At 62.8% G+C, this 55406-nt stretch carries 57 protein-coding genes and 1 pseudogene (1 of these 58 running past the window's edge); 24 read left to right on the top strand and 34 right to left on the bottom strand.

Annotated elements, in window-relative coordinates; translation table 11 throughout:
* The 3 genes from ACTJKE_RS28745 to ACTJKE_RS28735 all read right to left on the bottom strand — a co-directional run.
* A protein-coding gene (locus tag ACTJKE_RS28745) for a DUF2325 domain-containing protein (protein WP_440693227.1) crosses the window boundary here: on the bottom strand, window positions 1–373 show its 5' portion. It extends 41 nt beyond the left edge of the window; 373 of the gene's 414 nt are visible here — the first part of the coding sequence; it begins with the start codon at window positions 371–373; its stop codon lies off the left edge, out of view.
* A 209-nt stretch (window positions 374–582) separates the two neighbouring features.
* Window positions 583–1497 (bottom strand): cell envelope integrity protein TolA, encoded by a 915-nt coding sequence (locus tag ACTJKE_RS28740; RefSeq protein WP_440693225.1) that lies wholly within the window; start codon window positions 1495–1497, stop codon window positions 583–585.
* A gap of 62 nt (window positions 1498–1559) precedes the next feature.
* Entirely contained in the window at window positions 1560–1997 is a 438-nt protein-coding gene (locus tag ACTJKE_RS28735) for a hypothetical protein (RefSeq protein ID WP_440693224.1), read from the bottom strand.
* A gap of 208 nt (window positions 1998–2205) precedes the next feature.
* On the opposite strand from ACTJKE_RS28735, the gene hemP reads away from it, so the two are divergent.
* From hemP to ACTJKE_RS28700, 7 genes are all read left to right on the top strand, one after another.
* The gene (gene hemP / locus ACTJKE_RS28730; RefSeq protein WP_440693222.1) at window positions 2206–2385 is read left to right on the top strand and encodes a hemin uptake protein HemP; all 180 of its coding nucleotides are present in this window, start codon (window positions 2206–2208) and stop codon (window positions 2383–2385) included.
* Between the two features lie 10 nt (window positions 2386–2395).
* Entirely contained in the window at window positions 2396–3457 is a 1062-nt protein-coding gene (locus tag ACTJKE_RS28725) for a hemin-degrading factor (protein WP_440693220.1), read from the top strand.
* 20 nt (window positions 3458–3477) lie between these two features.
* Window positions 3478–4428, top strand: a complete 951-nt coding sequence (locus tag ACTJKE_RS28720) for a heme/hemin ABC transporter substrate-binding protein (protein ID WP_112948224.1) — start codon at window positions 3478–3480, stop codon at window positions 4426–4428.
* On the top strand, window positions 4415–5533 hold the full coding sequence (locus ACTJKE_RS28715) for a FecCD family ABC transporter permease (protein ID WP_057249074.1): 1119 nt from the start codon (window positions 4415–4417) through the stop codon (window positions 5531–5533). The genes ACTJKE_RS28720 and ACTJKE_RS28715 overlap by 14 nt, the downstream gene beginning before the upstream one ends.
* 8 nt (window positions 5534–5541) lie before the next feature.
* Window positions 5542–6333 carry a heme ABC transporter ATP-binding protein gene (locus ACTJKE_RS28710; RefSeq protein ID WP_440693217.1) on the top strand — a complete coding sequence of 264 codons (792 nt, stop codon included), beginning with the start codon at window positions 5542–5544 and terminating at the stop codon, window positions 6331–6333.
* A 201-nt stretch (window positions 6334–6534) separates the two neighbouring features.
* Window positions 6535–6903 carry a DUF883 family protein gene (locus ACTJKE_RS28705; protein ID WP_057249072.1) on the top strand — a complete coding sequence of 123 codons (369 nt, stop codon included), beginning with the start codon at window positions 6535–6537 and terminating at the stop codon, window positions 6901–6903.
* Between the two features lie 129 nt (window positions 6904–7032).
* Entirely contained in the window at window positions 7033–7464 is a 432-nt protein-coding gene (locus tag ACTJKE_RS28700; protein ID WP_440693215.1) for a hypothetical protein, read from the top strand.
* 43 nt (window positions 7465–7507) lie between these two features.
* Here ACTJKE_RS28700 and ACTJKE_RS28695 read toward each other — a convergent pair whose 3' ends face one another.
* The 3 genes from ACTJKE_RS28695 to ACTJKE_RS28685 form a co-directional block, all read right to left on the bottom strand.
* Window positions 7508–9010: a sensor histidine kinase gene (locus ACTJKE_RS28695; RefSeq protein WP_058320783.1), complete on the bottom strand. Its 1503-nt coding sequence runs from the start codon at window positions 9008–9010 to the stop codon at window positions 7508–7510.
* Window positions 9011–9222: 212 nt separating this feature from the next.
* On the bottom strand, window positions 9223–9777 hold the full coding sequence (locus tag ACTJKE_RS28690) for an RNA polymerase sigma factor (protein WP_057249069.1): 555 nt from the start codon (window positions 9775–9777) through the stop codon (window positions 9223–9225).
* An 8-nt stretch (window positions 9778–9785) separates the two neighbouring features.
* Window positions 9786–9980: a NepR family anti-sigma factor gene (locus tag ACTJKE_RS28685; RefSeq protein ID WP_058320782.1), complete on the bottom strand. Its 195-nt coding sequence runs from the start codon at window positions 9978–9980 to the stop codon at window positions 9786–9788.
* 135 nt (window positions 9981–10115) lie between these two features.
* Here ACTJKE_RS28685 and ACTJKE_RS28680 point away from each other — a divergent pair, with 135 nt between their 5' ends.
* Window positions 10116–10910 carry a response regulator gene (locus tag ACTJKE_RS28680; protein WP_057249067.1) on the top strand — a complete coding sequence of 265 codons (795 nt, stop codon included), beginning with the start codon at window positions 10116–10118 and terminating at the stop codon, window positions 10908–10910.
* Between the two features lie 477 nt (window positions 10911–11387).
* Here ACTJKE_RS28680 and ACTJKE_RS28675 read toward each other — a convergent pair whose 3' ends face one another.
* The 9 genes and pseudogenes from ACTJKE_RS28675 to ACTJKE_RS28635 all read right to left on the bottom strand — a co-directional run bounded on the left by ACTJKE_RS28675 (window position 11388) and on the right by ACTJKE_RS28635 (window position 21392).
* The gene (locus ACTJKE_RS28675; RefSeq protein ID WP_440693213.1) at window positions 11388–12971 is read right to left on the bottom strand and encodes an FGGY-family carbohydrate kinase; all 1584 of its coding nucleotides are present in this window, start codon (window positions 12969–12971) and stop codon (window positions 11388–11390) included.
* Window positions 12972–13000: 29 nt separating this feature from the next.
* Window positions 13001–13669 carry an HAD family hydrolase gene (locus ACTJKE_RS28670; protein WP_058326447.1) on the bottom strand — a complete coding sequence of 223 codons (669 nt, stop codon included), beginning with the start codon at window positions 13667–13669 and terminating at the stop codon, window positions 13001–13003.
* 104 nt (window positions 13670–13773) lie between these two features.
* Window positions 13774–15258: a mannitol dehydrogenase family protein gene (locus ACTJKE_RS28665; protein ID WP_093234888.1), complete on the bottom strand. Its 1485-nt coding sequence runs from the start codon at window positions 15256–15258 to the stop codon at window positions 13774–13776.
* Between the two features lie 39 nt (window positions 15259–15297).
* Window positions 15298–16066: pseudogene (locus tag ACTJKE_RS28660) on the bottom strand (L-iditol 2-dehydrogenase).
* Window positions 16063–17067, bottom strand: a complete 1005-nt coding sequence (locus tag ACTJKE_RS28655; protein ID WP_057249062.1) for an ABC transporter ATP-binding protein — start codon at window positions 17065–17067, stop codon at window positions 16063–16065. The pseudogene ACTJKE_RS28660 and the gene ACTJKE_RS28655 overlap by 4 nt, the downstream one beginning before the upstream one ends.
* Before the next feature lie 11 nt (window positions 17068–17078).
* Window positions 17079–17909: a carbohydrate ABC transporter permease gene (locus ACTJKE_RS28650; protein WP_057249061.1), complete on the bottom strand. Its 831-nt coding sequence runs from the start codon at window positions 17907–17909 to the stop codon at window positions 17079–17081.
* A 5-nt stretch (window positions 17910–17914) separates the two neighbouring features.
* Window positions 17915–18787, bottom strand: a complete 873-nt coding sequence (locus ACTJKE_RS28645) for a carbohydrate ABC transporter permease (RefSeq protein WP_057249060.1) — start codon at window positions 18785–18787, stop codon at window positions 17915–17917.
* A gap of 142 nt (window positions 18788–18929) precedes the next feature.
* Window positions 18930–20240, bottom strand: coding sequence for an ABC transporter substrate-binding protein (locus ACTJKE_RS28640; protein WP_057249059.1), 1311 nt, complete (start codon window positions 20238–20240; stop codon window positions 18930–18932).
* 198 nt (window positions 20241–20438) lie between these two features.
* On the bottom strand, window positions 20439–21392 hold the full coding sequence (locus ACTJKE_RS28635; RefSeq protein ID WP_057249058.1) for a sugar-binding transcriptional regulator: 954 nt from the start codon (window positions 21390–21392) through the stop codon (window positions 20439–20441).
* A gap of 312 nt (window positions 21393–21704) precedes the next feature.
* Between ACTJKE_RS28635 and ACTJKE_RS28630 the strand changes: the two genes are divergently transcribed.
* Both ACTJKE_RS28630 and preA read left to right on the top strand, forming a co-directional pair.
* Window positions 21705–23066 (top strand): NAD(P)-dependent oxidoreductase, encoded by a 1362-nt coding sequence (locus ACTJKE_RS28630; RefSeq protein WP_440693211.1) that lies wholly within the window; start codon window positions 21705–21707, stop codon window positions 23064–23066.
* Between the two features lie 20 nt (window positions 23067–23086).
* The gene (gene preA / locus ACTJKE_RS28625; RefSeq protein WP_065374372.1) at window positions 23087–24400 is read left to right on the top strand and encodes an NAD-dependent dihydropyrimidine dehydrogenase subunit PreA; all 1314 of its coding nucleotides are present in this window, start codon (window positions 23087–23089) and stop codon (window positions 24398–24400) included.
* A 73-nt stretch (window positions 24401–24473) separates the two neighbouring features.
* Here the strand turns inward: preA and ACTJKE_RS28620 are convergent, their stop codons facing one another.
* Entirely contained in the window at window positions 24474–25502 is a 1029-nt protein-coding gene (locus ACTJKE_RS28620; RefSeq protein ID WP_440693209.1) for a zinc-dependent alcohol dehydrogenase family protein, read from the bottom strand.
* A 106-nt stretch (window positions 25503–25608) separates the two neighbouring features.
* Between ACTJKE_RS28620 and ACTJKE_RS28615 the strand changes: the two genes are divergently transcribed.
* Window positions 25609–26508, top strand: coding sequence for a LysR family transcriptional regulator (locus ACTJKE_RS28615; RefSeq protein ID WP_440693207.1), 900 nt, complete (start codon window positions 25609–25611; stop codon window positions 26506–26508).
* A gap of 105 nt (window positions 26509–26613) precedes the next feature.
* Here the strand turns inward: ACTJKE_RS28615 and ACTJKE_RS28610 are convergent, their stop codons facing one another.
* On the bottom strand, window positions 26614–26829 hold the full coding sequence (locus tag ACTJKE_RS28610; RefSeq protein WP_158539398.1) for a hypothetical protein: 216 nt from the start codon (window positions 26827–26829) through the stop codon (window positions 26614–26616).
* On the opposite strand from ACTJKE_RS28610, the gene ACTJKE_RS28605 reads away from it, so the two are divergent.
* Window positions 26819–28495: an adenylate/guanylate cyclase domain-containing protein gene (locus tag ACTJKE_RS28605; protein WP_058320830.1), complete on the top strand. Its 1677-nt coding sequence runs from the start codon at window positions 26819–26821 to the stop codon at window positions 28493–28495. The genes ACTJKE_RS28610 and ACTJKE_RS28605 overlap by 11 nt on opposite strands.
* 37 nt (window positions 28496–28532) lie before the next feature.
* Window positions 28533–29462, top strand: a complete 930-nt coding sequence (locus tag ACTJKE_RS28600; RefSeq protein WP_440693204.1) for a DMT family transporter — start codon at window positions 28533–28535, stop codon at window positions 29460–29462.
* Between the two features lie 15 nt (window positions 29463–29477).
* On the opposite strand, the gene rutR is transcribed toward ACTJKE_RS28600, so the two are convergent.
* Window positions 29478–30131 (bottom strand): HTH-type transcriptional regulator RutR, encoded by a 654-nt coding sequence (gene rutR, locus ACTJKE_RS28595; protein WP_440693202.1) that lies wholly within the window; start codon window positions 30129–30131, stop codon window positions 29478–29480.
* 283 nt (window positions 30132–30414) lie between these two features.
* Here rutR and ACTJKE_RS28590 point away from each other — a divergent pair, with 283 nt between their 5' ends.
* Together ACTJKE_RS28590 and hydA are read left to right on the top strand one after the other, a co-directional pair.
* Entirely contained in the window at window positions 30415–31665 is a 1251-nt protein-coding gene (locus tag ACTJKE_RS28590; RefSeq protein ID WP_093234882.1) for a Zn-dependent hydrolase, read from the top strand.
* A 185-nt stretch (window positions 31666–31850) separates the two neighbouring features.
* Complete coding sequence (gene hydA, locus ACTJKE_RS28585; protein ID WP_057249050.1) at window positions 31851–33305, top strand: dihydropyrimidinase; 1455 nt, start codon at window positions 31851–31853, stop codon at window positions 33303–33305.
* 675 nt (window positions 33306–33980) lie between these two features.
* On the opposite strand, the gene ACTJKE_RS28580 is transcribed toward hydA, so the two are convergent.
* On the bottom strand, window positions 33981–34394 hold the full coding sequence (locus tag ACTJKE_RS28580) for a cupin domain-containing protein (RefSeq protein ID WP_440693200.1): 414 nt from the start codon (window positions 34392–34394) through the stop codon (window positions 33981–33983).
* Window positions 34395–34515: 121 nt separating this feature from the next.
* On the opposite strand from ACTJKE_RS28580, the gene ACTJKE_RS28575 reads away from it, so the two are divergent.
* The 9 genes from ACTJKE_RS28575 (at window position 34516) to ACTJKE_RS28535 (ending at window position 44815) form a co-directional block, all read left to right on the top strand.
* On the top strand, window positions 34516–35307 hold the full coding sequence (locus ACTJKE_RS28575) for an ABC transporter ATP-binding protein (protein ID WP_057249048.1): 792 nt from the start codon (window positions 34516–34518) through the stop codon (window positions 35305–35307).
* Entirely contained in the window at window positions 35297–35761 is a 465-nt protein-coding gene (locus ACTJKE_RS28570; protein WP_440693198.1) for an N-acetyltransferase family protein, read from the top strand. Before ACTJKE_RS28575 ends, ACTJKE_RS28570 begins: the two co-directional genes overlap by 11 nt.
* The gene (locus tag ACTJKE_RS28565; protein WP_440693196.1) at window positions 35758–36093 is read left to right on the top strand and encodes a hypothetical protein; all 336 of its coding nucleotides are present in this window, start codon (window positions 35758–35760) and stop codon (window positions 36091–36093) included. Before ACTJKE_RS28570 ends, ACTJKE_RS28565 begins: the two co-directional genes overlap by 4 nt.
* A gap of 2 nt (window positions 36094–36095) precedes the next feature.
* Window positions 36096–36980: an ABC transporter permease gene (locus tag ACTJKE_RS28560; RefSeq protein ID WP_057249045.1), complete on the top strand. Its 885-nt coding sequence runs from the start codon at window positions 36096–36098 to the stop codon at window positions 36978–36980.
* Window positions 36977–37846: an ABC transporter permease gene (locus tag ACTJKE_RS28555; protein WP_057249044.1), complete on the top strand. Its 870-nt coding sequence runs from the start codon at window positions 36977–36979 to the stop codon at window positions 37844–37846. Before ACTJKE_RS28560 ends, ACTJKE_RS28555 begins: the two co-directional genes overlap by 4 nt.
* A gap of 99 nt (window positions 37847–37945) precedes the next feature.
* On the top strand, window positions 37946–38938 hold the full coding sequence (locus ACTJKE_RS28550; protein ID WP_057249043.1) for an ABC transporter substrate-binding protein: 993 nt from the start codon (window positions 37946–37948) through the stop codon (window positions 38936–38938).
* Window positions 38939–39454: 516 nt separating this feature from the next.
* Window positions 39455–40642, top strand: coding sequence for an efflux RND transporter periplasmic adaptor subunit (locus tag ACTJKE_RS28545; RefSeq protein WP_440693194.1), 1188 nt, complete (start codon window positions 39455–39457; stop codon window positions 40640–40642).
* 14 nt (window positions 40643–40656) lie between these two features.
* The gene (locus tag ACTJKE_RS28540) at window positions 40657–43974 is read left to right on the top strand and encodes an efflux RND transporter permease subunit (RefSeq protein WP_440693192.1); all 3318 of its coding nucleotides are present in this window, start codon (window positions 40657–40659) and stop codon (window positions 43972–43974) included.
* Between the two features lie 160 nt (window positions 43975–44134).
* Window positions 44135–44815, top strand: coding sequence for a Crp/Fnr family transcriptional regulator (locus ACTJKE_RS28535; RefSeq protein WP_058320764.1), 681 nt, complete (start codon window positions 44135–44137; stop codon window positions 44813–44815).
* A 39-nt stretch (window positions 44816–44854) separates the two neighbouring features.
* Here the strand turns inward: ACTJKE_RS28535 and ureG are convergent, their stop codons facing one another.
* From ureG to ACTJKE_RS28460, 15 genes are all read right to left on the bottom strand, one after another.
* On the bottom strand, window positions 44855–45466 hold the full coding sequence (ureG, locus tag ACTJKE_RS28530) for an urease accessory protein UreG (RefSeq protein ID WP_440693190.1): 612 nt from the start codon (window positions 45464–45466) through the stop codon (window positions 44855–44857).
* A gap of 26 nt (window positions 45467–45492) precedes the next feature.
* Window positions 45493–46164 carry an urease accessory protein UreF gene (locus tag ACTJKE_RS28525; RefSeq protein WP_440693256.1) on the bottom strand — a complete coding sequence of 224 codons (672 nt, stop codon included), beginning with the start codon at window positions 46162–46164 and terminating at the stop codon, window positions 45493–45495.
* Window positions 46157–46630: an urease accessory protein UreE gene (ureE, locus tag ACTJKE_RS28520; RefSeq protein ID WP_112994636.1), complete on the bottom strand. Its 474-nt coding sequence runs from the start codon at window positions 46628–46630 to the stop codon at window positions 46157–46159. The genes ACTJKE_RS28525 and ureE overlap by 8 nt, the downstream gene beginning before the upstream one ends.
* Before the next feature lie 2 nt (window positions 46631–46632).
* A complete protein-coding gene (locus ACTJKE_RS28515) occupies window positions 46633–46929 on the bottom strand; it encodes a putative quinol monooxygenase (RefSeq protein WP_082615759.1) in 297 nt (98 codons plus the stop codon).
* Window positions 46930–47100: 171 nt separating this feature from the next.
* A complete protein-coding gene (locus tag ACTJKE_RS28510; RefSeq protein WP_057249037.1) occupies window positions 47101–47640 on the bottom strand; it encodes a peroxiredoxin in 540 nt (179 codons plus the stop codon).
* Between the two features lie 283 nt (window positions 47641–47923).
* Window positions 47924–48595 (bottom strand): TIGR02117 family protein, encoded by a 672-nt coding sequence (locus ACTJKE_RS28505; protein ID WP_440693188.1) that lies wholly within the window; start codon window positions 48593–48595, stop codon window positions 47924–47926.
* Window positions 48596–48612: 17 nt separating this feature from the next.
* Window positions 48613–50325, bottom strand: coding sequence for an urease subunit alpha (gene ureC, locus ACTJKE_RS28500; protein ID WP_057249035.1), 1713 nt, complete (start codon window positions 50323–50325; stop codon window positions 48613–48615).
* A 3-nt stretch (window positions 50326–50328) separates the two neighbouring features.
* A complete protein-coding gene (locus ACTJKE_RS28495; protein WP_440693186.1) occupies window positions 50329–50973 on the bottom strand; it encodes a Urease operon accessory protein in 645 nt (214 codons plus the stop codon).
* Window positions 50974–50976: 3 nt separating this feature from the next.
* On the bottom strand, window positions 50977–51396 hold the full coding sequence (locus tag ACTJKE_RS28490; RefSeq protein ID WP_058320760.1) for a lysozyme inhibitor LprI family protein: 420 nt from the start codon (window positions 51394–51396) through the stop codon (window positions 50977–50979).
* Window positions 51393–51698 carry an urease subunit beta gene (locus tag ACTJKE_RS28485; protein ID WP_440693184.1) on the bottom strand — a complete coding sequence of 102 codons (306 nt, stop codon included), beginning with the start codon at window positions 51696–51698 and terminating at the stop codon, window positions 51393–51395. Before ACTJKE_RS28485 ends, ACTJKE_RS28490 begins: the two co-directional genes overlap by 4 nt.
* 10 nt (window positions 51699–51708) lie before the next feature.
* Window positions 51709–51963 (bottom strand): DUF1272 domain-containing protein, encoded by a 255-nt coding sequence (locus tag ACTJKE_RS28480; protein WP_058326462.1) that lies wholly within the window; start codon window positions 51961–51963, stop codon window positions 51709–51711.
* Window positions 51964–52023: 60 nt separating this feature from the next.
* Entirely contained in the window at window positions 52024–52326 is a 303-nt protein-coding gene (locus ACTJKE_RS28475; RefSeq protein ID WP_057249031.1) for an urease subunit gamma, read from the bottom strand.
* A gap of 122 nt (window positions 52327–52448) precedes the next feature.
* Complete coding sequence (locus ACTJKE_RS28470; protein ID WP_440693182.1) at window positions 52449–53282, bottom strand: urease accessory protein UreD; 834 nt, start codon at window positions 53280–53282, stop codon at window positions 52449–52451.
* A 176-nt stretch (window positions 53283–53458) separates the two neighbouring features.
* Window positions 53459–54433, bottom strand: a complete 975-nt coding sequence (locus ACTJKE_RS28465) for a 2-hydroxyacid dehydrogenase (RefSeq protein ID WP_440693180.1) — start codon at window positions 54431–54433, stop codon at window positions 53459–53461.
* 141 nt (window positions 54434–54574) lie between these two features.
* On the bottom strand, window positions 54575–55406 hold an 832-nt coding region (locus ACTJKE_RS28460), incomplete at its 5' end, for an alpha/beta fold hydrolase (RefSeq protein ID WP_440693178.1).

Below are 55406 nucleotides of genomic sequence, written 5' to 3'. Positions count from 1 at the left end.
GCTCCAGGCTCGATTTCGAGCCGTTGCGCAGCGGCACGAAGGCCTTGCCCCACTTCTTGCAGCCGGTCTTCACGCGAAGACACGCGTCATGGCTGATGCAGTCGATCGGGCAGAAGACGCAGTCGACCGACGGCAGCACCCGGTCGATGCGGGAAACGGCTTCGCGCAGGCCGCCATCATGGTGAAGCAGCTCAGCGCCAAACGAGCTGGCGATTTCGCGCAGATGCGCCACCTGACAATCGCGGCCGCCGACATAGAGAAAACTGCGCCCTTCGAGCGTTGCCTTGCCGGCCTCCTGGCGGGCTTCGGTCGGTTCTGAACCCGAACGACCCTTGCCAATTTTCGCCGCATTCTGGTGACGCTTGCCGCGCATGCAATCCTCTCCGCGTGATCGTGCGACAAGGGCCTTCACAGGCAGCCGGTCGCATCGGGACATCATCTCGACACACGCCCTTCGGCTGCGTGACGAGCGCAACCTATTAAACTTGATAAACGGAGTAAAGTATAAACATGAGTTTTTTCATCATATTTTTTCAACCAAATCCCGGCCCGCACAAATGAGCATACGGAACGGCGCCCGCCTCAGCGGACGCTGGCAACCATCGGAACGATGAAGGATTTGGAGCTCGGCCCCCCGGCAGGAAAGGCCGGGAACGGCGCCGCATTGCGCACGGCATCGACGGCTGCGTCGTCGATGGCGGGAGAACCTGAGCTGCCGGCGACGTTTACCCGGGTCAGCTCACCGTTGGCGGTCAATGTGAAGCGGACGGTCGCCGTGCCGGAAACGCCTTCGCGCCTTGCCGAAGACGGCACCTTGAATCTCCGCATGATCTTCCTGCGGACCTTGCCGTCATAATTTTCCATATTGGCATTGCCGACCTCGGATGCGCGGCTGTTGCCGGTCGCGGCTGCGGCACTGCCGCTTTCCTGGCCGTCCTGCTTGCCCTTGACCTGGTTCTGCGCCTGCTCGCCCTTGTCACCCGTCTTCTTGCGGGTCACTTTCTTTTTCTTGACCGGCTCCTTCTTCGGTTCCGGCTTTTCAACCTTCTCCTTCTTGGGCTCTTCGATCTCGGGTTTTTCTTCAGGCATCACGGTTTCGACCGGCGCAACACTCGCCGTCACGACGGCCTCGGCGACCTGAAGGGTCGGCATCTCTTCAGCCGGCAAAATCACGTCAGCCTCGGTCGCGGTCAGATCATGCGGCTGTTCGGCAACGATTTCCTGAGTTGTCGACGTGAGATCTTCGAGGGGCGATATCTCCTCCGGCTTGACCTCATCCGGAACGTCCTCGGTCGGCTCGACGATCTCCGCGGGATCGCCGGATTGTAGTGTCTCTTCAAAGGCATCGCCAAGGACCGCGACCTCGGTCGCCTCTCCGCCGAGCATGAGGGCATGCTCTTTTTCCGGCGGCCTTGGGCCAAACAAGGTAGCAAGCACGACGCCATGCGTTGCAAGCGAGATGATGGCGGCCCCAGCCCAGATGACGATACGCTTCATTACAGCCTTACCTTCGCCGCACCGGGCGGCGCAAACTTCACGCTCCGAAGGAGCGGCCTCACTTAGCCCTTGAGTTCCACCGCCGATTTCGAGCCGGTCTTGATCCCGCTCATGCAGGCGCCCGGCTGCACGCCGTTGCCGACGCAGGCCGGCGCATCATTGATCAGCAGGCTCTTCACCGCATCGCAGTTGGTGCCGGGGAGATCAAACTGGCGAACCTTGGTCTTGCCGGCAGGCAGATCGCGGAAGTCAAGCACGGCCATGCGCTCGACGAGGCCCTTCTGATCGAAGATCACGAACTCGAAGGAAACCTTGCTCAGCGACAGCGCAAGCGCGTTGCCGGCGACAAAGGTGAGCTTGCAACCCTTCTGCGACGGCGCGACGTCGTTCAACTCGATCGTCAGCCCGGCGGCGGGCACAGCCTCCTGGGCGTTGACACTGCCCGCAGCGATAAGGGCCGCAAGAGCAGCGGAAACAACTGGAAGGCTGGAAAACTTCATATCGACATCACCCCAAAGGTTGCAGCGAACCACCGAACGAGGTCCGCACGCCCTTGTCCACAAGCCGGCAATAACTAACTTGAGTGCATAAGTCCTGTATTGCGTCCATAAATAAATATGAGTAGTAAAGTCAAGATAGTAAACGAATTGCATGGCAGGAAATGCTGGAAAAACAGCGCGGCCTGCCCTCTCGAAACGGCCAAACGCAGTGACCAACGACAGTGACCTTGCACGCCCATCCGAGCCGCCGATCCTGGCCGGGCGCACGCAGCGGATTATCGAAAGTCGCGAACTTTTCGGCAGCGAAAACGAGATCCTCATTTCCCACGACGGCGCGATCTACCGCATGAAGATCACCCGCCAAGGCAAACTGATCCTGAACAAATAGGCAGATGAAAATGACCGAGAGCCTCCGCCCCATTGCTTCCGAAATCCGCGCCTACCGCGCCGAGAACCCGAAGATGCGCGAGCGTGATATCGCAGCCCAGCTCGGTGTTTCCGAAGCCGCTCTCGTTGCTGCCGAATGTGGGCTGACCGCCGTGCGCATCGATGCCGATGCCAACCGCTTCCTCTCTCGCGTCGAGGAACTCGGCGAAGTCATGGCGCTGACCCGCAACGAAAGCGCGGTCCACGAGAAGATCGGCGTTTACCAGAAGATCACCACGGGCGAGATGGCGAGCATCGTGCTCGGCGAGCAGATCGACCTCCGGGTCTTCCCGAGCGCCTGGGCACACGCTTTCGCCGTGACGAAGACGGACGACCAGGGTGAAGCCCGAAAGAGCCTGCAGTTCTTCGACAAGTGGGGCAACGCCGTGCACAAGGTGCATCTGCGCCCGGAATCGAATGTTGCGGCCTATGACAAGATCGTCGCGGACTTCCGCCTTGACGACCAGACGCAGGACTTCACCGCCGACGCGAGTGTGCCGGCAGCCGACGACAAGCCGGAAACCGTGGTCGATGTCGTCGAACTGCGCGACCGCTGGACGAAAATGACGGACACGCACCAGTTCCACGGCATGCTGCGCAAGCTGAAGATCGGCCGTCGCCAGGCGCTCAGCAACATCGGCGAGGATTTCGCCTGGCAGCTCGACCCCTCCAGCATCGAAGCCATGATGCGCGAGAGCGCCGAAGTCGAACTGCCGATCATGTGCTTCGTCGGCAACCGCGGCATGATCCAGATCCATTCCGGTCCGATTGCCAAGATCGCGCCGATGGGCCCGTGGCTGAACGTCATGGACCCGACCTTCCATCTGCACCTGCGCACCGACCACATCGCCGAACTCTGGGCCGTGCGCAAGCCGACGGCCGACGGCCATGTCACTTCGATCGAGGCGCTCGACGCCAAGGGCGAGATGATCATCCAGTTCTTCGGCAAGCGGAAAGAGGGTCTCGCGGAACGGCCGGAATGGCGCTCCATCGTCGAAGACCTGCCGCGTCTCGACACGACTGTCGCCGCCTGAGGACAGGATAGGACACTCAGATGATCAAGGGTCTCGACTTCCGACGCCTTCGCCGCTGGGAACTGGCGCTTGCCGCCTTCGCCCTTTCGGCTCCCTTCCTGTTGCCAGCGGTGGCACCCGGTGCCCCCTCCTTCATCCGGCCGGCGATGGCCGAGGACATGCAGAAGGCCGACGTCTCGCGCGTCGTATCGGTCGGCGGAGCGATAACCGAGATCATCCATGCGCTCGGCGAGGAAGGTCGCCTCGTCGGTCGCGATTCCACCAGCACCTATCCGGAAGCGGCAAAGGCGCTGCCGGATGTCGGCTACATGCGCCAGCTCGCACCGGAAGGCATCATCGCTGCCAACCCGAGCGCAATCATCGCCGTCGAAGGCAGCGGTCCGCCGGAGGCGTTGGCGGTGCTAAAGGAAGCGAACATCGCCTTTACCAGCGTGCCCGAGGCCTTTGACAAGGCCGGCATCCCCGCCAAGATCCGTGCGGTCGGCACCTTCCTCGGTGTCGAGGAAAAGGCCGAAACCCTGGCAAAGAGCGTCGAAGCCGATCTCGATGCGGCAGTCTCCGAGAATGCCGCCCGTCCGGAAGCCGAACGCAAGCGTGTGCTCTTCATCCTGAGCACGCAGGGCGGCAAGGTCATGGCATCGGGACAGGGAACCGCGGCCAACGGCATCATCGAGCTCTCGGGCGCCATCAACGCGGTCGGCACCTTCCCCGGCTACAAGGCCCTGACCGACGAGGCAATAATCGAGGCCAAGCCAGATGTCGTCCTGATGATGGACCGCGGCGGCGAACATTCCGCCGAGGCGGACGAACTCTTCGCCCTGCCGGCGCTCAGCCTTACCCCTGCCGCCAAGAACAAGGCGCTGATCCGCATGGACGGCCTGCACCTGCTCGGCTTCGGCCCGCGCACCGCAAGCGCCGTCCGCGAACTGAATGCCGCAATCTACGGGAAGAAGGCCAATGCCTCGCAGTGAGGCATTGGCCCGCGGCATGCGCCTGACCGCTTTTGCCGCCGATATCCGCAACGAGTGGCGCTCGGGCAACCGGTCCCGGCTGGCACGTCTCGTCATCGTCGCCCTCATCGCGCTTGCGGTCGCGACCTTCGTCGGCTCGATCATGACCGGTGCCGCCGATGCATCGCTCGCCAACGTCTGGCGCTGGCTGATGGGTGAGGCCGATCAGGCCCTGAGCATCCGCGACCGCATCATCATTCTCGATATCCGCCTGCCGCGCGCCGTGCTCGGCATGCTCGTCGGCGCTTCGCTCGCGGTTTCCGGCGTCGTCATGCAGGGCCTTTTCCGCAATCCGCTGGCCGATCCCGGCCTCGTCGGCGTGTCCTCAGGCGCGAGCCTCGGCGCCGTGCTGCTGATTGTGCTCGGAACCGCCGCCTTCGGGCCGCTCTTCGCGCTGTTCGGCTTCTATGCATTGCCGGTCGCAGCCTTCGTCGGCGGTCTCGTCACCACGCTGCTGCTCTACCGTATCGCCACGCGCGGCGGCCAGACTTCGATTGCCACGCTACTGCTCGCCGGCATTGCGCTCGGCGCGCTGACCGGTGCGGTCACCGGCGTTCTCGTCTTCAGGGCCGACGATAAGCAATTGCGCGACCTGACCTTCTGGGGCCTCGGTTCGCTCGCCGGCGCCAACTGGACTAAGATCCTGGCTGCAGCGCCGATCATCCTCGCTTCGCTCGCGGTTACCCCTTTCCTGGCGCGCGGGCTGAATGCCATCACGCTCGGCGAAGCGGCCGCCTTCCATATGGGCATTCCTGTCCAGCGGCTGAAGAACATTGCGATCGTCAGTGTCGCCGCGGCGACCGGCGCATCCGTTGCGGTCAGCGGCGGCATCGGCTTCGTCGGCATCGTGGTTCCGCACCTGCTGCGGCTCGTCATCGGTCCCGATCATCGCTACCTGCTGCCCACCTCGGCGCTGCTCGGCGGCACGCTGTTGATCCTCGCCGACATGATCGCCCGCACCATCGTCTCTCCGGCGGAACTGCCGATCGGCATCGTTACCGCCTTTATCGGCGCGCCGTTCTTCCTCTGGATCCTGCTGCGCGGCCGTTCGAACATGGGACTCTGAGCGAAACCATGATCAACGTTTCCAATCTCTCCGTTCGCCTTGGCGGGCGACCCGTCATCCACGGCGTCTCGCTCGAGGCGCTGCCCGGCGCACTGACCGCCATCGTCGGCCCGAACGGCTCCGGCAAGACCACGACGCTGAAGGCGATCTCCGGGGAGCTTTCGTCGTCGAGCGGAACGATCCGCATCAATGGCCGCGACCTGCGGGGGCTGAAGCCATGGGAGCTCGCGCTGATGCGCGGCGTGCTGCCCCAGTCTACGGTCATCTCCTTCCCCTTCACCGTGCGCGAGGTCGTGAGATTGGGTCTTGCCGCCGGTGCCAATGTGGATCCCGCCGTGCACGACCGGGTCACGGCCGAGGCGTTGGAAGCGGTGGACCTGGCCGGCTTTGCCGGACGCTTCTACCAGGAACTGTCGGGCGGCGAGCAGCAGCGCGTGCAGCTTGCCCGCGTCCTCTGCCAGATCACCGATCCGGTCATCGACGGCGAGCCGCGCTACCTGCTGCTCGACGAACCGGTGTCGAGCCTCGATATCCGCCACCAGCTCGGGATCATGCAGCTCGCCCGCAAGTTCTGCGAACGCGGCGGCGGGGTCGTCGCAGTGATGCACGACCTCAACCTGACGGCCATGTTCGCCGACCGAATGGTGATGATGAAAGCCGGCAAGGTCCGCGCCTGCGGCACGCCGCGCGAGGTTCTGACCGACGAGACGATGGAAGCCGTCTTCGGCTGCCGCATGCAGGTGGGTGTCGCACCGGCGCCGCACGTGCCGTTCGTCCTGCCGCAGACAGCATCGCTCTGACGCCACGCCCGAGGACCCGGTAGATGCCTGTTGGGGCTTCCGGATTTCTCAAGCCTCAACACCAAGATTTATCGAAACAATTTCCGCACTTGTGCGTTGTTCTCCCGAAGCGCCGGCAAGGGCCTCTAGTTGTGCTCGCCGGTACCGTCAGACAGCGCCGACCGTTCGCGGCCGGCGCATGCGTGAAAGGGAGTATCCATCATGGCGCCTAGCCTCTTCTCCGGCTCGAGCTCGCGATCGACAAAAAGCAACGGCAAGCTCGCCGATATCTCCATCGAAGAACAACTGGGCGAGTTGCGCAGTGATGTGGCAACGCTCGTCGCATTGCTGGCCGATCGTGGAGCGGCCGCCTCAAAGCAGGCACGTGGCAAGGCACAGGACGCCCGTGAACAGGCCGAAGCCGGCATCAGCGAATTGCTGGCAAGCGGCGAAGACCTGCTGGCCGAACTTCGCGACCGTTATGCCGGCACAGAAAAACAGGTCCGCCACGCCGTTCGCGAGCATCCCATCGCCACGCTCGGCGCCGCCGCCCTGATTGGGCTCGCGGTGGCGGCGCTGCTTCGGCGCTGATTTGCAGTCGGTCGAACCGGACCCGCGGGCAACGGCTCGCGGTTTCGAACGAGATGAGGAAAAACAGATAGGTTTTCCGCCCGTATCCCGACCTAGCCTAAGAGGCCCTATCACGACGGGGAGTAACGCATGGGACCATTGACGGCCGCCCTGGCCAGCCTCTTGGCCGCCGATATCAGCGCCGCCGCCTCTCGTGTGAAGCGCGACGCAGCCCTATGGAGCGTCATAGGGCTGTTGCTCGTCACCGCCTATGTCTTCGCGCTAGCCGCAGCCTTTCTTTATCTCAGCGCGCGCTATTCCCCGGTCGCGGCCGCGGCGGCAATCGCCGGGGCTCTGGTCGTCACCGCGCTGGTGCTGGTTGGCATCCTCATGTCTCTGCAGAACCGTGACCGGCGGCGCCAGGAAGAACGCCGCCGTCGCACGCAAATGCAGACCAATCTGACCCTGCTCGCGGCCGCCGGCATCCTGCGCAAACAGCCGCTTCTCGCCGTCGCGACGGCTGTTGCGATCGGCGCGCTTCTCGGCACCGGCAAGCGACGCGGACGCAAACACGACGACTGATGCACGCAGCAAGCCAGTCGTCTCAATGGCGGGTGCGATCCCGTTAGAGCGGCAACCGGATCAGCGCCGTGACCCCGGCGGGGAGATACTCCACCTTCACCGAACTACCCAGCACCTTGTCGAGGCTGCGCTCGATGAGGATGGAGCCGAAGCCGCGCCGCTTTGGCTCGCGCACCGGCGGCCCACCAACCTCGGTCCAGGTGAGATGAAGAACGGTGTCGCCGTCTTCGACGACGTTTCGCGCCGTCAATACCACCTTGCCTTTCGGCACCGACAGCGATCCGTATTTCACGGCGTTGGTTGCAAGCTCGTGCAGGACCAGCCCGAGGCCGACGGCCTGGTCGGGACCAAGCGACACTTCGTCCTTGTGCAGTTCGATCTGGTCCGCATAGGCGCTCACATGCGGCAGCAGTTGCTTGGCGATCAGGTCGGCAAGCCGGATGGTGCCCCACTCGTGATCAGAGAGCAGACCATGCGCCTCGGAGATCGCCTGCAAGCGGCCGGCAAACGCGGTCATGAATTCGGCCGGGTCGCTCGTCTGGCGAAGCGTCTGGCGCGCAAGCGATTGCAGCATGGCCAGTGTGTTCTTGACCCGATGATTGAGCTCCTTGAGCAGGAGCCGAGTGCGCTGCGCCGAAGCCTGCTGGTCGGTGACATCGATCGTCACGCCGATGAACGTAAGCGGATTGCCCTTGCCGTCACGGTCGTGCACGCGGCCGCGGCCAAGCAGCCAGCGACCGGTATCGCCAATGCGGAACATGCCGTCATATTCATCGTCAGCCTTCATCGCCTGGCGAAGCTTGGCGAAAGTCGCGCCGCGGTCGTCGACGTGGATCGCGCCGAAGATGTCCCGGACGCCAACCGAACGCTCGGCCGAAAGTCCGAACATACGTTTCAATGCGCTGTTGCCGGCGATCGCACCTGAGCGGATATCCCAAAGCCAGCTGCCGATGTTGGCCGCTTCGAGCGCCATCGCGTGCCGCTGCTCCTCGCGCGACAACGCCGCCTCCTTTAGAGCGCGCCGACGGGCTTCGTCCTTGACCTTGAAGAGCGAGGCTGCGAGCGCGGCAAGCCGGCATAATTGGTGGATGAGCGGTTGCGACACCTCAGCGCGCGGCTTGTCGTCGAACACACAAACCGTGCCCACTGCCTGCCCGTCGAGCACGATCGGCGCACCGGCATAGAAGCGCAGAAATGGCGGCCCCTTGACCTGTCGGTGACGCGCGAACCGCGGATCGGTCGAAGCGTCGAGCACGACGAGGCTGGAGTCGGCCGCAGCGGTCACATGCGGGCAAAACGCGTCTTCGGATGGGGCACGGGTCTCATCGGTGCCGACAGCCGCCTTGAACCACTGCCATTCGCGGTCGATCAGCGTCACCAGTGCGATCTGAGCGTCGAAAAGCCCGGCAGCAATTTCGACGATCCCGTCGAAATCCCGATCCGGGATGGCCATGTCGGGGACGGTCGCATGCAGAACGCCAAGACGCTCGGGCGCGTCGAGCAGCTTCGTCACGGGCGGGTCCGTTTTCTCTGTCCTCACGTGCATACGGTCTCAATTCTCAATCTGAACGAGATGAGGAAGCCCTGGCGATCCACCCGCATCCCGCTCGATTCTGGAGCGTCTCGCCCCAAAATCGTCATCACTGCGCATTCGTCAGTCGATGCCAGCCGTCACGGCGTGTCCCCCTTGGGCTCAAGCCGCCAGTGAAAGCAGGACACCGCCACTTTTGCAACGGTGTCCTGCCCGAAATTCTTCCCTCAGGAGATGAAGGCCCGCGACGTGATCGGAGCCGAGGTTTCATCCGGCCCGTAGTCGTTTTCACCCTTCACCTGCAGGATATCCTGCAGCCGCTGACGCGCGCGGTTGACCCGGCTCTTGATCGTGCCAAGGGCACAGCCGCAGATCGTCGCCGCCTCCTCGTAGGAGAAGCCGGAAGCTCCGACCAGGATGATCGCTTCGCGCTGGTCCGGCGGCAGCATCTCGAGCGCGCGCCGGAAATCCTGCAGGTCGAGCGAGCCGTATTGCTCGGGATGATGGGCCAGCGACTCGGTGAAGTGACCGTCGGTGTCCTGCACCTCGCGCCCGCGCTTGCGCATCTGGCTGTAGAGCTCGTTGCGCAGGATCGTGAAGAGCCAGGCCTTCATATTGGTGCCCATCTCGAAATGGTCCTGCTTCGCCCAGGCCTTCATGATCGTGTCCTGCACCAGATCGTCGGCACGGTCGTGGCGACCGATCAACGACATGGCGAAGGCACGCAGGCTCGGCAAGGCGGCAAGCATCTCTCGCTTGAAATCATTTTTTTCGGACGACATTCTGGCACTTACTCCCTGCCCTGCAGCGCCGATTGCTGCTCGGCTGCGTCGAGCTTTTCCAGAAGATCGAGAAAACGCGCGGGTATCGCCTCTTCCTGCACGGACTGATAAAGCGCTTTCAGCTTTGCTGCGATCTGCGCATTTGGGTCTTCTGTCCATAAGGTCGTGCCGGTAGTCCGCCCTGCCCCTGTTTTATATTTCATTGTCAAACTGTCGCCTTCGAGTGTCCATAGCCGCCATAACGCAGCAGAAAATTGAAATGTTCCCTCGCGGAACCTTTTTTTACGTCCGGCGTTCTCGCAACGTCACCGTAGAAAGATACCCGAGGGAGTTCCCCTATGACATTGTCCACGCGGATAGCACCGCTTCTGCCGTATCTGCGCCGCTATTCGCGCGCGCTGACCGGCTCGCAGACATCAGGCGACGCCTATGTCGCTGCCGTTCTCGAAGCGCTGATCGCCGACACGTCGATTTTCCCGGAAGCGAGCAATGATCGCGTTGGCCTGTTCCGGCTCTTCACCTCACTCTTCGGTTCCTCGTCCGTGCTTGTGCCGGAACCGATCTCGCCTTTTGCCTGGGAACAGCGCGCATCGATCAATCTCGCAACCGTTTCGCCCCTTGCCCGCCAGGCCTTCCTGCTGGTCTCGGTCGAAGGTTTCCGTCCCGAGGAAGCCGCCGAGGTTCTCGACGTGTCCACCGATAAGGTCGGCAGCCTGCTCGACCGCGCCTCGCAGGAAATCTCGCGCCAGGTCGCGACCGATATCATGATCATCGAGGACGAACCGCTGATCGCCATCGATATCGAACAGATGGTCGAAAGCCTCGGCCATCGGGTCACCGGCATCGCCCGGACGCGCGACGAAGCGATCGCCCTCTACAAGAGGACGCGGCCAAGCATGGTGCTTGCCGATATCCAGCTCGCCGACGGCAGCTCAGGCATCGACGCGGTCAACGACATCCTGAAGACGAGCGCCATTCCGGTGATCTTCATCACCGCTTTCCCGGAACGGCTCCTGACCGGCGAGCGGCCGGAACCGACCTTCCTGGTCACCAAGCCGTTCAACCCGGATATGGTCAAGGCACTGATCAGTCAGGCGTTGTTCTTCAACGAATCGACCAAGGCGGCGGCCTGAGTGCAACCTGCATGTTCCCTTTGATCGCAACCGATCAAAGGCAAGAACATGCAGGTCATTCAAAGGGCTACAGCGTCGCGCGTCACAAAGGGCCGCGACGCCGTAGTCCATTTTACCGTTTCGTCGAAGCGGCGAATGGCCGGTTTTCCCGAAATCAGCCGTTCCTGATATTTGCGCCACTTCCCGATATTCGCGCGGAGGCACACTCGCCGGCGCGACTTCATGTCAGCCGGCCTCACCCCGCCGTTTCACATTTCCCGCAGCATCTCTTTGGCTTACCCCGGAAACACGACAGCCAGTGCCGAGGGAAGGCACTGGCTGGTATGTGCAACTCACTCGGGGAGTGTGAGTTGTAGGCCGGCGGTCTGCCTCCGGCGCGGCATTGGGGGCTATGCGCGCCACCGTCCGGTCGCAAACAGAATGCGCGACGGGGCAAAAGGTTCCAAGCACCCGCCCTGACCGTTTCGGCCTACCGCTTCACTGCATCTTGTCGAGTTCGTCACGATGGCGGTAGAGCGCCAGGAAGCGGCGGTAATCGCGGTCATAGGTGCCGCGAGCACTTGCGTTCGGCAGGCGCTCGTGCCCCTCCGACGCCATTTCCGCCCCTGCGGCGGCGAGATCCCGGTGGATGCCGCCGGCAACCGCAGCTGCCATCGCCGTACCGAGCAGCACCGCGTCCGGTGCCTGCGGCGCAACCACGCGGCAGCCGGTCACATCGCAGTAGAGCTCCATCAGAAGCGTGTTGCGCACGTGGCCGCCGGTGACGTGCAGGGTGTCGAGCTGGTAGCCGACCTCCCGCATCATCTCCAGGATGTGACGGATGCCGAGCGCGATCGCGACGCAGCTGCGCCAATAGAGACGGCAGAGCGCATCGAAGGAGGAATCGAGGGGCAGGCCGCTGATAACCCCGAGCCCATGCGGGTCGGCGAGCGGCGAGCGGTTGCCGTGGAAATCGGGAAGCACATGCAGGCGATCGGCAAAAGCGGCGCCCTGCTCGGCGCGCAGTTCCTGCACCCGGGCGATGATCCGGCCGTGGGTCTCTGCTGTCGGTTCAAGGCCGCCGCCATGCAGCCGCACGATATGGTCGAGCAGCGCACCTGTCGCCGATTGCCCGCCCTCGATCAGCCAGGCGCCCGGAAGAACCGCTTCGTAATAGGGGCCCCACATGCCGAAGCCCGGCTTCATATCCTTGGAAAAGGCAACAATGCAGCTCGATGTACCGGCGATCAACGCGAGTTGTTTTTCAAGCGTCTCCGGCTTCCCGATGAACCCGCCGACGACGCCGAGCGCACCAGCATAGGCGTCGATCAGGCCCGGCGCCACCTGGCAGGCTTCGTCGAGCCCAAGCTCTGCGGCCGCCGCAGCGCTCAAATGACCGACCGAGCTTCCGATCGGCAGCGTTTCTTCCGGCAGCCCGCCGCGTTCGATGAGATCTTCAAGCCCGATCTTTTCGAGATAGTCCGGCTGCCAGCCACGCTTCTCATGCGCCAGATAATTCCACTTCGCTGTCAGCGTGCAGCGCGAGCGAGCAGCGCTTCCCGTCGCTCGCCAGGAAAGATAGTCGGCCAGGTCGAAGAAGAAACCCGCCTTCTGCCATTGTTGCGGCAGGTTGCGCTTCAGCCACATCAGCTTCGGCATTTCCATTTCCGGCGACATGACGCGGCCGGAGAAGTCGAGCACCGGATGGCCGGTCGCCGTACAGAAATCTGCCTCGGCGAGCGCCCGATGGTCGAGCCAGACGATCGTGTCCCAGCGCGCCTCGCCCTTGCGGTTGACGGATAGCGGCTCGCCTTCGCTGTCGCGCACCACCAACGAGCAGGTGGCGTCGAAGCCGATCGCGGCAACGCTTTCAGCGGCGATCCCGGCCTTGTCCTTGGCCGCCTTGACCGCGCCGCAGACGGCGCGCCAGATATCCTCAGAATCATGTTCGGCGTGGTTTTCTTCCGGCCGGTTCATGGCAATCGGCAGGTCGGCACGCGCGAGCAGCGTGCCCTTCCGGTCAAAGATACCGGCGCGCGCACTGCCGGTGCCGACATCGACCGCAACGACGAATTCACGCATCAATGAAAGTCCCGCCCCTCTTGTCCCTGCTATCGGCGGACAAACTGTAACAATTCGCCCATGTCGTCAAACAGCACGTCGGGACCGAGATTCGCGAGACTTTGGCGGTGCCGGTCGGATCGGGCATGGCTGCCGCCGGCAAAGGCGAAGACCCGCATGCCCGCCGCCTTCGCCGCTTCGATACCCGCCGGACTGTCCTCGACGACGACGCAATCCCTGGGCGCGAAACCCATTTCGCGGCTCGCATGCAGGAAGAGATCAGGCGCCGGCTTGCCGTGTTTCACCATGGTGGCGGAGAAGATATTGGGCTCGAAGAGGTCGATGAGCCCGGTGACGGTCAGCGACAGGCGGATGCGTTCCGGCTGGCTGGACGAGGCGACGCAGCACGCACCCTCGAGCCCTTCGACCGCTTCGCGGATACCTGCAATCGGCTGCAATTCGGTGCGGAAGCGCTGATACAGACGAAGGCGCATGCCCTCGAGGAAGGCATCGTCGGTGGCAAGGCCATATTCGTCGTGGAGGATCGCCGACATGCTTTTCAGGCTGCGCCCGAGAAATCGTTCCGTCGCTTCTTCGGCGGTCATCGGAACGCCGGCGGCCGAGAGCACGTCCACCAGCACTTCCAGCGAGATCGGCTCGCTATCGACAAGCACGCCGTCGCAATCGAAAATCACCAGCCTGGACGCTGTGTCCGCCATCGCACCCTACCCCTTACAGCTACGCGCGATATAAGGCGCCAAGGTCGCTGTAACGCTTTGAATTGGCGCATAATCTCGTCCCTGGTTCGATGTGATCCAGGGAATTATGCGGTGAGCTTGTCGTCCAGATAAAGCTGGAGCGTAGCGCGCGTACCCCTTTCCCAGAGGGTTTTCAATGCATGGCTGAAACGGCGGCGGAAGAGATCGGAGCGCGCGACATCGCCGAAGATATCGCCGAGCTCCAGGAAGGCCACCGGATCGTTCTTGGCAGCAAGCGCCGCCTTGTTCAGCCGGTCGGCGCTCTGGTCGTTGAAGACGATCGCCTTGCCGCTGTCGGACGTGCCGGCGAAGTAGCGGCACCACAGTGCCGAAACCAGCGACAGACCGACGACATCTTCGCCGCGCGCTAGGCGATCGGCCGTCGACGGCAGGATGAATTTCGGCTGGCGGTTGGAACCGTCCTGCGCCAGACGCGGGATCGTGTCACCGATCTTCGGATTGGCAAAGCGCGTCTCGATCAGCTTGTAGTAATCGCCGAGATCGGTGTTCGGCACGGGCGGAATGACCGGAATGATCTCGTCATGTTCAAGCTTGGCAAGAAAGGCACGGATCAGCGGCTCTTCCATCGCCTCATGCACGAAATGAATGTCGAGCAGAGCCGCCGGATAGGCGATCGCCGCATGGCCGCCGTTGAGGATGCGGATCTTCATGTGTTCGTACGGCGCGACGTCGGGTACGAACTGGACGCCGACCTTCTCCAGCGCCGGACGGCCGAGCGGGAAATGGTCTTCAAGCACCCATTGCTTGAATTCCTCGCAGAACACCGGCCAGGCGTCCTCTATGCCGTAATCGTCGGCGACAATGCCGATTTCACGTGTGCCGGTTGCCGGCGTGATCCGGTCCACCATGCCGTTCGGGAAAGCGACATTGGCATCGATCCAGTCAGCGAAATCAGCATCGACGAGCCGAGCAAGGCCGGAAACAGCGGCATGCGTGACCTCGCCATTGCCGGGAATGTTGTCGCAGGACATCACGGTGAAGGGCGGAACGTTCTTGTCGCGGCGCGCTTTCAGGCCGGCGACGATCAGTCCGAACACAGTCTTCGGAGCAGCCGGGTTCTGCGCGTCGGCGACGATTGCCGGATGGGTCGGGTTGAATACACCCGACGCCGGATCGATGAAATAACCGCCTTCGGTGATCGTCAGCGACACGATGCGGATCGCCGGATCGGTCAGCCTCGCGATGATCGCCGGGATGTCGCCTGGTTCCAGGTAGTCGATCATCGCGCCGGTGATATGGGCGCCGGTGCGGTTGTTGTCCTGCTCGACGACCGTCGTCAGGAAATCCTGCGCCGCGAGTTTCGCCCGCATCGTTGCATCGGAGGCAAGTACGCCGGCACCGATGATGGCCCAATCCCGGTCGTGGCCGGCATTGAAGAGATCGTCGAGATAGACGGCCTGGTGCGCCCTATGGAAGTTGCCGACGCCAAAATGCACGATCCCCGCCGTCAATTGCGACCGGTCGTAGTTCGGCACGCCGGCCTTGGCCTTGATCGTGTCGAGGGCGGCAAGTGAGAGTTTGGTCGTCATGATCCCGTATCCTTTCGAGGCTTCACCGGCTGCGCAGGCTCAGCTCATCCAGTTGCCGCCGTCGACGTTGTAGGTCTGCGAGACGACGTAGTCGCTCTCGGCTGAGGCGAGGAAGATCGCCATTCCGGTCAGGTCCTCGGCCGTTCCCATGCGCCCATAGGGCACCTCCGCGCCAACCAGCTTCTTCTTTTCGCCGAGCGGGCGGTTTTCGTATTTGGCAAACAGCGCGTCGACGCCGTCCCAGTGCTCGCCGTCGACCACACCGGGCGCGATCGCGTTGACGTTGATGCCGTGCTTGATGAGGTTGAGGCCGGCCGACTGGGTAAGGCTGATGACCGCCGCCTTGGTGGCGCAATAGATCGCGACCAACGCTTCGCCGCGGCGGCCCGCCTGGCTCGCCATGTTGATGATCTTGCCGCCCCTGCCCTGGGCGATCATCTGCTTTGCGGCCGCCTGCAGCGCGAACAGCGTGCCGGCAACATTGATCGAAAACAGCCGGTCATAGCTTTCGCGGGTGATTTCGACGATCGGCGCAAGGTCGAAGAGTGCTGCATTGTTGACGAGGATATCGAGGCCGCCCGCTTGCCTGACGACCGCTGCGATCGCAGCATCGATCGATGCCTGCTGCGTCACGTCCATCTCGACCGCGTAGGCGCCGGCACCGATCTCGGAGGCCGTCTGCCGTGCCCGTTCGATATTGATGTCGGCGATCGCGACCGTGGCGCCTTCGCGGANCCTCCGCGAAGGCACGGCCGATCCCCCGCGCAGACCCGGTGATCAGCGCGCTTTTACCTTCGAGCCTTCTCATCGCACTGCCAACCCCTTGTCGTCGAACCTGTGGACGCGCTGTGGGTCCGGCGTCAGGAACACGCGATCGCCGTGGGTGACGGCAAAGTCGCCGCTGACGCGCGCCGTCACCGTGCCGATGCCGTCGTCGACATTGACGTGCAGGAAGGTGTCGGAGCCGAGGTGTTCGGCGACGCCGACCGTGCCCTGCCAGCTGCCACTATCTTTGGAGAGCGCCAGATGCTCGGGGCGGATGCCCATCGTATGCGCCTGATAGGCAGAAGCCGCAGGACCAGTGACGATATTCATGCGCGGCGAACCGATGAAGCCCGCGACGAACAGATTGTCCGGCTTGTGGTAGAGGTCGAGCGGCGAGCCGACCTGCTCGATGCGCCCACGATTGAGCACCACGATCTTGTCGGCCATGGTCATGGCCTCCACCTGATCGTGGGTGACGTAAATCATCGTCGTCTTCAGGTCCTGGTGCAGCTGGCTGATCTCCAGCCGCATGTTGACGCGAAGCGCTGCATCGAGGTTCGACAGCGGCTCGTCGAACAGGAAGGCCTTCGGCTGGCGCACGATCGCCCGGCCGATCGCGACGCGCTGGCGCTGACCGCCGGAAAGCTGCCGCGGCTTGCGGTCGAGATAATCGGTAAGGTTCAGCACGCGCGCCGCATCCGACACCTTCTTGTCGATGACGGCCTTGTCCTCGCCCGCCATCTTCAGCGGAAAGGCGATGTTCGAGCGCACGCTCATGTGCGGATAGAGCGCGTAGGACTGGAACACCATCGACAGGCCGCGCTGTGCCGGCGGCAGTTCGGTGGCGTTCTTGCCATCGATGACGATGTCGCCGTCGCTGACATCTTCCAGGCCGGCGATCAGCCTGAGCAGCGTCGACTTTCCGCAACCGGACGGGCCGACGAAGACGACGAACTCGCCATTGTTGATGTCGAGGTCGATCGAGGGGATGACGGCATGGGCGCCGAAGACCTTCGAAACCTTGCTGAGTGTAATGCTTCCCATTGTCGTATCCCTTATTTGACCGCGCCGAAGGTGAGGCCGCGTACGAGCTGTTTCTGCGAGAACCAGCCGAGTATGAGGATGGGGGCGATCGCCATGGTCGAGGCGGCCGAGAGCTTGGCGTAGAACAGGCCTTCGGGGCTCGAATAGGAGGCGATGAAGGCAGTCAGCGGCGCGGCTTTCGCGGCACTGAGGTTCAGCGTCCAGAACGCCTCGTTCCAGGCGAGGATGATGTTGAGCAGAAGCGTCGAGGCGATGCCGGGGATCGCCATCGGCGTCAGCACATAGATGATCTCCTTGGAGAGCGAGGCGCCGTCCATGCGGGCGGCCTCCAGGATTTCGCCGGGGATCTCCTTAAAGTAGGTGTAGAGCATCCAGATGATGATCGGCAGGTTGATCAGCGTCAGCACAATGACGAGGCCGGTACGGGTGTCGAGCAGGCCGGTGTTGCGGAACATCAGATACATCGGCACCAGAACGCCGACCGACGGCATCATCTTGGTGGAGAGCATCCACATCAGGACGTCCTTGGTGCGCTTGGTCGGCGAGAACGCCATCGCCCAGGCGGACGGAATGGCGATTATCAGGCCGATCAGCGTCGAGCCGAAGGAGACGACGACCGAGTTCATGAAGTGCAGGAAGTAATTCGATCGGCTCTGCACCTCGTGATAGTTCTCCGTCGTCCAGTCGAAGAAGAACAGGGACGGCGGCGAGGCGATCGCCTCGGCCTCGGTCTTGAAGCTCGTCAGGAACGTCCAGAGGATCGGGAAGAAGATCAGGATGCCGATCGTCCAGGCGACGACGGTAACGACGATCTTTCTTTGGGTGGAGACATTGCGTGCCATGGTTCTCAAGCCTCCAGCGTCTTGCCGATCATGCGCATCAGGAAGAATGCGACGATGTTGGCGAGGATGACGGCGATGATGCCGCCGGCGGATGCGCCGCCCACGTCGAACTGCAGCAGGGCCTGCGCATAGACGAGGAAGGTGAGGTTCGTGCTCTGCGTACCCGGCCCGCCATTGGTCGTCACCAGGATCTCGGCGAAGACCGAGAGCAGGAAGATCGTCTGGATCAGGATCACCACGGTGATGGCGCGCGAGAGATGCGGCAGCACCAGATAGATGAAGCGGCTCCAGGCGCCGGCGCCGTCCATCTGTGCGGCTTCCTTCTGCTCTTCATCGAGCGACTGCAGGGCCGTCAGAAGGATCAGCGTCGCAAAGGGCAGCCATTGCCAGGCGACGATCAGGATCACCGACATCAGCGGTGCATTGGCGAGAAAGTCGAAGGGCTGCAGCCCGAAGAGCTTGGCCACCCAGGCGAAGAGCCCGTTGACCGGATTCATGAACATGTTCTTCCAGACGAGTGCGGCGACCGTCGGCATGATCAGGAACGGCGCGATCACCAGGATGCGCACGATCCCCTGCCCGAACATCGGCTGGTCGAGCAACAGCGCCAGTGCGATGCCGCCGACGACGGTGATGAACAGCACACCGAGCACGATCGCGAGCGTGTTGAAGATCGCCTGGAAGAAGGCGGGATCGGTGAGGAAGTAGCTGTAGTTCGAAAAGCCGGCGAACTCCTCCATCCCCGGCATCAACAGATTGTAGCGCAGGAACGAGAAGTAGATGGTCATGGCCAGCGGAACGATCATCCAGGCCAGAAGCAGAAGCACCGAAGGCGCGATCATCAGCCGCGCGGCGGAGCGGGTGTGCAAGGTCGCCATGGCGTCCCCCCAATGAAGGAATTCAATGCTGTTTCGAGATCGGGCCGGGCCGGCGCGTTTGTCCGCACGAGCCCAGTGGCCGCCTCCGGGAATTACCGGGGCGCCAGCCATTTGCGGCCGGCACCCCGGGCCCTTGGGAGCGCTATTTGATGTAACCGGCCTTGGTCATTTCGCGTTCGGTCAGCTTCTGGGCGCTGGCAAGCGCATCGTCGACGCTCATCTGACCGGCAAGGGCCGCCGAGAACTGCTGGCCGACCGCCGTGCCGAGACCCTGGAATTCAGGGATCGCCACGAACTGCACGCCGACATAGGGCACCGGCTTGACGGCCGGGTTCTTCGGATCGGCCGCGTTGATCGAGTCGAGCGTCATCTTCGCGAACGGCGCCGCCTTCTGGTACTCGGGGTTGGCGTAGAGCGAGGTTCGCGTGCCCGGAGGTACGTTCGCCCAGCCTTCCTTGTCAGCCACGAGCTTCAGATAGTCCTTGCCGGTTGCCCAGGCGATGAACTTCTCGGCCGAAGCGACCTTCTGCGAGCCGGCGGGGATCGCGAGGTTCCAGGCCCAGAGCCAGTTGCCGCGCTTGCCGAGGCCGGTGTCCGGAGCGAGCGCGAAGCCGACCTTGTCGGCAACGGTCGATTCCTTCGGGTTGGTGACGAAGGAGGCCGCAACCGTCGCATCGATCCACATGCCGCACTTGCCGGTCTGGAACAGCGACAGGTTTTCGTTGAAGCCGTTCGAGGAAGCGCCGGGCGGTCCGGCGTCGTTCATCAGCTTGACGTAGAAGTCGAGTGCGTTCTTCCATTCCGGCTGATCGAACTGCGGCTTCCAGTTCTCGTCGAACCAGCGGGCGCCGAAGGCGTTCGCGGTCGCCGTCAGGAAGGCCATGTTCTCGCCCCAGCCGGCCTTGCCGCGCAGGCAGATGCCGTAGAGTTCGTTGTTCTTGTCGGTGATCTTGCGCGCCGCGTCGGCGATGAAGTCCCAGGTCGGCGCGTCGGGCATGGTGAGCCCCGCCTTCTCGAACAGGTCCTTGCGGTACATCACCATCGAGCTTTCGCCGTAGAACGGCGCAGCATAGAGCTTGCCGTCGATGGTCAGGCCGGAGCGGATCGCCGGCAGGAGGTCGTCGACGTCGTAGTCGGCGCCGAGATTGTCGAGCGGCAGCAGCCAGCCCTGCTTCGCCCAGATCGGCACTTCATAGGTGCCGATCGTCATGATGTCGTACTGGCCGCCCTTGGTGGCGATGTCGGTCGTCACGCGCTGGCGCAGCACGTTTTCCTCGAGCGTCACCCACTCGAGTTGAATGTCCGGATTCTTGGACGTGAAATCCTCCGTCAGCTTCTGCATCCGGATCATGTCGCCGTTGTTCACGGTCGCGATCGTCAGGGTTTCTGCTTGGGCCAGACCCGACAGCGCGACTGCCGAGCACGTGCCCAGCAGGAAAGTTCTCAAGTTCATCGACTTCCTCCCAGAAGAATTGAGCATTTGCCTCGCTCATGGGCAATTACTCACTTCTCATGACAAATTGTCAATGCGCAATCGTTGCTGCGCCGCACACAGAAACATTAGAAGATTGTTTTGATTGCCGATTTTTTCTTTACGCAAGTGCGAAAGGCCGGCGCTGGGCCGGCCTTTTAACGGACGCGCTCTTTGCGATCAGGCGTTGAGCAGATAGCGCGCCGTCGCCTCATCGGTGATAAGACCGTTGATGATTCCACCCTTCACGGCCGCCCACAGCGCTTCGTACTTGCGCCGCCCCTTGGCAAGGCCGATCACCGACGCCTTGTCCCGCGAGGGAAGCGGCACCGAAGCGACGCGTTCGTTGAAGCTGCCGGAGAGCAATACGCCGTCATGGTCGAACATCCAGCCGCAGATTTCGCCGGCCGCGCCAGCTCTGGTAAGACCGGCCATCTCGTCCTGCGCCAGGAACCCGTCCTGGCAAAGCGGCGCGTCCGGGCCGAGTTCGCCGACGCCGACGAAGGCGACATTGGCTTCTGCGCCGAGCTTCAGGGCCACCTGAACCAGGCTCTGGCTGTGCAGCACTTCCCTCTCCTCCGGCGAGGCGGCGAGCACGGGCAGCGGCATCGGAAAATGCCGCGCCTTGACCGCATCGGCCATGCTGAAGATGACGTTGTAATAGGCGGCCGAGCCGTCGAGGCCGATATTGCCGGTGAGCGAAACGATGCGGTGCTGCGGACATTCCATCGGCGGCAGCTGGTCGACCGCCGCCTTCAGCGTGCGTCCGGTACCGATCGCCAACACCTGCGGCTCCGGCAACTTCAGCCAGCGCTCGATTTCGGCAGCACCCGCCTCGGCAATGCCGACGGTCGTCGAGGTCGACCCCGGATCGCTCGGCACGACCTCCACATGCTTCAGCCCGTATCTGTCGCGCAGGCCCGCCGCCGCCTCCAGACATGCGGCGATCGGATGGTCGAGCCGAACCTTGATCAGCCGCTCGGACATGGCGAGAGAAACGAGCCGCTGCGCCGATTGGCGCGAAATCCCCATGACGGTCGCGATCTCGTCCTGGGTGCGGCCGGCGACATAGTATAGCCAGCCCGCCCGGGCGGCATCATCAAGCCTGTTGTTCGCCTCGCCCCTGCGCGCCATGCCTGTTCTCCGTTCCCCCGAATGACGATGATTTTGGGTCGAACTCCCCAAAGACATCGTGATCGATTCTCTTAAGTTAGAGCGGGGAGCGGCCGAAAAACCGCAAACACCATTCCTCATCCCGCTCTAATTTGCTGCCACTATTTGTCCTGTCCTGTCAAACATCGGCCAAGAACAATGGCTTGGCGCGCCGGCAGAAAAGCCCGGGATCACAAGGCTTTCCGGTGATTTCGACCGCAAACTTTTACCGTTTGATAAAAAAATAAAGCGTGTTACCGTTCCATCATCCTGAGAAAACATTGGGAGCCAAAAATGGGAACGACACAATCTGGGATCCTCGGCGGCCGCCTGCCGCTCGGGGAGTACGAGAACAATTTCTCCGACCTCCATCCGCCGCTCGACAAGCACGAGGCCCTCGTCGCTTCCGACCGCTGTTATTTCTGTCATGACGCGCCGTGCATGACGGCCTGTCCCACCTCCATCGATATCCCGCTGTTCATTCGGCAGATATCGACCGGAAACCCGATCGGATCGGCCAAGACGATCTTCGACCAGAACATCCTGGGCGGCATGTGTGCCCGCGTCTGTCCCACCGAAACGCTCTGCGAACAGGCCTGCGTTCGCAACACCGCCGAGGAACGGCCCGTCGAGATCGGCCGCCTGCAGCGCTATGCGACCGACGTGGCGATGATGGAGAACAAGCAGTTCTACACCCGCGCCGCTTCCTCCGGCCGTAAGGTCGCCGTCGTCGGCGCCGGACCGGCGGGACTGGCGGCGGCCCATCGGCTCGCCGTCAAGGGCCACGACGTCGTGATCTACGACGCCCGTCCGAAGTCGGGCGGCCTCAACGAATACGGCATTGCCGCCTACAAGTCGGTCGACGACTTCGCCCAGAAGGAAGTCGACTACGTGCTGTCGATCGGCGGCATCGAGGTTCGCAACGGCCAGGCACTCGGCCGGGAGTTCAGCCTTGCCGAGCTTTCCGAGCAGTATGACGCCGTCTTCCTCGGTCTCGGCCTCGTCGGCGTCAATGCCCTGCGCATGGAAGGCGAGAACGCCGAGGGCGTCGAAGATGCCGTCGACTTCATCGCAGCGCTGCGTCAGTCGAAGACGAAGGCCGACATCCCCGTCGGGCGCCGTGTCGTCGTCCTCGGCGGCGGCATGACCGCGATCGACGCCGCCGTCCAGGCAAAGCTGCTCGGCGCCGAAGAGGTAACGATCTGTTATCGCCGCGGCAAAGAGCACATGAACGCCTCCGAGTTCGAGCAGGATCTCGCCACCTCCAAGGGCGTCACCATCCGCCATTGGCTGCAGCCGAAGCGCATTGCCGAAAAGGACGGCAAGGTCGCAGGCATCGAGCTGGAATACACCACGCTTGAAGACGGAAAGCTGACGGCGACCGGCGAAACGGGTATCATTGCCGCCGATCAGATCTTCAAGGCAATCGGCCAGAGCTTCCTCGGAAGCGGCCTTGGCGCCCTGCAGCTTGAAGGCGGCCGTATCGTCACCGATGCCGAAGGGCGAACCTCGATCGACAACGTCTGGGCCGGTGGCGACTGCGTGCTCGGCGGCGAAGACCTCACCGTCTCGGCCGTCGCCATGGGCCGCGATGCGGCTGAATCGATCAACCAGGCCCTCGCCGCGGCAGCGCCGCATGCGAGCGCAGTTGCCTAAAGGATCGGGAGGAGAAACCAATGGCTGATCTTCGCAATAACTTCGTCGGCATCAAATCCCCGAACCCGTTCTGGCTGGCATCCGCCCCGCCGACGGACAAGGCCTATAACGTCGAGCGCGCCTTCAAGGCGGGCTGGGGCGGCGTCGTCTGGAAAACGCTCGGCGAAGAAGGACCGCCGGTCGTCAACGTCAACGGACCGCGCTACGGCGCGATCTGGGGTGCCGACCGCCGGCTGTTGGGCTTCAACAATATCGAGCTCATCACCGACCGCGACCTTTATGTGAACCTGCGGGAAATGAAGCAGGTCAAGATGAACTGGCCGGACCGGGCCCTGATCGCCTCGATCATGGTGCCCTGCGAGGAAGAGGCGTGGAAGGCGATCCTGCCGCTGGTGGAAGAAACCGGCGCCGACGGCATCGAGCTCAACTTCGGCTGTCCGCACGGCATGTCCGAGCGCGGCATGGGTGCTGCGGTCGGACAGGTGCCGGAATACATCGAAATGGTCGTGCGCTGGTGCAAGCAGTACACGCGCATGCCGGTCATCACCAAGCTGACGCCGAATATCACCGACATCCGCAAGCCGGCCCGCGCCGCCAAGGCCGGCGGCACCGACGCCGTGTCGCTGATCAACACGATCAACTCGATCGTGTCCGTCGATCTCGACAACTTCGCCCCGAACCCGACGGTCGGCGGCAAGGGCACCCATGGCGGCTATTGCGGCCCGGCGGTCAAGCCGATCGCGCTCAACATGGTCGCCGAAATCGCCCGCGATCCCGAAACCTACGGCCTGCCGATCTCCGGCATCGGCGGCATAACCACCTGGCGCGATGCGGCCGAGTTCCTGGTGCTTGGCGCCGGCAACGTGCAGGTCTGCACCGCGGCGATGACCTACGGCTTCAAGATCGTCCAGGAAATGATCTCGGGCCTTTCGGACTGGATGGATGCGAAGGGTCACCGTGACCTCGACGACATCACCGGCCGCGCGGTGCCGAATGTCACCGACTGGCAGTACCTCAACCTCAACTACATCGCCAAGGCCAAGATCGATCAGGATGCCTGCATCAAATGCGGCCGCTGTCACATCGTCTGCGAAGACACCTCGCACCAGGCGATCACCCAGTTCGTCAACGGCGTACGCCACTTCGAGGTAATGGAAGACGAGTGCGTCGGCTGCAATCTCTGCGTCAGCGTCTGTCCCGTCGAAAACTGCATCACCATGGAAGAACTGCCGGCCGGCACAATCGACCAGCGCACCGGCAAGCCTGTCGACCCGAACTACGCCAACTGGACGACCCATCCCAATAACCCGATGGCCCGCCAGGCCGCGGAGTAAGGGCGCCCACAAGGGTTCGCCCGCGATCGCATCAAGCAAAGCCGCCGGAAAATCCATCCGGCGGCTTTGTCTTTCAACCCCGGAACTCGACGACCACCTTGCCGAACGGCCCGCGATCGAGATGCGCTAACGCTTCGGGCAAGTCAGAAAAGCGGTAGCGGGCATCGATGACCGGCTTGATCCCGGTCCGATCGATGGCACCGACCAGATCCTCCAGTGCCCGGCGATGGCCGACGCCGATGCCCTGGATGACCGGCGACTTCAACAGCACGAATGGCGCCGGCGCCGAAATCTCGCCGCCTTCGAGCACGCCGATGACAGAGATCCGCCCCTGCATTGCCACCGCCTGCAGCGACTTGCCGAGATTGGCGCCACCGGCAAGCTCGAGGACATGGTCCGCGCCATGATCGCCGGTAATCTCGAGAACACGCTCCGCCCAGTCTTCCGACAGCCGGTTTACGCCATGATCGGCTCCAAGCGCGCGCGCACGTTCGAGTTTTTCCTGACTGGCCGATGTCACGATCACTTCGGCCCCGTGCGCCTTGGCGATCTGCAGCCCGAACAGTGAAACACCGCCGGTGCCCTGCACGACGACGCGGTCACCGGCCTTCGGATGCCCCTTCTCGACCAGCGCGAACCAGGCGGTCAGCCCGGCACAGGGCAAGGTGCTCGCCTCGCCATCGTCGAGGCTCTCGGGCGCCTTCACGAACCAGTTCTCGGGGAAGGCGACATATTCGGAAGCGACGCCTGGGTTGAGGCCGCCGAGTGCAAACGACGTCGGATGTCGGGCGGTCCCTGGTTTTTGACCGTCAACCCAGGTTGGGTCGAATACGGAGATGACGCGATCGCCCGGCTGAAACCGTGTGACGTCACGGCCGACCGTTTCGACCACACCGGCCATGTCGGATCCTGGGACGAAGGGGAAGACGAGCGGCATGCCCATGCCGTTTTCCAGCACCAGCTTGTCGCGAAAGTTGAGCGACAAGGCGGTGGTGCGAACGAGCACCTCGCCCGCACCCGGCTCAGGAACGCGCCGCTCGGTGACCTTCAGGTTCGAGGCGCCGAATGTATCGATCGTCCATTCCTTCATTAGTCTTGCCATAATCTTTCCTTTCATCGGTTTGAGCTGATGAAGAAACCATAGCGTTGAATTTATCTCTCCAGTTGCGATATGATTTCGCCATATTGGTTCCACCAGGGATACAAATATGAGCTACCTGAACGGAGTTTCGGTGTTCGTGGAAGCGGTAGACGCCGGCGGCTTTTCTGCAGCGGCCGAAAGGCTCAACCTGTCGCGCTCGGCAGTCGGCAAAACGGTCGCCAAGCTGGAACAGAGGCTGGGCGTTCGCCTCTTCCATCGCACCACCCGCACCCAGAGCCTGACCGACGAAGGCCAGCTGTTCTACGAAAACTGCCTGAGGGCGCTCGGCGAAATCAGGGCCGGAGAGGCGCTGCTGGAATCGGGCAAACAGGAGATCCGGGGCCGCCTGCGCCTGTCGATGCCTGTGCATTTCGGCCGCCAATGCATCATGCCGCTGCTGTCGGAACTGCTCCGGCTGCATCCGCACCTGGAATTCGATCTCAACTTCAGCGACCGCAACGTCGACCTCATCGAGGACGGCTTCGATCTCGCCATCCGCTCCGGCCCGCTGAGGAGCGATCCCGAACTGATGACGCGCAAGATCGCCGACCAGCGCATGATCGTATGCGCTTCACCGGCCTATCTTGAAGCAAACGGCACGCCTGGAACGATCGATGACCTGATGTCGCATCAGGCGATCCTCTATCGGCGCAGCGGACAGCCGCTCGCCTGGTCTTTTCCCGTCAAGGCCGGCCAGCCCCAGGCGATCACGCCGCCGGCGCGGCTGCGGCTCGATGACCTGACCTCAATCGCCGACGCGGCAGCCGACGGCTTCGGTATCGCCTGGCTGCCGTGCTGGCTCGTGGGAAACCGAATCGCCGCCGGCTCGCTGGTCCGGATTCTCGCCGATGCGCCGGCGCTCTCCTATGGCGCCTATGTCGTCTGGCCGAAAACCCAATACATGCCGCCAAAGCTGCGGCTGCTCATCGATACGCTTGCCGCACGCCTGCCGGCCATGATGGAATGAAGCAAGCGGTGGCCGCTGTTTCCGGCGCCGCCATCACAAGCCAAAAGCATGGGGAGTTCGACATGCATGTGGCGAACCCGTTCGAACGACGGCACCGAACCCCGCTCAATAGCGCTCCCCGCCGATAACGAACAGGACACGAAAACGAAACAGATTGTGTAAAAATGGTAAGTTGTCGGCCCGCGCGATCTGGATAATAAGGGAGAACTCACACCGGGGGTGCGTGACGTTCGATCCGGGATCGGCGACGCATCTTCCGACGGTTTTGAAACTGCGGCCGGACAAAGCTCCGGCAGAGCCGGACTTTTGCTTGACGATCATTTCGGCCAACCGACGCAAGCGAATGCACCTCGTATCCGGGGCGATACTCGGTTCGTTCGTGCTGGCCCATTTCTTCAACCATTCGCTCGGTCTCATTTCCATCGAAGCGATGGAAACCGCCCGCAAGGCGTTCAATCTCATCTGGCACAGCGTCCCCGGCACGGTGCTCCTCTACGGCGCCCTGCTGCTGCATTTCGCCATGGCGCTCGAAAGCATCTACCGCCGGCAGACGCTCAGAATGCCGGCACGCGAAGCGCTGAAGATCATCTTCGGTCTCAGCCTACCGTTTCTGCTGATCGGCCATGTTACCGCCGCGCGCGTCGAACCGCTCTTCACAGGCGTCGATACGGATTACCCGGACATGCTCCGGATACTCTGGTCGAACTCCGTCAACGCCATCAGGCAATCGGTCGCCCTCTTGCTCGTCTGGGGCCATGGTTGCCTCGGCGCCTGGTTCTGGATGCGCGGTCGCCCCTGGTTCCCGCGCTATGAAATCCTGCTTTACACAGTCGCAATCCTCGTGCCGATCTTCGCGCTGCTCGGCTTCGTCAGCGGCGCCCGCTCGATCGAGAGCAACTATGAAGAACACGGTGGCTACGGCGACAGGGCCTACACCAAGCCGGCGGTCGATCTCACGCTTCTCGAGGACATCCGCCTCGGCCTCTATCTCGGTTTCGGTGGGCTGATCGGTGGCACCTTCCTGCTGCGGGCCATGCCGAAGGGTGGCCGCATTCGCGTCCGTTATCCCGATGGGCGGACCGCAACCGTCAATCTCGGCTTCAGCGTGCTGGAAGCAAGCCGCGCCGCCGGTATCCCGCATGTCTCGGTCTGCGGCGGCCGCGGGCGTTGCTCGACCTGCCGCGTCCGCGTCATCCAGGGATTGGAAGACCAGCCTGCCCCCGAGGACGCCGAGCTTGCGACGCTGACCCGTATCGGCGCGCCCGACAATGTCCGTCTCGCCTGCCAGTTCCGCCCTGTGCACAACGTGACCGTCGTGCCGATCCTCGACAGCGACAGCCTCGGCATCAAGAAACAGATCGGACGCGAGGGCGGCGAAGGCCGGGAGCGACGCATCGCCGTGCTCTTCTGCGACATGCGCGGTTTTACCAGCATTGCCGAACACAAGCTGCCCTTCGACACAGTGTTCCTGCTCAACCGCTACTTCGAGATGGTGGGCGAAGCGGTCGAGGATTCCGGCGGCGTCATCGACAAGTTTATCGGCGATGGCGCGCTCGCGATCTTCGGCCTCAAGAGTTCCTATACCGAGGCCTGCCGGCAGTCGCTCGCCGCCGCCGTGCGGATATCCAAGGGCATCGAGACGCTCAACCAGACCTTCCGCGGCGAACTAGACGAACCGCTGCGCATCGCGATGGGGCTGCACTCCGGCCCAGCCATCATCGGTGAGATCGGCTACGGCCAGGCGACGTCGCTGACGGCCGTCGGCGACACGATCAACACCGCCAGCCGCTTGGAAGGCCTCGCCAAAGAGCACGACGTGCAACTCGCCGTCTCCGCCGAACTCGTCAATCGGGCGGGTCTCGTGATCGAAGGACACGAGCGGCTGGACATCGGCCTGCGCGGCCGGCAGGCGACACTCGAAACCTGGATCGTCGAGGATGCCGCGCGAATCTCCGCGGCCTTGCAACCAACGCCGTCAAACGCTTAGGTTGGTATCCCCGCCCTCATACTCCCCGGAATCGTGAATGAAGCAGGACGTATCCCCGAAAACGCCCCATCAGGTTCACGCCAAAGGCATCGAGAAGCTGAGGGCACATCTGGCGATGATGAGCTTTGCCATTTTGATCGCCGGTTCCTTCTCTTTCGGTGGTCTTGCAACCCAGCACATGGGCGCCGGACCGCTGACGCTCTGGCGCTATCTGCTGACTGTCATCGTGCTGGGGCTGATGACCTTCGGCTATGCGCGCGTGCCTTTTCACTTCCCCAAGCAATCGTGGCGCTTCGTGATCCTCGGCGGCCTGATCGCCGTCTACATGCTGACGATGTTCAAGGCGCTGGAATTCACCAACCCGGTTTCCACCGGCGCGGTCTTCACCCTGATGCCGTTGCTCAGCGCCGGTTTCGCCTATCTGCTGCTCGGCCAGCGCACGCGCCCGGGCGTGCTCGCGGGCCTCATCATCGCAGCCCTCGGCGCCGTCTGGGTGATCTTCCGCGCCAATATCCAGGCGATCCTTGCCTTCGATATCGGCCAGGGCGAGCTAATCTTCTTCGTCGGCGTCGTCTGCCACGCGATCTATGTGCCGCTGATCCGCAAGTTCGGCCGACAGGAAAACCCCTTCGCCTTCGGCTTCTGGGTCGCGGTCTTCACCGTGCCCTGGCTGCTGGTGCCCGGTGGCATCGGTCTCATCACCACGGACTTTACAGCGCTTCCCGCGATCGTCTGGGTCGCCGTCCTCTATCTCGCCGTCGTCACCACCGCCATCACCTTCCTGCTGCTGCAATATGCTTCGATGCGGCTGCCGGCATCCAAGGTGCTCGGCTATGGCTATTTGACGCCGAGCTTCATCATTCTGCTCGAAGGGCTGCTCGGCCACGGCTGGACCAGCCTGCCGGTTCTTGCCGGCGCGCTGACCACGGGCTGCGGCCTGCTCCTGATGGCGCTGCTGCCCGATTGAAGATGTGCGGGCGGCTCAGACCGCCGGCTGCTCGCTGACCTGCAGCCCGTCGACAAAGAGCCGCTCCAAAAAGCGCGCTGCGTCTTCGAACCGTCCCTCGCCGGCATTGCCCTGGCCAAGCACGGCGCGTACCTGCACGTCGAAGTCGGCATAATGCTGGGTCGTTGACCAGATCGCAAAGATCAGGTGGTAGGGGTCGCATTTGGCGATCTTGCCGGCTTTCGCCCAGGCGCGGATCACCTCCGCCTTCTCGTCGACCAGCGCCTTCAACGGCCCCTTGAGCTCGTCCTCGATATGCGGAGCACCCTGCAGCACCTCGTTGGCGAAGAGCCGGCTTTCGCGCGGATAGTCGCGGGCCATTTCGAGCTTGCGCCGGATGTAGCTGCGGATCTCGGCGACCGGATTTCCCTCGGCATTGAACTCGCGCAGGGGATCGAGCCAGGTATCGAGCACCCGGTCGATCAGCGCCCGGTGCATCGCTTCCTTCGTGCGGAAATAATAAAGCAAATTGGGCTTCGACATGCCCGCCACTTCGGCGATCTGGTCGACGGTCGCGCCGCGGAAACCATTGGCGGAGAAGACTTCAAGCGCCGCTTCCAGAATGCGCTCTTCTTTCTCTTCCTGGATGCGTGTCCGCCTCTGGGTCCTGGCCGCTCTCGGTAGTACCATCTGTCCCCCTGGCGATCCCCGCGCGCCTCGCCGCGCAAGAACCGATCTGCCCAATTTCCGGCCTCGCCATCTTCTTGGGCAACAACTTCGTTTTTTTGCTTTTCCGGCTTGAGTGCCGCAATGGAAGTTGTAATGTTTACCAACCGGTCAAATTATCAGCCAGTTCACCGCCAAAGGCAACGGCTGATCGAAGGGCACCAGAAAAAACCAAGCCTGGATTTGACCAAGGGAACATAAGGGCGCGCCGATTGAGGCAAGGCCCTGAAAAGATGAGGAGACCGCCGTGGCTGCACCTGGCGAGAACATGCGTGTCAATGCCGACCGCCTGTGGGATTCACTTATGGAAATGGCCAAGATCGGCCCTGGCGTTGCTGGCGGCAATAACCGCCAGACATTGACCGACGCGGACGCCGAAGGGCGCCGGTTGTTCGAGTCCTGGTGCGAGACGGCCGGCCTCACCATGGGCGTCGATAGTATGGGCAACATGTTCTTCACACGCGCCGGCACCGACCCGGACGCTCTGCCCGTCTATGTCGGTTCGCATCTCGACACCCAGCCGACCGGCGGCAAGTTCGACGGTGTGTTGGGCGTGCTCTCCGGCCTCGAAGTCATTCGCTCGATGAACGACCTCGGCATCAAGACCAAGCACCCGGTCGTCGTTACCAACTGGACGAACGAGGAAGGCGCACGCTTCGCGCCGGCCATGCTCGCCTCCGGCGTCTTTGCCGGCGTGCACAGCCAGGACTTCGCCTATGGCCGCAAGGATCCGGAAGGAAAGACCTTCGGCGATGAATTGAAACGCATCGGCTGGGTCGGCGACGAAGAGGTCGGCGCCCGCAGGATGCATGCCTATTTCGAATACCATATCGAGCAGGGCCCGATCCTCGAAGCCGAGGGGAAGGACATCGGCGTCGTCACCCACTGTCAGGGCCTCTGGTGGCTGGAGTTCACGCTGACGGGACGCGAAGCCCATACCGGCTCGACGCCGATGAACATGCGCGTCAATGCCGGCCTCGCCATGGCCCGCATCATGGAAATGGTCCAGAGTGTTGCCATGGTGAACCAGCCGGGTGCCGTCGGTGGCGTCGGCCAGGTGGTCTTCTCCCCCAATTCCCGCAACGTTCTGCCGGGCAAGGTGGTCTTCACCGTTGATATCCGCTCGCCCGACAAGGAGAAGCTCGATCGCATGCGCGCCAGGATCGAGGCCGAAGCGCCAAAGATCACCGAGCCGCTCGGCGTCGGCTGTTCCATCGAGGCGATCGGCCACTTCGAACCGGTGACCTTCGACCCGAAACTGGTTACCGCCGTGCGCGATGCCGCCGAACGGCTCGGCTACAGCCACATGAACATCATCTCGGGCGCCGGCCACGACGCCTGCTGGGCCGCCAAGGTGGCGCCGACGACGATGATCATGTGCCCTTGCGTCGGTGGCCTCAGCCACAACGAGGCGGAGGATATCTCCAAGGAGTGGGCCAGCGCCGGCGCCGACGTCCTCTTCCACGCCGTCGTCGAAACGGCTGAAATCGTCGAATGAGTTTGCGGGCGGGACGAAAGTTCCGCCCTTTTTCGTGGCGGCCGCCTACTGCATAATTCCTTAAATCGGGATCGATTTAAGGGGAAATTATGCAGCAAATCTAAAATGCTACAACGACCTTAGCGCGTATTAAAACACGCGCGGCGCTGTAGGCGCCGGAAGCGCAATCGCGAGGATCAAGTACCATGAGCACTGTCATCAAGGGTGGAACCATCGTCACGGCCGACCTGACCTACAAGGCGGACGTCAAGATCGAGGGCGGCAGGATCGTCGAGATCGGCCCCAATCTTTCCGGTGACGAGACGCTGGATGCGAGCGGCTGTTTCATCATGCCGGGCGGCATCGACCCGCACACCCATCTCGAAATGCCCTTCATGGGCACCTATTCCTCGGACGATTTCGAAAGCGGCACGCGTGCGGCACTTGCCGGCGGCACGACCATGGTGGTCGATTTCGCGCTGCCCTCCCCCAACCAGTCGCTGCTCGAAGCGCTCACCATGTGGGACAACAAGTCTACCCGCGCCAACTGCGACTATTCCTTCCACATGGCGATCACCTGGTGGAGCGAGCAGGTCTTCAACGAGATGGAGACCATCGTTAAGGACAAGGGCATCAACACCTTCAAGCACTTCATGGCCTATAAGGGCGCGCTGATGGTCGACGACGACGAGATGTTCTCGTCCTTCCAGCGCTGCGCAGCCCTCGGCGCGCTGCCGCTCGTGCACGCGGAAAACGGCGATGTCGTCGCCCAGCTCCAGGCGAAGCTGCTTGCCGAAGGCAACAACGGTCCGGAGGCACACGCCTATTCGCGGCCGGCCGAAGTCGAGGGCGAAGCAACCAACCGCGCGATCATGATCGCCGACATGGCCGGCTGCCCGGTCTATATCGTGCACACCTCCTGCGAGCAGGCGCATGAGGCGATCCGCCGGGCCCGGGCCAAGGGCATGCGCGTCTTCGGCGAGCCGCTGATCCAGCATCTGACGCTGGATGAAACCGAATATTTCAACAAGGACTGGGACCATGCGGCCCGCCGCGTGATGTCGCCACCCTTCCGCAACAAGCTGCATCAGGACTCACTCTGGGCCGGTCTCGCCTCGGGCTCGCTGCAGGTGGTCGCGACCGACCATTGCGCCTTTACAAGCGAACAGAAACGCTCCGGCCTCGGCGACTTCACCAAGATCCCCAACGGCACCGGCGGTCTCGAAGACCGCATGCCGATGCTCTGGACCCATGGCGTCAACACCGGCCGCATCACCATGAACGAGTTCGTGGCGGTCACCTCGACCAACATCGCCAAGATCCTCAACATCTACCCGAAGAAGGGCGCGATCCTCGTCGGCGCCGATGCCGACTTGGTCGTCTGGGACCCGAAGCGCACCAAGACCATCTCGGCCAAGAACCAGCAGTCGGCGATCGACTACAACGTCTTCGAGGGCAAGGAGGTGAAGGGCCTGCCACGCTACACGCTGACCCGCGGCGTCGTCGCGATCGAGGAAAGCACGATCAAGACCCGCGAAGGCCACGGCGAATTCGTCCGCCGCGATCCGTTCCCGGCCGTCAGCTCCGCTCTTTCTACCTGGAAGGAAGTCACGGCACCGCGCGCCGTCCAGCGCACCGGCATTCCGGCCACCGGCGTCTGAATGAAGGAGAACGCGAACTGGGTGTTGCCGATGCCTGCCCTTCAGCGCCAGGTTTGGTTTCCGCGGCTCCACGCCGCGGCTGCCCTCGCCGGCACGTATACGGCATCTGCACTGCTGATGATCGTTGATCCCAAATCGGTTGCCAGCGTTCCGTTACAGGTTCTCATTCCTGCCGGCATCCTCGTGCCTTTCTGCGCATCGTTCATCGCATTGGTCGTCTTTGCTCCGGCGAGTTTCGGCCTTTATTTGCTCATGGAGCGGTTTGACCGGCGAAACTTGGCCTATCACTGCGTCGCAGGGGGTGATGTGCGTCGGGTTAACGTTCGCAGCCGTCCTTCTGATCGGGCTCGCGACATCGTGGCTCGGAGAAACACACGCGAGAATAGAGGAAACAGGCCTGTTCGATCCCACGATGGGATTACAGGATCACCTGCTTCTCACGGCCTGTGCGATCGGCGGTGCCGCAGGCGGAGCAGCCTTCTATTTCTCACGCAAGCTGGGATTTCCCGTAACCTCAGCGACCAAGACAAGCGGAGGACGATCCTAATGGTCCGCGTGCTGTCTGTCCGGTCGCTGCGCTTGCCTCCCTCTGTCAGCTTGGCTGATCTCCCCCCGCAACTCTGTCCCAACGGACATGTCCCGCCAAATCGGCGGGGCACTTCGGCGCGGGCGGCGTCAGGCGGGCACGAGCGCGTCGAGCTCGGGCAGAAGCACAACGCTTTCCATCTGCTTCGGATCGGTGCGCGCGATGACGGCCGAACAGGGCTCATTCGAACGGTTCTCCGGCAGGTGCGGCATGCCGGCGGGGATATAGACCATGTCACCGACCCGCGCGACGACGTGCTCCTCCAGCTTCTCGCCAAACCAGGTCCAGGCTTCGCCCGAAAGCACATAGATCGCCGTCTCGTGGCTCTCATGCAGATGCGCCTTGGCGCGCGCGCCGGGCGGGATCGTGACGATATGCATGCAGGGCCCGGTCGCACCTACGGTCTCGGCCGCAATGCCCTCGAAATAGTTGAGCCCCTGCTGGCCGGCCTGCACGCCTTCAGGACGAACCACGCGACAGCCCGGATTGGATGATCGAGACATGACCGTTCTCCAGAATTCCCTGAAAAACCAGCAACAAACGGCCCCGCACACAAATCCGCGATTGCATGTTGCCGGTCCGGATAGCAGTCTGACACAGACCAGCCAGAATGAGTATTCGCCGATGACGTCCAATACCGCATCCGTGGTTTCGGCCCGGGACCTCTGCCTGACTTTCGAAACCGCCGATGGACCGGTGCATGCGCTGACCGGCGTCAATCTGGACGTCGCCAAGGGTGACTTCGTTTCTTTCATCGGCCCGTCCGGCTGCGGCAAGACGACGTTTCTCAGAGTGATCGCCGATCTCGAAAAGGCGAGCTCCGGCAAGATCAGCGTCAACGGCATGACGCCCGAGGAAGCACGCAAACAGCGCGCCTATGGCTACGTGTTCCAGGCGGCAGCGCTTTATCCCTGGCGGACGATCGAGAACAACATCGCCCTGCCGCTGGAGATCATGGGCTATTCGAGGGAAGAGAAGAAGGCGCGCATCGAGCGCACGCTCGACCTCGTCAATCTCACGGGCTTCGGCAAGAAATATCCCTGGCAGCTCTCTGGCGGCATGCAGCAGCGCGCCTCGATCGCCCGTGCACTCGCCTTCGATGCCGATCTTCTCCTGATGGACGAACCCTTCGGCGCGCTCGACGAGATCGTCCGCGATCACCTCAACGAACAGCTGTTGAAGCTCTGGGCCCGCACCAACAAGACGATCTGTTTCGTTACCCACTCGATCCCCGAGGCTGTCTATCTCTCGACCAAGATCGTGGTGATGAGCCCGCGTCCCGGCCGCGTCACCGACGTCATCGAATCGACGCTGCCGCGCGAACGCCCGCTCGGCATTCGCGAGACGCCGGAATTCCTGGAGATTGCCCATCGCGTTCGCGAGGGCCTGCGCGCGGGACACAGCTATGACGAATAGTGCCGTAATCCGCCCGGCCGAACGGACCGACATGGCCGCCTGCGCCGGCATCCTCAACCGCTGGATCGACACCACACCGTGGATGCCGCGCGTGCACGATCATGCCGATGTCGAGCGTTACTACGCCGACATAGTGTTTGCCGAACGCAGGGTGATCGTGGCAGAGCGGAAGAACGACGTCGCCGGCTTCCTTGCGCTTTCCGACGACCGCTATGTCACGGCGCTCTACATCGATGCGCCTCACCGCGGCGCCGGCATCGGCTCGCAGCTCGTGCAGGCCGCCAGGGACTTGTCTCCGGAAGAGCTCAATCTCTGGACCTTCGAACACAATCGTGATGCCCAGCGCTTCTACCAGCACCAGGGCTTCGAAGTCGTGCGGCGCACGGACGGCGACAACGAAGAGAAGCTGCCGGATATCCTCTATCGCTGGCAGGCCAGGGAGATGCAGGCATGAACCTCGCCTATGGCCTCTGGATGCTGCTGGCAACGACGATCTTCCTCGGCGGCGCGACCGCCTCGCGCGCCTATGTTTCGAACAATCACCTCGGCATGCTCTTCCTCGCGCTTGGGCTCTACGTGATCGGCAATATCATCATGGTGAAGCTGATGCGCGAAGGTGGTCTCGGCCTTGCAATCTCGCTTTCGGCGATCGTGCAACTCGTGCTCGTCAACATCATCGCCTTTGCGGTCTTTGGTGAACGGTTGAGCCTCACACAGGCCGCCGGTGTCCTTCTCGGCATCCTCGCCATGGGCCTGATGTTGTTCCCCGCAAGCGGAAAGGCGTGACGATGCAGGAACCAAGCTTTCTCAGGGACAAGTTGCTGCCGGTCGGCACCGTCGTCGTGCTGCTGATCGCGCTCTGGTACGTCGCAGTCGTGTTCCTGAACGCGCCCTTCGAGCGCGACACGGCGGCGCGCGCCGGCACCGAAATCACCTTCTCCGAGATCATGCGCAACACCATGGCGCAGGAGCGACCGGTGCTGCCGGCGCCGCACCAGGTGATCGCCGAGATCTGGGATACGACGTTCAACAAGGCAATCACGTCGAAACGCAGCCTCGTCTACCACGCCTGGATCACGCTCTCGGCAACCCTGCTCGGCTTCGGCATCGGTGCAGCACTCGGCATCCTGCTCGCGGTCGGCATCGTGCACAACCGCGCCATGGATCGTTCGCTGATGCCGTGGGTGATCGCCAGCCAGACGATCCCGATCCTCGCCATCGCGCCGATGATCATCGTCGTCTTGAACGCCATCGGCATCTCCGGCCTGCTGCCGAAGGCGCTGATTTCCACTTACCTTTCCTTCTTCCCCGTCGTCGTCGGCATGGTGAAGGGGCTACGTAGTCCGGAAACGATCCAGCTCGATCTGATGCACACTTATTACGCCTCATCGGCACAGACCTTCTGGAAGCTGCGCTGGCCGTCGTCCATGCCCTATCTCTTCACCTCGCTGAAGGTTGCCGTTGCCATCTCGCTGGTCGGCGCGATCGTTGGCGAGCTGCCGACCGGTGCTGTCGCCGGCCTCGGCGCCCGCCTGCTCGCCGGTTCCTATTACGGCCAGACGGTGCAGATCTGGGCGGCCCTCTTCATGGCGGCAGCACTCGCCGCTGTCCTCGTCATGATCGTCGGCTTTGCCCACACCGCCGTCCTGAAGCGCATGGGAGCCAAGCCATGAACCTGCCAGTCCTTGCAGCAGCGATCATCTTCTGGCTCGCCGCCTGGGCCTTCAACGAGTGGCTGGTGCGCCAAAAATTCCAAAGCGACGTCGCCAACAGCGCCGCACGATTTGCCGTGCCCTTGCTCTTCGGCATCACCATCCTGGTTCTCTGGGAAGGCATCGTTCGCGGCTTCTCCGTGCCGTCCGTGCTGCTGCCGGCACCCTCCATGATCTGGCAGAAGCTGATCAATTCGCTGCCGACGCTTGGCGCCGACTTCCGCCAGACCTTCCTGAAGGCGGTGCTGATTGGCTACGCGCTCGGCTGCGGCCTCGGCTTTGCCGTCGCGATCCTCATCGACCGCTCGCCGTTCCTGCAGAAGGGCCTCTTGCCGCTCGGCAACTTCGTCTCCGCCCTCCCCGTTATCGGCGTCGCGCCGATCATGGTCATGTGGTTCGGCTTCGACTGGCAGTCGAAGGTCGCGGTCGTCGTCATCATGACCTTCTTCCCGATGCTGGTGAACACGGTCGCCGGCCTTGCCGCCGCCAGCCACATGGAGCGCGACCTGATGCGCACCTATGCGGCTTCCTGGTGGCAGACGCTCGTGAAGCTGCGCCTGCCGGCCGCTTGGCCGTTCATCTTCACCGCGCTGAAGATCAACTCGACGCTGGCGCTGATCGGCGCCATCGTCGCCGAGTTCTTCGGGACTCCCATCGTCGGCATGGGGTTCCGGATTTCCACGGAAGTGGGACGCATGAATGTCGACATGGTCTGGGCCGAGATCGCCGTCGCGGCGGTCGCAGGCTCCGCCTTCTACGGGGTAGTCGCGCTCATCGAGCGTGCTGTCACCTTCTGGCATCCTTCCATCCGCGGAGGGCGCGCCTGACGCATACTGCCTGAGCAATTCCAGGAAAAGTGTGAAACGGTTTTCCGTCCGGAATTGCGCAGTTGAAAGAAAATGAAACAAAAACAAGAGGGAACTGACATGAACAAAAGACTTGCATCGCTTCTCGCCGCAGGCGTCTTTTCGCTCGCAGCGTTCCAGGCCGAAGCCGCCGAGAAGGTGACGCTGCAGTTGAAATGGGTGACCCAGGCGCAATTTGCCGGCTACTACGTCGCCAAGGACAAGGGCTATTACGAGGAGGAAGGTCTCGACGTCGACATCAAGCCCGGCGGTCCTGATATCGCACCGGCACAGGTGATCGCCGGCGGCGGCGCCGATGTGATCGTCGACTGGATGCCCTCTGCCCTTGCCACCCGCGAAAAGGGTGTCGCGCTCGTCAACATCGCCCAGCCCTTCAAGAAATCGGGCATGATGCTGACCTGCCTCAAGGAAACCGGCGTCACCAGCCCCGACAAGTTCAAGGGCCAGACCCTCGGCGTCTGGTTCTTCGGCAACGAGTATCCGTTCCTCTCCTGGATGGCGCATCTGAAGATCCCGACGGATGGCGGCCCGAACGGCGTCACGGTCCTGAAACAGGGCTTCAACGTCGACCCGCTGATCCAGAAGCAGGCCGCCTGCATCTCGACCATGACCTATAACGAATACTGGCAGGTGATCGACGCCGGCATCAAGCCGGACGACCTCGTTACCTTCAAATACGAGGACCAGGGCGTGGCGACGCTCGAAGACGGCCTCTACGTGCTTGAAGACAAGCTCAAGGACGCCGCCTTCAAGGAAAAGATGGTCAAGTTCGTGCGCGCCTCGATGAAAGGCTGGAAATTCGCGGAAGAGAACCCGGATGAAGCCGCAGGCATCGTGCTCGAAAACGACTCCACCGGCGCCCAGACGGAAAAACACCAGAAGCGCATGATGGGCGAAGTGGCCAAGCTCACGGCCGGCTCGAACGGCGCGCTGGATGAGGCCGACTACAAGCGCACGGTGCAATCGCTGCTCGCGGGCGGCTCCGATCCCGTGATCTCCAAGGAGCCGGAAGGCGCCTGGACGCACGAGATCACCGATGCCGCACTGAAGTAGACATCGCCAAATCGTCAGAAGAGGGTCGCACGATCGTGCGGCCCTCTTCCGTTTTCTCGGCGGCCGTTCGCATCCGCCAAGTTGCTGCCGGGTACCGGGCGTGGGGGTGGTAACCCTGGAAGCAACGGCGCTACCCTTGCTTGCCATTGTCAAGATCGTGTCAAGATCGCAACCATAACCGCAGAACAGGTCGAATATTGAGGCACCATCGCTTCATGCGCACTTGTAAGCGTCGAAGGCCGAGATTACATAGGCCCCGATGTTTGTTGGAGGCAGGCATGGTGGAGGGCACCCTTTTCCCGATGTTTTGCCTGCGGTAACCGGTCCCAGTTCCGCCCGCGTCTACGGTCTGATACCGTGCACGCGGAGCGCGAAATGAGGAAAGCGCAGTCTCCTGTCCCCGCGCAATCCGCCGGGGCGAGATGTCGGCGTGATAAAATCGCCTGATTGCCCGTGGATCCTGCATCGAGCGGTGATCCGCTCGATGTTGTTTCCATTGCCGGGACTGTGAAGCCGATGGCTCTAAAAGTACTGCCCGTTCTCAGCGTGTGCGCTGCGATGACCTTTGGTTCGCTTTCGTCCGCCTGGGCGGAGGAAGCGACGCAACCGAAGCCGACGCAAAACCTCCCCTCCATCGTTGTCACCACAGCGGTCGACCAGTCGATCAGCGACCGCGTCGTTGCGACCGGCACCATCCAGGCGGTCGAGCAGGTCTATGTCGCCCCCATGGTCGACGGCCTTTCCATCCGGACGCTCAATGTCGATGTCGGCGACAAGGTCGAAGCCGGCAGCGTGCTCGTGGTCCTGAACGACGACGCGCTTCGCCTGCAAAAGAGCGAACTCGAAGCGTCGCTTGCCAAGGCGGAGGCCGGGCTTGCTCAACTGAACGCACAGCTCAGCGAAACCAGGGCGAACGCAGACGAGGCCAAACGCGTCAGCGATCGCGCAGCGGGACTTTCGAAGAACGGCACGGTTTCGACGGCTGAGGCCGACCGGGTGCGGGCGCTCGCGATTGCGACGCAGGCCCGCGTCCTTTCCGCGGAGCAGGCCGCCGCCGTCGCCAATGCCGACATCAAGGTGGCCGAAGCGCAGATCGACGACATCGACCTTCGCCTCGCTCGTACCGAGGTCAAGGCGCCCGTCGCCGGCGTGATCTCCGCCAAGAACGCCAAGGTCGGCGCGATCGCCACCGGCAATAGCGAACCGCTCTTCGCCATGATCCGCGATGGCGCGATCGAGATGAAGGCCGACGTCGCCGAAGCCGACATCATCAAGCTCGCTGTAGGCCAGCCGGCAATCGTGACGCTCGCCGGCGGCAACACCAAGGTCGAGGGCACCATCCGCCTGATCGCCCCGACCGTCGATCCCGTCAGCCGCCTCGGAACCGTATTCATCAGCCTGGCGGATACCGAGAAGGCGCGCGCCGGCATGTATGCTAGCGCGCTGATCACCGCCCAACAGAAGCAGACAGTGGTCCTGCCGCAAACGGCCGTTACCAATGAGAACGGCCGCACGATCGTCCGCAAGGTCGAAAACGGCGTCATCCGCATCCTGCCAGTCAAGACAGGGATTTCCGACGGCAAGTTCATCGAAGTCCTCGAAGGCTTGAAGGCCGGCGAGGAAGTGGTGGCGAGGGCCGGAGCCTATGTCCGCGACGGCGACCGCATCAACCCCGTCAAGTCCGCTGAACCAGCGACCAACTGACAGGAACCGTGACCATGAACTTCTCAGCCTGGTCCATACGCAATCCGATCGCACCGATCCTTGCCTTCGTCGTTCTGATGGTGCTCGGCTATCAGTCCTTCGTATCGCTGCCGATCACCCGTTTCCCCAACATCGATGTGCCGATCGTCTCGATCAACGTGACGCAGAGCGGCGCATCGCCGGCCGAGCTTGAAACGCAGGTCACCAAGGAAATCGAGGACGCGGTCGCGAGCGTCACCGGCGTCGACCATATCCAGTCGACGATCAATGACGGCACGTCGACGACCGCCGTCATCTTCCGCATGGAAGTGCCGACGACCCAGGCGGTGCAGGACGTCAAGGACGCGATCGACCGCATCCGCAGCGATCTCCCCACCTCGATCGAGGAGCCGATCGTCTCCAAGGTCGACGTCGAGGGCCAGGCGATCCAGACCTTCTCCGTCTCCGCCCCCGGCATGTCGCTGGAAGAGCTCTCCTGGTTCGTGGATGACGTCATCAAGCGCGAGATCCAGGGCAAGAAGGGCATCGGCCGTGTCGACCGCTATGGTGGCGCCGACCGCGAGGTTCGCGTCGAGCTCAACGAAGACAAGCTGAATTCGCTCGGTATCACCGCCGCCGACGTCAACGGCCAGCTCCGCCGCATGAACATGGACCTCGGCTCCGGCCGCGGCCAGGTCGGCGGCAGCGAGCAGGCCATCCGCACCCTCGGCGACACCCGCAATGTCGACCAGCTCGCCAACACGATGATCTCGGTGCCGAGCGGCCGCTTCGTTCGCCTTTCCGATCTCGGCACGGTCACCGACACCTATGAGGAGCCACGCTCCTTCTCGCGCTTCAACGGCAATCCCGGTGTGACCTTCGCGGTCTTCCGCGCCAAGGGCGCCAGCGAAGTGAGCGTCGCGGAGACCGTCGCCAAATCGCTCGAAAAGATCCGTGCGGCAAATCCCGATGTCACCATCGAGATGGTCGACGATTCCGTCTACTTCACCTACGGCAACTACGAGGCAGCGCTGCACACGCTGATGGAGGGCGCACTGCTCGCCGTCATCGTCGTCATGCTGTTCCTGCGCAATTGGCGCGCCACGCTGATCTCGGCCGTGGCGCTGCCGCTCTCGGCGATCCCGACCTTCTGGATCATGGACCTGCTCGGCTTCTCGCTGAACCTCGTCAGCTTCCTCGCGATGACGCTCGCAACCGGTATCCTCGTCGACGACGCGATCGTCGAGATCGAGAACATCGAGCGGCACATCCACATGGGCAAATCGCCCTATCGCGCCGCGATCGAGGCGGCGGATGAGATCGGTCTGGCGGTTATCGCGACGACCTTCACGATCATCGCGGTCTTCGTGCCTGTGTCCTTCATGCCGGGCATTCCGGGCCAGTACTTCATCCAGTTCGGTCTGACGGTTGCCGTTGCGGTGTTCTTCTCGCTGCTCGTCGCCCGCCTGATCACGCCGGTCATGGCGGCCTACCTGATGCGTCCCTCGGACGCAGGCAGCGGTCACCACGACGAAGACGGCTTCATGATGCGCAACTACACGCGTCTCGTGCGCGCCACGACACACTACTGGTACACGCGCTACCTGACGCTGCTTGCCGCGATCGCCTTCTCCGTTGGGTCGGTATTCGCGCTGATCCTCTATGTGCCCGGCAGTTTCCTGCCGCCGGAAGACGCCTCGCGCGTCAGCCTGTCGATCGAGCTGCCGCCGGACGCCATGCTCGAGGACACCGACCGCACGACCACGGAGATCTACAACCGGGTCAAGAATATCGAAGGGGTTGATAACATATTCGTCCTTGGCGGCGCTTCGCCGAAGGGCGACCTGGAATTGCGCCGCGCGACCGTGACTGTGCTTCTGAAAAAGCTCGACCATTCGCTCGTAAACAAGATCGTCAACGACGTTATCGGCCGCACGCCACTGATCGGCCCCCACCTACCGAAGATGGCCCCCGCTGGTCGCATCATCCCGCAGTCGCAGATCGAGAAGGAAATCTTCGCCCGCGTCCGTGACATACCGGACGTCCGGGTCATCAAGCTCAACGACCGCGGTGAGCGCGATCTCTCCTTCAACCTGCTCTCCAACAACGAGGCCGATCTCGACCAGGCGGTGGCGACGTTGGAAGGCAAGCTGCGGAGCGACCCGCTGCTGGCCAATGTCAGCCCAGACGGGGCGCTTCCGCGCCCGGAACTGCAGATCCGTCCGCGTGACGAGCAGATGTCGCGCCTCGGCATCACCACGGCGCAGATCTCCGAAGTGATCCGTGTGGCCACCATCGGCGATATCGATGCGGCTTTGACCAAGATCGCGCTCGACGGCCGCCTGATCCCGATCCGCGTTCAGATCAACCGCGATTTCCGCACCGATATCGCCGCCATCCGCAACCTGAAGATCACGACCGCTTCGGGCACGACGGTGCCGCTCTCGAGTGTTGCCGACATCAACTATTCGGAAGGTCCGAGCTCGATCAAGCGCTACGACCGCAACCGCGTCGTGACGCTTGGGGCGGACCTGCCGGTCGGCGTCGCACTGAATACCGCCTCGGACCGCTTCAAGCAGATCGCCGGCCAGGCCGGTTTGCCGAAGTCCGTCGAGTTCCTCGAAAGCGGTGACGCTGAGGTTCAGGCGGAGATGCAGCAGAGCTTCGGCAACGCCATGCTGCTTGGGCTAATGCTGGTGCTGGTGGTGCTGATCCTGCTGTTCAAGGACGTGATCCAGCCGTTCACCATCCTGTTCTCGCTGCCACTCGCGATCGGCGGCGTTGCTGCGGCGCTGATCCTGACGCAGAACGCGCTGTCCATGCCGGTGCTGATCGGCATTCTGATGCTGATGGGCATCGTCACCAAGAACGCGATCCTGCTCGTCGATTTCGGCATTGAGATGATGCACCACGGCATGGACCGCCAGATGGCAATGATCGAGGCCGGCCGCAAACGCGCCCGTCCGATCATCATGACCTCGATCGCCATGTCGGCGGGCATGCTGCCCTCCGCGCTTGGCGTCGGCGAAGGCGGCTCGTTCCGCGCGCCGATGGCGACCGCCGTGATCGGTGGCATCATCGTTTCGACGGTGCTGAGCCTGGTGATCGTGCCGTCGTTCTTCCTGATCATGGACGACCTCTCGCGGCTACTCGCCCGCCTCTTCGGGCGGTTCGTCGGCCAGAAGGACGAAGAGAACCTTCCGCTCGACCGCGAAGCCCTGACGGGTCTGGTGCATGAGCAGAGCAAGACGATCGAAGGCCTGGAAGACCGGCTGAAGACGCTGGAATCGGACCAGAGCAAGGGACGACCCGGCGGCAAGGTCATCAACCATCCGGCGCTCGCCGCCGAATAGGCCAGGTCTGAAGCGGCGCTTCGCCCGGGACTGTCACAATCCAGGAACGAGCCCGCGCCCTGCAAGCGCGGGCTTTTTGTCATTCTTATTTGATCGAGGTCAAACCACCTTCCGCCAAGCTTTATTACCTTGCACTTGGATCTTACTCAGGACGGGTGTGATGAAGACGTTGCGATTGAACTCGAACGATAGGGCGGTGCTGCTCGGTTCTTGCTTCTTCGGGAAGCTGCCGATGGCGGCAACGAACGCAATTCTGGAGGATGTGGTCGTTTCAACCCACGAGGAGCACGACATCCTCTTTGGCCAGGGCGAGCCGCTCGATCACGTCTTTTTCGTTCTTTCCGGCCTGGTGCGTCTCTACCGGCTGGGCAAGGACGGACGCGAGGCGGATATCGCCGTTTTTCCGCGAGGTGAGCTTTTCGGTGAAAGCGCCATGTTCCTCGGCAACCGCGCCACAGCCAACGCCCAGACGATCGAAACGACGATGCTCGCCCGCATCGACAGCCGCAAGCTGCGCAAACTCGCCGAGCAAACGCCTGAAGTCGCCGACGCGTTAATGCAGCTCCTGTGCCGGCACGCGCAAATGGCGGAAGATTGCCTGGCGGAAGACCGGCTGCTGACGGCCCCGCAGCGGGTCGCGAGCTATATTCTCGGGAACTGCCCGGACGGCATCACGAACTTTTCCTTCCGCCTGCCCTTCCAGAAGAATGTGCTGGCCGGCAAGCTTGGCCTGGCGCCGGAAGCACTCTCGCGCGCTTTCTCGGCACTTCGCCGCTCGGGCGTCACGGTCAAGGGCCGCGTGATCGAAATCCACGACCGGCAGGCGCTCGAACGCTTCTGACGCGCCGACCAAGGTTCGGCTGTCAGAAGCCTGGCGGCATCACAGCCCGCCGTGCAGCGTCAGGAAATCGACGATCCGGTTGATGCCGTCGCCGCGTTTCATGTCCGTGAACACGAAGGGCTTTTCCGCCCGCATCCGCGTCGCATCCCGCTGCATGACGTCGAGATCAGCCCCGACATAGGGAGCAAGATCCTTCTTGTTGATGACGAGCAGATCGGACTTGGTGATGCCCGGCCCGCCCTTGCGCGGGATCTCCTCGCCCTGGCAGACGGAAATGACATAGATCGTCAGATCGGCAAGGTCGGGCGAAAAGGTCGCCGCGAGATTGTCGCCGCCGGATTCGATGAAGACGACGTCGAGGTCGGGAATGCGCCGGTTGAGGTCGGCGATTGCCTGCAGGTTGATCGTCGCGTCCTCGCGGATCGCCGTGTGCGGGCAGCCACCGGTTTCCACCCCGACGATGCGGTCGGACGGCAGGGCCTGCATGCGCACCAATGCTTCGGCATCTTCCTTGGTATAGATATCGTTGGTGACGACGGCGACGGAGTACTTATCCCGCATCGCCTTGCAAAGCTTGTCGGTCAGCGCCGTCTTGCCCGAGCCCACCGGCCCGCCGATGCCGATGCGAAGGGGACCGTTCTTCGATGCCATCTGAATGTCCTTTCGAGGGCCTCTTCCTAGGATCGGAAGAGCCGAGAATGCAGGGTTTCGTGTTTCAAAGCCGAAATATCCGCCATGATCGTGGCCGAGCCCAGATCGTCGAGCGAGGCGTTGGCCGCTTTCCCTGCCGTCGCCGCGATGATCGGTTCGAGCGCCGCCATCACGCCGACGCCATCCCGCTGGCCGATGACGCCGCAGCGGATCGCCACCGAAACGGCGTTCGAAACGGCGGCGTTGAGGAAGGCGGCAAGTGCCGGCTCAAGACCGGTCTCATGGGCGCCGGCAACGGCACCGGCGGCCACCGGATAGGCGACAGTCTCCGGGAGCACATCAAGAACCGGGTGCGGCCACGACCGTGCGGCCGCCAGAAACGCCTGGCCCTGCAGCATGGTTTCCGTATGCCGCTCGCGGCTTCCCGCCAGAGCTTCGGCAAGGTCTGCGACCGCGGCCAGCCGGACGCTGTCATTCACGGCACGATAGCTCTCGGCAAAAAGCAGCGCATCGTTCCAGCCGGAGCCGTGGCAGAGGACTGTCTCCAACCAGGAGCGAAGCTCCATCGCGTCCGTGACCAAGCGATTATGAACCGCCTGTTCAAGTCCGCTGGAATAGGAGAAGGCACCGACCGGGAAGGCCGGGGACATCCAGGTGACCAGGCGAAGCAGAGCTTGCGTATCGAGCCGCTCAGCCATGATGGTGATGGCTGTCGCCATGGTTGTGACCGCCGGCGTGGTAGGCGCCGCGCAGCGGCTGGAAGGGTTCCGAAACCTCGCTCACCTGCGCGCCCAAGCCTTCGAGCATCTGGCGGATGACCGGATCGCGGGCAATCAGAATGCGGTTCGGCTCGATCTGCGCAGGCAGATGGCGATTGCCGAGATGCCAGGCGAGTTCGATGAGATGCAGCGGATCACGCGGACGGATATCGAAGAGCATTTCTGGTGCGGCAACGATCCGGATATAGCCGCCGCCTTCGAGCACCAGAAGGTCGCCATCGGCGAGCATCACCGCTTCCTTGAGGTCGAGCATCACCACATCGTCGTTTTCGAGGTGCAGCAACTTGCGGCGAAGATGACGGGCGTCGTGCGCAAGCGTCACGCTGTGAAGCGGAGTCGTGCCGGCTGGGCCCGGCGAAAGCACCTGGGTGGAGCGGTACGGCATCTTCAGAGCACCTCGACCTTTTCCGGCGACACAAGCTCGATGCGCGCCTCGATGAGCAGATCGGCCATGGCTGCCTGGAAGGCTTTCAGATGCGGCTCTTCGAAATGCGCATCGACAGCCGCCTTGTCCTTCCAGGTCTCGACGAACACCAGCGCGTCCGGATCGGCAGGCTTGCGGTAGAGGTCGTAGCTGATGCAGCCGGCCTCGCGGCGCGTGGCCTCGATCAGCGGTGCTGCCAGCGACACGACGTCATCTCCCTTGCCCTTGTGCGCGGTCAGGTAGGCGATAATGTAAACCATTGAACCCTCGATATCTTTTGTGCCCGCCAGTGTATCAAGAATTCGCTTCTGCGCCAGTCGCAGAGCCGGTTTTCAACCATCTGGCATGCAGCTCCCGAACAACAAAAAGCCCGAAGACCGGATCCGATTTTCGGGCTTTTTCAATTCAGAAAAAGAAGCGTTCTGGCCGCATCAGGCAGCAAGCTTCTGAGACTTCAGCGTCTCCAGAATGTTCTGCGGCGAGGAAACGCCGTAGGGGTCGCTGTCGCAATTGTCGGAGTAGCCTTCTTCCTCGAACCACTGCTCCACGACGCCGTTGTTGACGACGGCGGCGTAGCGCCAGGAGCGCATGCCGAAGCCGAGATTGTCCTTGGCAACGAGCATGCCCATCTTGCGGGTGAACTCGCCCGAACCGTCCGGGATCAGCTTGACGTTTTCGAGGCCCTGCGACTTGCCCCAGGCATTCATGACGAAGGCGTCGTTGACCGAGATGCAGTAGATTTCGTCAATGCCTTCGGCGCGGAAGTCGGCCGTCAGCTTTTCGAAATCAGGCAACTGGTAGGTCGAGCAGGTCGGCGTGAACGCGCCCGGCAGCGAGAACAGCACGACGCGCTTGCCGGCGAAGTAATTGTCGGAGGACACGTCCTCCCAGCGGAACGGATTCGGGCCGCCAACGGCCTCGTCGCGAACGCGGGTGCGGAACGTTACAGCGGGTACTTTTCTGCCAAGCATCGTCATCTCCTTTGGATCACGATGAATTTGGACCGGCTCGACCCAAAACCATGAACGTGATCACATCCATCAAGTTAGAGCGGGATGCCGGCGGAAAACCGCAAACACGTTTCCGCATCCCGCTCTCGTTCGGCTCTCGGTCGGCAGGTCTTGGGAGGATTTCTGACAACCGAGAACGATCAGCCGCTTTCCTATCGGATATTGCGCTGCGGCGCAGCACGAAAGGCCTCGATTCACATGCGGGCATGGCAGCCATGCGATGATCGCATGGCTGCGTGACACCTCAATTGTGGATGCGCAAGGATAGTCCGAGGCTCGGCGGAACCGGGTTCCATAGGCCGGTTCTCAAGCCCGCCTCACGCAGCGCCCGCGCTGTCCATGTGTTGCAGCCGAAGAGCGCGTTGAACCTGCCCTCGGCTTCGAAGAAGCGGTCATTGCCATTGTAGGAGAAGCCGTCGACCGGAACGACAGTCCCGGCGTCGCGTATGAAACTCTCGGCAATGAAGCCAAGCAGTCGTTCATATCCGGCCGCGTCCAGTTCGAAGCTGGCAACGGAGGCTTGCGGCTCGACGATCCGGCCGGCGATATCCACATGCATGACCGAGCGGTCGAGCGTCAGCGCCTTGAAGACCGGCATGGCCTTCAGCTCCGACCAGGTCGGCGTTTCCAGATAGAAGGAGCGCCCGCCCCAGCCGAAGATCAGCCATTGTGCCTGCGGATGATTGAGCGACACGCCGGCCGCTTCGATGAAGCCGAACCGCGCCCTCGTTTCCTCCGTCAAGGGCACGGCGATATCCGTGTGGATGGGGCCCAAGAGCACCAGGATGCGCGTCGTCCCTGCTCCCGCCGCAGCGGCGGAAACCGGCAAGAGCGGCCGCGGCAGCAGCGTTCCGAGAACGACCACCAGGACCGCAGCCAGCAGGCCGAAGAAGGCCCATTTCAGGCCGCGCTTCATCCTCCGTCTCTGCTTGCTCAAAACAGGAAATAGCGCTGCGCCATCGGCACGATCGTCGCCGGCTCGCAGGTCAGCAACTCGCCGTCGGCGCGTACCTCGTAGGTCTCCGGATCAACCTCGATATGCGGCGTCAGGCTGTTGTGGATCATCGACGCCTTGCCGATACCGCCGCGGGTGTTCCTGACGGCCACCAGCTGCTTGGCGACGCCGAGCCTGGCGGCAAGACCCGCATCGAGCGATGCCTGCGACACGAAGGTGACCGATGAACTCGTGCGGTTCTTGCCGTAGGCGGCAAACATCGGCCGGTAATGTACCGGCTGCGGCGTCGGGATGGACGCGTTCGGATCACCCATCGGCGCCATGGCGATCGAGCCGCCGAGCAACACGAAGTCCGGCTTCACGCCGAAGAAGGCCGGGTTCCAGATGACGAGATCGGCGCGCTTGCCGACCTCCAGCGAACCGATCTCGTGGCTGAGCCCGTGGGCAATCGCCGGGTTGATCGTGTATTTGGCGATATAGCGCTTCACCCGGAAATTGTCGTTGTCGCCGGTTTCCTGCGGCAAGGGCCCACGCTGGCGCTTCATCTTGTCGGCGGTCTGCCAGGTGCGGATCGCCACCTCGCCGACGCGGCCCATGGCCTGGCTGTCGGAGGAGATGATCGAGAAGGCGCCGATGTCGTGCAGGATGTCTTCGGCGGCGATCGTTTCCTTGCGGATGCGGCTTTCGGCAAAGGCGATATCTTCGGGGATCGACGGCGACAGGTGATGGCAGACCATCAGCATGTCCAGGTGTTCGGCGAGCGTATTCTTGGTGTAGGGCCGCGTCGGATTGGTCGAGGACGGAATGACGTTCGGCTGGCCGCAGATCTTGATGATGTCAGGCGCGTGGCCGCCCCCGGCGCCTTCGGTGTGGAAGGCATGGATCGTGCGGCCCTTGATCGCCGCGATCGTGTCCTCGACGAAACCGCTCTCGTTCAATGTGTCGGTGTGGATCATCACCTGCACGTCGTATTCGTCGGCCACGCCCAGGCAGCAATCGATCGCCGCCGGCGTCGAGCCCCAATCCTCGTGCAGCTTCAGCGAGGTGGCACCGGCCAGCACCATCTCGACCAGCGCGCCCGGGCGCGACGCATTGCCCTTGCCGGCAAAAGCGATGTTCATCGGGAACCCGTCGGCCGCCTCGATCATGCGGGCGAGATGCCACGGGCCGGAGGTGCAGGTGGTGGCAAGCGTGCCATGTCCCGGCCCGGCGCCGCCGCCGAGCATGCAGGTGAGCCCGCTGACCAGCGCTTCCTCGATCTGCTGCGGGCATATGAAGTGGATGTGGCTGTCCATGCCGCCGGCGGTGACGATCTTGCCTTCGCCCGCAATCACTTCCGTTCCTGGGCCGACGACGATGGTGACACCCGGCTGCGTATCCGGATTGCCGGCCTTACCGATCCCCGCAATCCGCCCGTCCTTGAGGCCGATATCCGCCTTTACGATGCCCCAGTGGTCGACGATCAGCGCATTGGTGATGACCGTATCGACGGCGCCCTCGGCGCGCGTTGTCTGGCTCTGCCCCATGCCGTCGCGAATGACCTTGCCACCCCCGAACTTCACCTCCTCGCCATAGGTGGTGAAGTCCTTCTCCACCTCGATGAAGAGCTCGGTATCCGCAAGCCGCACCTTGTCACCGACCGTCGGGCCGAACATGTTGGCATAGGCCGCGCGCGACATCTTGTAGGGCATGGTTCAGGCTCCTTGGGACGAAGAAGAAAGTGGGTGGAGGCGGCGAAGGCGACCGCTCGCCGCCAGCGCGTCGACATAGCGGCGCTCGGCGGCAAAGGGATGCCATTGCCACCCGACATGGCCGAAGCCGGCAACAACGACGTCGTCACCGGCCATCGCGATATTGGACAGGATATCGGCAATGACGATCAGGCCGCTGGATGGGACGACGTAGGGATCGGGTGAGAAGCCGCCGAGATCGTGATCCAGCTGGTCATGCACTGCCACCGGAACGACGCGAAAACCGCGGTTGGTCGAGCGGCTGAAACTTTCGAAACCGATGGTGTAGTCGTCACAGAAATCGTCGAGATCCGGATTTGTTTCGGCAAGCCCGGCCCGCATCGCGGCGAACTTCGCGCCGGATCGGACGCACCAGATTTCGCGGGCCTGGCGCACCGCCGCACTCGTCTTCCAGCGGCCACCGCCGAGCATGGAGAGACCGGGGCGACCGGTGTTGCAGACGGCGACGATATTGGTCTTGCGGCCTCCGGGGCCGACGGAACGGCAATCGTTGAAACGCACGACGATATCGGCGGCATCGATCACCGCGCCAGCTCCGTCAGGCACTTCGCCATTGCCCACGATCATGATGATGCGGCCGCCGCTCAAGGTCTAGTTTCCGTCAGGCTCGACAATGGCCTGGAGTTCCTTGGTCCGGGCCCTGGTCAATTCGGTGAGGCAACCGGAGACGAGCATCGGCTCCATCGAGCCACCGCGGGCTTCGAAGCCCGAAAGCTCGCATTGGCCGTCACGGTAACCGATCCAGGCGCGCTGCGCCTTTTTCAGGGCCTCTTCCGCGCCAACGTAGTTCGCATCGATCTCGGCGAGTTCCTTGTCCTGCTGCTTTGTCGCTGCCAGTGCCAGCTTGTAGACCTTGTTCAGTTCCGTGTCGGCCGCCTCGTAGTCCTTGTTGGCGCAGATGTTCATGTCCATCTGCGTCACCGCATTCTGGCAGTCGACCTTGTCCTCCTGCGCCAGAGCCGGCGCAAACGGCAGAACGAGAGCGATGGCAAGTACAGCGAGGCGCTTCATAGCTTGCCCATCACCTGCTGGCGGAAGCCATAGACTTCGCGCTTGCCGGAAAGAGGGATCAGCGTCACCTGGCGCGTCTGCCCCGGTTCGAACCGCACCGCGGTGCCAGCCGGAATGTCGAGCCGTCGGCCGTACGCGGCCTTCCGGTCAAACTGCAGCCCGGCATTGGTTTCGGCGAAATGGTAGTGGCTGCCGACCTGGATCGGGCGGTCACCGGTATTGGCAACCTCGATGGTTGTCGTGTCGAGGCCGGCATTGAGCTCGATCTCTCCGGCAGCCACGATGATTTCTCCTGGGATCATGGTTCTCTCCTCAAGCCGCCTTCGAACCGGCGCAGCCCTGCGGCTTCAGCACCCGCTCGGTTGAGGCCGGATATTTTTCAAGCAGGGCTGCCGGACGCACCGGGCGGCTGGTGAATTCGCCGCCGCAATTCGGACAGGTGCCATCGAGCTTTCCATCGACACAATCGACGCAGAAGGTGCATTCGAAAGTACAGATCATCGCCTCGCGGCTATCCGGCGGTAGATCCTTGTCGCAGCACTCGCAATTGGGGCGCAAAGCCAGCATGCTTGCCTCCTGAGATCAGGGTTGGAGGGATACGGCCGGAAAGGACCGCGTTTCCTTTGTTTAGCGGATCGGTTCGTGAACCGTGACGAGCTTGGTACCGTCGGGGAATGTCGCTTCGACCTGGATGTCGTGGATCATCTCGGGGATGCCCTCCATCACCTGATCGCGCGTCAGCACCTGGGCGCCCGCCTCCATCAGCTCGGCGACCGAGCGCCCGTCGCGAGCACCTTCCACGACGAAATCGGTGATCAGCGCGATCGCCTCGGGATGGTTGAGTTTCACGCCGCGCTCCAGGCGCCGGCGCGCGACCATGGCCGCCATGGAAATCAGCAATTTGTCCTTTTCGCGCGGAGTAAGATTCATGCGTCGCCACCGGTTGTTCGTGAAGCAATTCCCAGGAAATCTGCGAAGCGGTTTTCCGCCAGGAATTACAAAGTTTCAACGTGTTAGATCATTTCACTGTTTCAATAAAAATATGAAATGACCTAGAGAACCCAGACTTTCGGCACTGTCTTCTGCTTGCGCAAGTGCGAAATAACCGGGATGAGGATTTTTCTGAGCGCGAACCCATCCGACGCCACGAAGCGGGCAACCAGCTTGTCGCGTCCATCGACCTGAAAATGGCTGATGCCGACGCCAGCCTCGCCGTCAATGAGCGATCGAAGACGCGGCAACAAGGGCTCGCAATCGGGGCCGACATAGAGGAGCGTGGCAAAGGCGGCCGCGCCGTCGAGCACCGCCCGGCGCTGGCCGAGGCTGGCGACCTCTCCGGCAAGCGCCAGATTATCCGCATGCAGCAGCTTGCCTTCGGCGCGGATGCGCCAGCGGTCGCGGAAGAGCCCGGTTTGCACCACCTCGCCCATCGCCTTGCGACCAAGCAGAACCGCCTCCACCGCCAGGAACGTTGCATCCGTGGCAAGCTCCACCTCCAGCGAACGCGACAGGGAGGCACGGTCGAAAAGGATCGTCTCCTGCGGCAGCCAGTCGACCCGCGCGCCGGCGGCAACCTCGATACGCGTGGCCACCTCGACTGTATCGGCGCTCGCCTTATAGATCTTCTCGCAGGCCTGCGTCGTCACCGCCACATCGGTTCCGGCCCTTGCCGCAACCTCCCAGACCATGCGGTCGCCGCCGGTGAGGCCGCCGGAGGAATTGATGAGCACCGCTTCCATGGAGGCGTCGAAGGTCTTCGGCAGCCGGATCTTGGCGCAGCCTTCCTGATAGAGCTCGGCAATGCGGCTTTGGCCGAGCGCCGTCTTGGCGACCACCCGGCCCTTACCCCAGGCCCGTTGCGGGGCGATGCTTGCTGCCTTGTTCATGTTTCGACCGCCGAGCGGTGTCCTTTAATTCCTGGCGCTGCACCCATTGGGTCGGTCGCCTTGCCTTCGCGCTATCGTCCGCATCGCGGCACGACAAGTCAAGTTATTGTTTTGCAAAGAAAATCGCCAGGATGCTGCATTTCCATGCAGGCGCTGCGCAGAAAACAGGCAGCCGCTTACGCCACGCGATCCGGTGGCTCGCGGCCCTCGAAGAAAGCGGTGACGTTGACGACCACCTTCATACCCATGGCAACCCGCGTTTCCTCCGTGGCACTGCCGAGATGCGGGAGCAGCACAACATTTTCGAGCCTGCGCAGACGCTCCGGCACATTCGGCTCCGCCTCGAAGACATCAAGGCCGGCACCGCGAATGACGCCGCTTTCGAGAGCGGCAACCAGGGCCGCTTCATCGATGACATCGCCGCGCGCCGTATTGATGAGGTAAGCACCCGGTTTCATCAGCGCCAAGCGTTCCGCATTGATCAGATGCCGGTTTTCGCCACCACCGGGGCAATGCAACGACACGAAGTCCGAAGCTCTCAGCACATCCTCGACCGTGTCCAATTGCCGGGCGCCGTAGCGGCTCGCTTCCGCCGGGTCGATGCGCGAACGGTTGTAGAAGACGACATCCATGTCGAAGCCGAAATGACAGCGTTTGGCCATCGCCTTGCCGATGCGGCCAAAGCCGATGATGCCAAGCGTCTTGCCGGTGACCTTGCTGCCGATCATGTGGGTCGGGCGCCATCCGGTCCATTCGCCGGCCCGAACCTGGCGCTCCCCCTCGCCCGCCCGGCGCGCGACTGCAAGCAGCAGCGTCATGGCAATGTCGGCGGTGCAGTCGGTCAGAACACCCGGTGTGTTGGTCACGACGATATTGGCGGCCTTGGCGGCCGCGACGTCGATGTGGTTGTAGCCGACGCCATAATTTCCAAGGATCTTCGCCCGGAGGCCGCCGCCGGCGAAGAGTTCGGCCGGAAGCCGATCGGAAACGGTTGGGAGAACGGCATCAAAGGTACGCAGCGCATCGGCCAGCCCTTCGGCCGTCATCGGCACGTCGCCTTCGTTCAAGGTGACGTCGAACCGCTCTGCAAGCACCTGTTCCACCGCCGCCGGCCAGCGACGGGTGACGAGAATGCGGGGTTTCGAGCTCATGCCTGCCTCCGGAACAGAATCGTCGGGAGATAGTGCACGAAACGGCGCGACACGACAGCCATCTCGACAAGCGAAACACCTATCACGAAAAGCGAGAAGGAGGCGCCGTTGCAGGCGCCTCTTCCCGTGACTTCAGACACATCAGGCCTTGGCAAACGCGAGCAGGTCGGCGTTAAGCTGGTCCTTGTGCGTATCGGTAATGCCGTGCGGCGCGCCGGCATAGACCTTCAGTTCCGCATGTGGGACGAGCTTCTTCGAAGCCCGCGCGGCCGCATCGATCGGCACGATCTGGTCGTCGTCGCCATGGATGATCAAGGTCGGCACGTCAAACTTCTTCAGGTCCTCGGTAAAGTCGGTCTGCGAGAAGGCGACGATCGAGTCGTAGGTGTTCTTGTGGCCGCCCGTCATGCCCTGCAGCCAGAAACTGTCGATCATGCCTTGAGAGGCGACCGCGCCCGGGCGGTTGAAGCCGAAGAACGGACCCGAGGCGATATCGCGGTAGAGCTTCGAGCGATCCTTGAGGCTTGCCGCCTGCAGCCCGTCGAACACCTCCTTCGGCAGGCCGCCGGGGTTCTTGTCGGTCTTGACCATCAGCGGCGGCACCGCCGAGATCAACCCGGCCTTGGCGACGCGGCTGGTGCCGTGGCGGCCGATGTAACGGCTGATCTCGCCGCCGCCGGTGGAAAAGCCCGCAAGGAAGATGCCCTTCAGATCGAGCGCATTGATCAGATCGGCAAGGTCGTCGGCATAGTGATCCATGTCGTTGCCGTCCCAGGGCTGCGACGAGCGCCCATGGCCGCGGCGGTCATGGGTGATGACGCGGAAGCCATTGGCGGCGAGGTGGAAGGCCTGCGCTTCCCAGCTGTCCGACGACAGCGGCCAGCCGTGGCTGAGCACGACGACCGGGCCATCCTTTGGACCCCAGTCCTTGTAATAGATCTCGACGCCATCGCGGGTGGTGATGCGGCTGCCC

This window comes from Ensifer sp. 22521, assembly GCF_052044795.1.
Classification (GTDB): Bacteria; Pseudomonadota; Alphaproteobacteria; order Rhizobiales; family Rhizobiaceae; genus Ensifer.
Note: the sequence above shows the minus strand (reverse complement) of the source record. Positions and strands in the feature narration are given on the sequence as shown.

Bases quoted from the DNA above. Each gene is read 5' to 3' on its own strand.
- ACTJKE_RS28740 (WP_440693225.1), bottom strand. From the start codon at position 1,497: ATGAAGCGTATCGTCATCTGGGCTGGGGCCGCCATCATCTCGCTTGCA.
- ACTJKE_RS28735 (WP_440693224.1), bottom strand. From the start codon at position 1,997: ATGAAGTTTTCCAGCCTTCCAGTTGTTTCCGCTGCTCTTGCGGCCCTT.
- ACTJKE_RS28725 (WP_440693220.1), top strand. From the start codon at position 2,396: ATGACCGAGAGCCTCCGCCCCATTGCTTCCGAAATCCGCGCCTACCGC.
- ACTJKE_RS28720 (WP_112948224.1), top strand. From the start codon at position 3,478: ATGATCAAGGGTCTCGACTTCCGACGCCTTCGCCGCTGGGAACTGGCG.
- ACTJKE_RS28715 (WP_057249074.1), top strand. From the start codon at position 4,415: ATGCCTCGCAGTGAGGCATTGGCCCGCGGCATGCGCCTGACCGCTTTT.
- ACTJKE_RS28710 (WP_440693217.1), top strand. From the start codon at position 5,542: ATGATCAACGTTTCCAATCTCTCCGTTCGCCTTGGCGGGCGACCCGTC.
- ACTJKE_RS28705 (WP_057249072.1), top strand. From the start codon at position 6,535: ATGGCGCCTAGCCTCTTCTCCGGCTCGAGCTCGCGATCGACAAAAAGC.
- ACTJKE_RS28700 (WP_440693215.1), top strand. From the start codon at position 7,033: ATGGGACCATTGACGGCCGCCCTGGCCAGCCTCTTGGCCGCCGATATC.
- ACTJKE_RS28695 (WP_058320783.1), bottom strand. From the start codon at position 9,010: ATGCACGTGAGGACAGAGAAAACGGACCCGCCCGTGACGAAGCTGCTC.
- ACTJKE_RS28690 (WP_057249069.1), bottom strand. From the start codon at position 9,777: ATGTCGTCCGAAAAAAATGATTTCAAGCGAGAGATGCTTGCCGCCTTG.
- ACTJKE_RS28685 (WP_058320782.1), bottom strand. From the start codon at position 9,980: ATGAAATATAAAACAGGGGCAGGGCGGACTACCGGCACGACCTTATGG.
- ACTJKE_RS28680 (WP_057249067.1), top strand. From the start codon at position 10,116: ATGACATTGTCCACGCGGATAGCACCGCTTCTGCCGTATCTGCGCCGC.
- ACTJKE_RS28675 (WP_440693213.1), bottom strand. From the start codon at position 12,971: ATGCGTGAATTCGTCGTTGCGGTCGATGTCGGCACCGGCAGTGCGCGC.
- ACTJKE_RS28670 (WP_058326447.1), bottom strand. From the start codon at position 13,669: ATGGCGGACACAGCGTCCAGGCTGGTGATTTTCGATTGCGACGGCGTG.
- ACTJKE_RS28665 (WP_093234888.1), bottom strand. From the start codon at position 15,258: ATGACGACCAAACTCTCACTTGCCGCCCTCGACACGATCAAGGCCAAG.
- ACTJKE_RS28655 (WP_057249062.1), bottom strand. From the start codon at position 17,067: ATGGGAAGCATTACACTCAGCAAGGTTTCGAAGGTCTTCGGCGCCCAT.
- ACTJKE_RS28650 (WP_057249061.1), bottom strand. From the start codon at position 17,909: ATGGCACGCAATGTCTCCACCCAAAGAAAGATCGTCGTTACCGTCGTC.
- ACTJKE_RS28645 (WP_057249060.1), bottom strand. From the start codon at position 18,787: ATGGCGACCTTGCACACCCGCTCCGCCGCGCGGCTGATGATCGCGCCT.
- ACTJKE_RS28640 (WP_057249059.1), bottom strand. From the start codon at position 20,240: ATGAACTTGAGAACTTTCCTGCTGGGCACGTGCTCGGCAGTCGCGCTG.
- ACTJKE_RS28635 (WP_057249058.1), bottom strand. From the start codon at position 21,392: ATGGCGCGCAGGGGCGAGGCGAACAACAGGCTTGATGATGCCGCCCGG.
- ACTJKE_RS28630 (WP_440693211.1), top strand. From the start codon at position 21,705: ATGGGAACGACACAATCTGGGATCCTCGGCGGCCGCCTGCCGCTCGGG.
- preA (WP_065374372.1), top strand. From the start codon at position 23,087: ATGGCTGATCTTCGCAATAACTTCGTCGGCATCAAATCCCCGAACCCG.
- ACTJKE_RS28620 (WP_440693209.1), bottom strand. From the start codon at position 25,502: ATGGCAAGACTAATGAAGGAATGGACGATCGATACATTCGGCGCCTCG.
- ACTJKE_RS28615 (WP_440693207.1), top strand. From the start codon at position 25,609: ATGAGCTACCTGAACGGAGTTTCGGTGTTCGTGGAAGCGGTAGACGCC.
- ACTJKE_RS28610 (WP_158539398.1), bottom strand. From the start codon at position 26,829: ATGATCGTCAAGCAAAAGTCCGGCTCTGCCGGAGCTTTGTCCGGCCGC.
- ACTJKE_RS28600 (WP_440693204.1), top strand. From the start codon at position 28,533: ATGAAGCAGGACGTATCCCCGAAAACGCCCCATCAGGTTCACGCCAAA.
- rutR (WP_440693202.1), bottom strand. From the start codon at position 30,131: ATGGTACTACCGAGAGCGGCCAGGACCCAGAGGCGGACACGCATCCAG.
- hydA (WP_057249050.1), top strand. From the start codon at position 31,851: ATGAGCACTGTCATCAAGGGTGGAACCATCGTCACGGCCGACCTGACC.
- ACTJKE_RS28580 (WP_440693200.1), bottom strand. From the start codon at position 34,394: ATGTCTCGATCATCCAATCCGGGCTGTCGCGTGGTTCGTCCTGAAGGC.
- ACTJKE_RS28575 (WP_057249048.1), top strand. From the start codon at position 34,516: ATGACGTCCAATACCGCATCCGTGGTTTCGGCCCGGGACCTCTGCCTG.
- ACTJKE_RS28570 (WP_440693198.1), top strand. From the start codon at position 35,297: ATGACGAATAGTGCCGTAATCCGCCCGGCCGAACGGACCGACATGGCC.
- ACTJKE_RS28565 (WP_440693196.1), top strand. From the start codon at position 35,758: ATGAACCTCGCCTATGGCCTCTGGATGCTGCTGGCAACGACGATCTTC.
- ACTJKE_RS28560 (WP_057249045.1), top strand. From the start codon at position 36,096: ATGCAGGAACCAAGCTTTCTCAGGGACAAGTTGCTGCCGGTCGGCACC.
- ACTJKE_RS28555 (WP_057249044.1), top strand. From the start codon at position 36,977: ATGAACCTGCCAGTCCTTGCAGCAGCGATCATCTTCTGGCTCGCCGCC.
- ACTJKE_RS28550 (WP_057249043.1), top strand. From the start codon at position 37,946: ATGAACAAAAGACTTGCATCGCTTCTCGCCGCAGGCGTCTTTTCGCTC.
- ACTJKE_RS28545 (WP_440693194.1), top strand. From the start codon at position 39,455: ATGGCTCTAAAAGTACTGCCCGTTCTCAGCGTGTGCGCTGCGATGACC.
- ACTJKE_RS28540 (WP_440693192.1), top strand. From the start codon at position 40,657: ATGAACTTCTCAGCCTGGTCCATACGCAATCCGATCGCACCGATCCTT.
- ACTJKE_RS28535 (WP_058320764.1), top strand. From the start codon at position 44,135: ATGAAGACGTTGCGATTGAACTCGAACGATAGGGCGGTGCTGCTCGGT.
- ureG (WP_440693190.1), bottom strand. From the start codon at position 45,466: ATGGCATCGAAGAACGGTCCCCTTCGCATCGGCATCGGCGGGCCGGTG.
- ACTJKE_RS28525 (WP_440693256.1), bottom strand. From the start codon at position 46,164: ATGGCTGAGCGGCTCGATACGCAAGCTCTGCTTCGCCTGGTCACCTGG.
- ureE (WP_112994636.1), bottom strand. From the start codon at position 46,630: ATGCCGTACCGCTCCACCCAGGTGCTTTCGCCGGGCCCAGCCGGCACG.
- ACTJKE_RS28515 (WP_082615759.1), bottom strand. From the start codon at position 46,929: ATGGTTTACATTATCGCCTACCTGACCGCGCACAAGGGCAAGGGAGAT.
- ACTJKE_RS28510 (WP_057249037.1), bottom strand. From the start codon at position 47,640: ATGCTTGGCAGAAAAGTACCCGCTGTAACGTTCCGCACCCGCGTTCGC.
- ACTJKE_RS28505 (WP_440693188.1), bottom strand. From the start codon at position 48,595: ATGAAGCGCGGCCTGAAATGGGCCTTCTTCGGCCTGCTGGCTGCGGTC.
- ureC (WP_057249035.1), bottom strand. From the start codon at position 50,325: ATGCCCTACAAGATGTCGCGCGCGGCCTATGCCAACATGTTCGGCCCG.
- ACTJKE_RS28490 (WP_058320760.1), bottom strand. From the start codon at position 51,396: ATGAAGCGCCTCGCTGTACTTGCCATCGCTCTCGTTCTGCCGTTTGCG.
- ACTJKE_RS28485 (WP_440693184.1), bottom strand. From the start codon at position 51,698: ATGATCCCAGGAGAAATCATCGTGGCTGCCGGAGAGATCGAGCTCAAT.
- ACTJKE_RS28480 (WP_058326462.1), bottom strand. From the start codon at position 51,963: ATGCTGGCTTTGCGCCCCAATTGCGAGTGCTGCGACAAGGATCTACCG.
- ACTJKE_RS28475 (WP_057249031.1), bottom strand. From the start codon at position 52,326: ATGAATCTTACTCCGCGCGAAAAGGACAAATTGCTGATTTCCATGGCG.
- ACTJKE_RS28470 (WP_440693182.1), bottom strand. From the start codon at position 53,282: ATGAACAAGGCAGCAAGCATCGCCCCGCAACGGGCCTGGGGTAAGGGC.
- ACTJKE_RS28465 (WP_440693180.1), bottom strand. From the start codon at position 54,433: ATGAGCTCGAAACCCCGCATTCTCGTCACCCGTCGCTGGCCGGCGGCG.